The sequence below is a fragment of the Microcoleus sp. T3_D1 genome, from assembly GCF_036700405.1.
In the GTDB taxonomy this organism is placed as follows: domain Bacteria; phylum Cyanobacteriota; class Cyanobacteriia; order Cyanobacteriales; family Microcoleaceae; genus Microcoleus.
This window is the reverse complement of sequence record NZ_JAUBOV010000027.1, coordinates 1-43,772: the sequence shown is the minus strand read 5'-3', so window position 1 is coordinate 43,772 and position 43,772 is coordinate 1. Positions and strand designations below refer to the sequence as shown.

Here is a 43,772-nt window from a genome sequence, read left to right as displayed (position 1 = left end):
GGAAAAACCGTAACATTTGATTATCAAAAGGGTCAAGCTTTAAAAGTCACTTATAAGGGAGACCTGTCTATCGCTGATTTGTTGAAAACTGTTGGAGTGACCGACACCGAAACCCAAGGGATTGCGATATTAACCACCTCTATAACCGCTCCCAGCTTCACAGTGGACACCAGCAAGCCAAATTCCGCTTATAGCTTCTCAGGAAAAGTCAGCGGAAAAGACATAACATTCAAGTATCAAAAAGGTCAAGAGTTAAAAATTACCTATGAGGGAGAGACCTCGCTAGTTGATATCTTCAAAGGAGTTCCTGGTGTAGAAACAATTGCGACAGCATTATCCGTACCTATAACCAATCCCAGCTTCGGAATAGGGCAACTTGATACCCCCAATAAAACTTATGAAATCTCTGGACTTGCCAACTTTGAAAAGAGCACAGAGGGTATCGGAAAATTCATTAACGATAAACTGGGAATTCAACAATTAGACCTAACCACAAAGGTAGATTCAAACGGAGCCAGCCTCAAAGGAAAGTTTACAACTGATATTTCGCTTTTTGGAGATAAAAACTCGCAGACAGACTTCAGTGCCACCCTCACCGGCGCCGCCTTGGGATTAGGGGTTGACAAAAAGGCGAAACCCAGTTTTGGTATTGAGGGAAATATCCTCCTCAAAAACTACGATCCTTTCCAAAAAGATGAACCAGACTTAACGCTTAAAGGCGGACTTAATTTAGATCCAAAGTCACTCACAGCAAGCTTTCAACTAGGTTCAGGTACGGCTTGGAAAGACCCCTTTGGTTTGCGTAACTCAGAAGTCAGAAATTTATCGTTTCAGCTTGGCGGCACTTATGTAGTGCCCTACATAGATAATATTGGACTCCTTGCAGATATCAAAGTTGGCGGCTTGGATGTCAAGTCTGTTTTATTCATAGCTCCCAAAGAACCAGATAAATTTGGGATGGAATTAACCGTCTATCAACCAATTGGCTTAGTGGACATTTTGTCCGTGCCCCTTAGTGTTGCAGGAGTTGATAACTCAGGTTTTGTCGAAAAAACCAAGAAATTTTTGAAAGAGACCTTAGATGTCACCATTGTATCTATCGATGGCCCAGATGAAGGTACCGAGCTCGATCCCCTCCTCAAGTTTGTGCCGGTGACAACCACGTTTGGGAAGACTACCTTAACGCAAGGAATTGCAGTCAATGGCCAAATAAATCTTTGGGGTAAAGAAGCCAGTATAAATTTGGCAGCAAATCCATTCTCTACCGATCCCAGCTTAAGCGCAACTTTGAAGATTCCTGAAATTGACTTAGGATTTTTGAAAATCACCAGCGGCAAAAATTCTACAGGCAAAGATTCTACATTAGGTGTAGACCTGAAATTAAACTCGAAAGAGCAATCATTAAAAGCCGATGCCGGGTTAGAACTTTTTGGCAAAAAAGTAGCTAACTTCGATCTGAGTCTTAGCCCAAAAGAAATCAGCCTCAAAAACTTTCAGTTGGGTTTTTCAGACGTTCTAGCAATTAATTTAGATAAATTTACCTTGAATCCCTCAGACCTGAGCGGGTCAGCATCCGGTGGAATTAAGCTGTTTGGCATGGATCTAGCCAGTGCAAGCTTCTCTCTTAACAACGGCAATCTTTCTATATCCGGTAAGCTAGGGGTTAGTGTAGCAGGCTACAACCTTGGTATTGATGTTGGGCTCACTTTAGGAAAAGAAAATCGCATTCGTATGGATGTAGATTTCTTGAAAGATCGGTACAATATCGTTGATTTATCGGTAGATCCCTTTGTTAATGAGTTTAAAAGTCTCGGTAGTTTAACGACTAAAGTTAAAGACAAACTCTTGGGGGCTGTCGGCGACGTTGTTGACTATGCAAAAGACCTTTTAAAAGAAGGTTTAGGTGGAGTTAGCAAAGTAGGAAGTTATGTTGTTGATGTGGCTTCAGATTTGTATAAAAGGGCTGAGAATTTTGTCTCTGGTTTGTTGCCCAGCACAGACACAGCGATTGTCTCTGGTAGGGTTTTCATCCCACCTGGGAAGTTTGTTGGTGGTGAGGGCAATGAATATAAAGATGGAAAGGATAACAACGAGGTTTTCTTTGGTAATGGAGGTAATGATACCCTAGTTGGTGGTCTTCCTTCAGACGTAATTGATGGGGGTACTGGCAACGATCAACTTTATGGTGGAAACGGCCGAGATAGTATCTCTGGTGGCGATGGTGATGACCGGATATACGGACAAGGACACAGCGATAAGCTCTACGGCGGGGCCGGTAACGACTACATTGATGGAGAAGGAGATCCAAACCAGCAGGATTGGGGAGATGATGAAATTTACGGCGGATTGGGTAACGATACCGCCTTTGGAGGACACGCCAAAGACCGTATTTTTGGCAATGGTGGCGACGATGTGCTCGTTGGTAACGGTGGGGAAGACTACGTTGCAGGCAACGATGGAAACGATCAACTTTTTGGTGAAGACGGAAACGACACACTGGTAGGAGCTGATGGAAACGACGTGCTAGTGGGCGGGACTGAAGACGATAAGCTTTTTGGTGACGACGGAAATGATTCCCTCTATGGTGGCCAACACAACGACGAGCTTCACGGCTGGAAGGGCAATGATTTGCTTTTTGGTGATGAGGGGAATGATACCCTCTATGGTCAGGAAGACAACGACACTCTTTCTGGTGGAAGTGGCTCTAATGAGCTTGAGGGAGGACAGGGAAGCGATTGGGCCGACTATAGCTCTTTGAATAGCGGGGGTGTTACAGTTGTTCCACTAGGACGGGGATTCGCATCAGTCTTACTAGCAACTTTTTCTGGTGGTGTTGATCGGTTTACTTCCATCGAAAATGTCATCGGTTCAAGTGGAAATGACCAAATCACCGGCGATAATCAAAATAACATTCTTTCTGGTGGTAAAGGTGGCAACGATTACCTTCAAGGTGGTGAGGGTGATGATTCACTCTACGGTGGCGTTGATGGTAATGATTCGCTCTATGGTGGCAACGGCAATGATACCCTCAGCGGAGGGCCAGGAAGTGGGTTAGATTTTCTCGATGGAGGAGATGGGAGCGATTTTGCCGACTATAGCTATACCACTGGTGGTATTCAAGCTAATTTATCCCAGCAAAAAATCACTTTTTTTCGAGTCAGTGGTGAAGAGCGGTTAGTTTCAATTGAAAACGTCATTGGTGGAAGTGGTAACGACAGGTTGGATGGCGCTGATGAAAAGAACATCTTTTTTGGGAATGCCGGCAACGATACCCTCTATGGTGAGCAGGGCGATGATTCGCTCTATGGTGGCGATGGCAACGATTTCCTCAACGGCGGTAAAGGCTACGATCTGCTGGATGGAGGAGCCGGTAACGATACGGTTGACTATAGCTTTTGGAATGGTGGAATTGTTGCTAATTTAGCTCAAGAAAAAGTCACTTTTCCCGGTGACAGCGGCGAAGAAAAGTTAGTTTCGGTTGAAAGAATTATTGGTTCCACCGGCAACGACTCAATCATAGGCGATGCTCAAAGTAACTCATTAGAAGGTGGAGTGGGTAATGATTCGCTCTTTGGTGAGGATGGCGATGATTTCATTTTGGGACAAGCCGGCAATGATTTTATCCAAGGCGGAAATGGAAAAGATTTATTGGGAGGTATGGAGGGAAATGACGACATCGCAGGTAATGCGGGTAATGATTACATTGTAGGTGACGAAGGCGATGATAAGCTTTCTGGTGATGGCGGCAACGATGAAATTCGTGGGTTTAGTGGTAATGACACTCTCTCTGGTGGCGAAGGCAATGATTTCTTAGATGGCGGGATTGGGGACGATATCTTAAGAAGCGGCAGCTTAGAGTTTGGCGATTTAGATAACGATACCATCGATGGAGATTCTGGTAACGATACCTTGATTTTGAGGGGTAATAAGGATGACTATACCTTTACCCAGACAGAGAGAGGGTGGAGAATTATTCGTCAAAATAGTGTCAAAATCGTCACCGATGTTGAGAATTTTGAGTTTGATAATTCGGTGCAAGTTCTGAACCCAAGTAGTTTTCCCGGCACTTCAGGTACTAACTCAGGCAGCAATTCAGGCAGCAATTCAGGCAGCAATTCAGGCAGCAATTCAGGCAGCACTTCAGGCAGCACTTCAGGTAGCAACTCAGGTACTAACTCAGGCAGCAACTCAGGTAGCAACTCAGGTAGCAACTCAGGTAGTAACTCAGGTAGCAACTCAGGTAGTAACTCAGGTAGCAACTATTTCCGGGGGGTTGGCAGTCTCTCCAACGGCCCTTTAGCAGACGCGAAAGTATTCATAGATACCAACGGCAACTTCAAACCGGATGAAGGCGAACTGCAAACTACCACCGACAACAACGGAGAATACAACTTTGACGAGTCCAAAATTGCTGCATTAGATATCAATAAAGACGGAAAAATTGATTCCAAAGAAGGACAAATTGTAGGAATTGGCGGCATCGACACAACCACTGGCCTGCCTGCAACATTACCTCTAATTTCTCAAGTCGGTTCGGCTACAGAAGCGACAACCACGACACCCTTAACCACCCTCAAAGCAGTTCTTTCAAGCCAAGGAATTGCGGCGGAACAAGTCGAAACTTTGCTGGAAAAAATCTCAGGGTTCCCCTTAGCTTCCCTCTCCCAACCCTTAGAAAACTTTGACCCCTACGCTGCTATTGGAAAAGATGACACCACCGGCATTAACATCGCCTCCGGTCACATCAAAGTAATGAATCTGTTGCTCAATGGCACAGCATTCCTCAAAGCGGCAAAATATCAAGGTTCAGATGCGGAAATTCAGGTGATTGTTGCCCTCGGTGAAGTATTGCAAAAGGTTGACACCTTTGACTTAAGCAAGGGCGATGACCTGCAAAAACTCTTTTCTCAATTAACCGAAAAACACAATCTCTCTATTGCCAGCGAACCTGTAAAAGCAGTCGCCGAATTAGTTGCCCAAAGCAACGACTTAGTTGACGACTTAGTAGGAAAGGCGCTGACTCGTTCTCTTTCAGATGTTCTACCCAGCATCAGCCCAATCAAAAAAGCGGTCTACAGCACCTTACCCGAAGTCACCCAACAGCTAATCGAAGGAAAAATTACCGCCCAAGAATCCCAAACTAAACTCCAGGAATTACTGAAGGCAGACACCTTCTTAGTGCAGTACGCACTGAACGAAAAGCGTACTGTGAAAGTAACCGCCAGCCCAACCATCACTGAAGGCGATAGCAACAGCAAAGGACAATTTACCATCACTCTGGGTGAAGCAGCCCCCGCTCAAGGGCTGAAAATCCTCTACACCCTCTCCGGTACTGCCTCTCTGGGACAAGATTACAGCAGCAATGGCGGTCAATTTGGGGAAATTAACATCGCACCTGGAGAAACTGAAGCTGTTATCGACCTCTCGGTGTTAGACGATACCCTCCCAGAAAAGCCGGAAGCCTTAACCCTCAACCTCAAATATGTCGGCACTGGCTACGCCCTCGACCCGGTGTATCAAACCGCCGTCCTGAAAATTGCCGATAACGACCAACAGAACAGCGCTAATAGCCAAAACGGGACGCCCCAAACCGGAACCTTCGGCAACGATACCCTCACCGGAACCGCAGGCGACGACAATCTCTCTGGCAATGAGGGTAACGATGTTCTGCAAGGACTCGCTGGTAACGACCAACTGAGCGGCGGTGCAAGCGATGATAGCCTCCTCGGAGGAGAAGGCAGCGACAAATTAGAAGGAAACTTCGGTGCAGACATCCTCCAAGGCAACGCCGGAGATGATGCGATGGCAGGCGGTGCAGAAAACGACACCCTGGAAGGAAACGAAGGAAACGACCAACTGCAAGGAAATGCCGGACATGACCAACTGAAAGGAAACACCGGAAACGACTTACTAGAAGGCGGTCTCGGCAACGATACCCTCGAAGGCAACGAAGAAAACGATTGGTTAGTGGGTGACGCGGGACAAGACATCCTCATCGGCGGTGCGGGTGTGGACTTACTCAATGGCGGAGACAGTGCCGATATCTTCTACTTCAACGCACCCTCCGACGGCGGCGACTTAATCCTCGACTTTGACCCCACCCAAGGAGATAAAATTCAAATCTCCGCCACTGGGTTTAATACTAAATCCCTAGCCGACTTTAGCGTCCTAGCTGGGACTCTGGAATTCAAAGGACAAGAAATCGCGCTGATTCAAAACAACGGGCAAACCTACAATAACTTTCCTAACTTAGGTGAAATCCTTGAAATTGTAGACGCACCCACAGCCCAGCCTGCCCCGACTGCTGGTGAAATTTCCGCTCAAACCAGTCCCAGTGTTGCCAATCCCGATGTAGTAAAAAAACCAGAAAAGACGATTCTTGATGACATTATCAAGCGGGGTCAGATTAAACTCGGCACCTCTTCTTCTGGGTCAGAATTTGACTTTGAATTTGTCCGTACTTTGGCGGCAGCGTTATTTGGGGATGCTAGCAAAGTAGAACGGGTAACAACCACGTTTGAAGAAGCCTTTGAACAGGTAGCGGATGGGACTGTAGACATCGCTGCCCAACGCTCTACCCACCAGCTAGAAGCGGATGCAGAGGATAACATCGATTTCAGTCCAATTTATTTCTACGATTACCAAGCGGTCGTCGTTCGCAAAGATAGCGGCATTGAGAATGCTTTAGACCTCCAGGACCGTACCATTGGCATTATTGAAGGCACTAACTCATTAGACGATTTACAAAATCAATTAAGCCCTGAAGGGGTTAAGTTTACACCCAAATTGTTTGACACCCTTGAAGAAGTTGTCGCCGCCTACGAGCGAGGTGAAATTGATGCCTACGCCACTGACCGCGCCCTGATTCTGGAGCGCCTCGCCGACCCAGAAAATCACCGTCTGTTAGACGTAGAATTCTCCAAAGAACCTATTGCCCTGGCCTTACCCCAAAATGACTCGCAATGGGTCGATGTGGTGCGGTGGGTCAATAATGTCCCGATTCAAGCGGAAGAATTTGGAATTAGCTCTGAAAACATTGACGAAATTATTGCGGCTAATACCGATAATAATCCGAATAATGACTCCAGCCCTGCGATTCGTCGTTTCCTGGGCTTAGAAGGCGATTTAGGAGCTTCTCTGGGGCTTGCCAATGATTTCGCAGTAAACGTTATCAAACAAGTTGGCAACTACGCAGAAATATACGATCGGCACTTCCCTGGGCTAGATCGCGATCGCAATCTCCTCTGGAATGAGGGAGGTTTGTTGTATTCTCAACCTTTCTCTGGTACTAAGGTTGATGCGACTTTAATTGATAATGACGATCGCAATGTTTTAAGCGACGTTTTAAAACGGGGTGTGGTTAAAGTCGGTGTGAACGGTGAAGCGCTTGGTTTTTCTTATCCACAAGCAGACGGGAAACTCGCAGGATTTGATGTGGACTTAGGGCACGCGATCGCCGCCGCTTTGTTTGGCAATCCCGATGCGGTTGAGTTGGTGACTCAAAATAATTTGGAACGCTTTACAAACGTGGCTAATGGCATTGTGGATATTTCCGCAAGTCAGGCGACTGTTAATTTAGTTCGCGATGCAAGTCTCGGCATTGATTACAGTCCCACTTATCTCTATACCGGCCAAGGAGTTTTAGTCAAAGACAATAGCGGAATTTCTTCCTTAGCAATGCTGAATGGTCGTAAAGTGGGACTGGTAGAAAATACGACTTCCCAACAAAATCTTCAAGATGCTTTATCTGAGTTGGGCGGTACATTTATTCCTGTCATGTTCCCCACTAAAGAGGAAATGTTTGCCGCTTACGATCGCGGTGAGGTTGATGCTATCTCCAATGACCTTCCCTTGCTGAGTGCAACGATTCCTACCTTATCCAATCCCGCACAGCATCGGATTCTCGATGAAGTTCTTTCTAAAGAACCTTTGGGCTTAATCACTGACGAAAATCAATCCAAGTGGGCAGATGTAGTACGTTGGGTTTATAATGCCTTAGTTCAAGCAGAAGAATATGGCATTACTTCAGGCAATATTGAGGAGTTAATCACCCAGAATACTGACGACAACCCCGCGAATAACTCTAACTCCGCCATTCGACAATTCTTAGGGTTGGAAGGGAATATAGGTGAAGCGCTAGGTTTGCCAAAGGACTTTGCTGCGAAGGCGATCGAAGCAGTAGGGAACTATGGAGAAATGTACGAACGTCATTTCAATTCCAACGTTCTCCGTCGCGACAGCAACGCACTTGCTGCTGACTTTGGCTTGCAGTATTCGCTACCTTTTTCTGGTACGACTTGGAACAATACAGTCATGGATACTGAAGGCAATGACTTACTCAATGGCAACGAAGAGGACAATTTCCTCCATGGTAATCAAGGGAACGATACTCTCTATGGCGGTCAAGGCAATGATACCCTGTGGGGTGGCAAAGGCAATGACTTCGTTTCTGCTGGCAAAGGCAAGGACATTCTCTTTGGCGGTAAAGGCAGTGATACTCTCAATGGAGATGCCGATGACGACTTGCTCAATGGTGGCAAAGGCAAGGACATTCTCTTTGGCGGTAAAGGCAATGATCTTCTCAATGGAGGTGCGGGTGACGACTTGCTCAATGGTGGCAAAGGACGCGATATTTTTGTTTTAACGCCGGGAAATGGAACTGATACGATCGCAGATTTTACTATTGGTCAAGACTTATTAGAATTAGCAGGCGGCCTCAAATTTGAGCAGTTAACTATTACCCAAGGTACAGGCACTCAAGCCGGGGATACCCTGATCCGTCTTGTTAGCACTGGGGCAGTTTTAGCATCTCTGGCTGGCTCATCAGCTAGTTCTATCACTCCGGCAATGTTCACCTTAAACTAATAACGAACTTTCCTAAAAAAGAAGGAACAATGTATTTTTCCATTGTTCCTTCTTTCGGAGTTTTCGATAAGTCAATCTACAGTTTGACTTCGATATCTACGCCGGCTGGCAAATCCAGTTTCATCAAAGCGTCAATTGTTTTCGCCGATGGCTGGTGAATGTCGATGATGCGGCGGTGCGTGCGGGTTTCAAAGTGTTCGCGAGAATCTTTGTCTACGTGGGGCGATCGCAGCAAGCAGTAAATCCGCCGTTTTGTCGGTAGGGGAATCGGGCCGATCGCTGTGGCTGCTGTCCGATTAGCTGTATCTACAATCTTTTCGCAGGATGCGTCTAGAATCCGGCGATCGAAAGCTTTGAGGCGAATGCGAATTTTTTGCTGTTGAATTGTTGCCATTTTTGTTTCTTTAATTTTCTAGGTTCAGTTTATTTTTAGTCATTAGTTATTAGTTATTCGTCATTAGTTATTAGTCATTAGTTATTTAATCGTTAACTACTAACCGCTGACTGCTGACTGATGACTACTGACTGATGACTGCTGACTACTCACTAAATAGCAGAAAAGCCTATTGACATTTGGCGGCTTTTCTGCTATTTAAGCTGTTATCGGAGTCCTACTTGAGGATTTTGGAAACAACGCCAGCGCCGACGGTGCGGCCGCCTTCGCGGATAGCGAAGCGCATTCCTTGTTCGATCGCGATCGGGTGAATCAACTCAACAGTCATTTTGATCCGGTCACCGGGCATCACCATTTCTGCTTCACTACCGTCATCAGCGGTGAACTGGTTGATCGTGCCGGTCACGTCAGTGGTACGGACGTAGAATTGAGGGCGATATCCAGAGAAAAAGGGCGTGTGCCGGCCACCTTCTTCCTTCTTCAGGATGTACACTTCAGATTCAAACTGAGTATGAGGACTGATGGATTTGGGCTTGGCAATTACCATGCCTCTTTCAATATCCGCCTTTAAAATCCCCCGCAGCAGTAGACCCACGTTGTCGCCAGCAATGCCTTCTTCCAACGACTTGGTGAACATTTCCACACCAGTCACCGTAGTGCTGCGAGTGTCCTTAATGCCAATCACTTCTACTGTTTCGCCGACTTTGATTGTGCCGCGCTCAATCCGACCAGTAGCAACAGTACCCCGACCAGTAATCGAGAATACGTCTTCAACTGCCATCAAGAAAGGCTTGTCAACTTCGCGTTCTGGTGTGGGGATGTAAGAATCTACTTCTTCCATCAGCTTGTAGATTTTGTCAACCCACTCATTTTCGCCCTTGACAGTCTTGGGATTAGCAAGCATCGCTTCGAGAGCTTTCAATCCCGAACCTGTGACGATGGGGATGTCATCGCCCGGAAAATCGTAAGAACTCAAAAGTTCGCGAACTTCTAGTTCTACCAATTCCAACAGTTCAGCATCATCCACCATGTCTTCTTTGTTCAAGAAGACAACCAGGCTGGGAACGCCAACTTGCTTAGCTAGCAGGATGTGTTCGCGAGTTTGAGGCATGGGGCCGTCTGCCGCTGACACTACTAGGATGCCGCCGTCCATTTGAGCTGCACCGGTGATCATGTTTTTCACATAGTCAGCGTGTCCGGGGCAATCTACGTGGGCATAGTGCCGACCTGTGGTTTCGTATTCCACGTGAGCAGTATTAATCGTAATACCCCGTGCTTTTTCTTCAGGCGCAGCGTCGATGTCGGCGTAGTTCTTAGCCTTTGCTTGACCTAGTGCAGAGAGAGTCATCGTAATCGCGGCGGTCAAAGTTGTTTTGCCGTGGTCAACGTGACCGATCGTGCCGATGTTTACGTGGGGTTTATTCCGTTCAAATTTTGCGCGTGCCATTCTTGATCTGTTCCTTGTTTCTTTTAGCGATTTTAGACTTGAGATTTTAGATTCTAGACTTTGGATTCAATCCAAAATCCAAAATCTAAAATCCATAATCATTAGTTCCCTTTGTTCTTAGCGATAATGGCTTCAGCCACGTTTCGCGGCACTTCTTCGTAATGGCTGAATTCCATTGTGAAGATGCCTCGACCTTGGGTTTTCGAGCGGATGTCGGTGGCGTAACCAAACATTTCTGCTAGTGGAACTTTTACAGAAACTTTGGCTATCCCCTGATCCGTCTCTTGACCTTCGATCTGACCCCGACGCGAGTTGAGGTCTCCGATGACGTTCCCGATGTAATCTTCGGGAACTTCAACCTCTACTTTCATCATAGGCTCTAGCAGCACTGGCGACGCCTTCATCACGGCTTCTTTGATCGCCATTGAACCGGCGATCTTAAATGCCATTTCTGAGGAGTCTACGTCGTGGAAAGACCCGTCTATCATAGTAGCTTTGAGGTCAATCACGGGATATCCTGCTACAATACCTGATTCGCACGCTTCTTTCATCCCTTGTTCTGCCGGGCCGATGTACTCTTTGGGTACAGTGCCACCAACAATTTTGGAGACAAATTCAAAGCCGCTTCCGACTTCGGTGGGTTCTAGTTCGATCACGACGTGACCGTACTGACCTTTACCGCCGCTTTGGCGGATAAATTTACCTTCGGCGCGGACGGATTTGCGAATGGTTTCGCGGTAGGCTACTTGTGGCTGACCCACGTTCGCTTCTACTTTGAATTCCCGCAGCATCCTGTCAACCAGGATTTCCAGGTGCAGTTCGCCCATACCGGCGATGACTGTCTGGTTGGTTTCTGGGTCAACGTTGACTCGGAAGGTGGGGTCTTCTTCCGAGAGCGACTGGAGGGCTTTGGAGAGCTTCTCCATGTCTTGTTTGGTTTTGGGTTCGACAGCCACCGAGATGACTGGCTCTGGAATAAACAGAGATTCCAGAATCACTGGCGCTCCTTCTTCGCAGAGGGTGTCGCCGGTGAAGGTGTCTTTCAAACCCAAGGCTGCTCCCAAGTCTCCGGCGCGCAGTTCCTCAACTTCTATCCGATCGTCCGCTTTGAGTACAATTAGGCGAGAAACCCGCTCTTTTTTGTCTTTGGTGGAGTTCAGGACGTAGGTTCCTTTTTTGAGGATACCGGAGTAGACGCGAACAAAGGTCAGGCGACCGTAGGGGTCAGCCATGATTTTGAATGCCAGGGCTGACAGGGGGGCGTTGTCGTCGGCAAACCGCTCTGCTGTGTCGCCGTTGGGCAGGAGTCCTTGAATTGGAGGAACTTCCAAGGGCGACGGCAGATAGTCTATGACTCCATCCAACAACAACTGAACGCCTTTGTTTTTGAATGCCGAACCGCACAACATGGGGACGATCGTACCTTCGACAGTGCCGTGACGCAGGGCCAAGCGGATTTCGTCTTCCGTTAACTCTTCGCCTTCAAGGTATTTCTCGGTGAGGGCGTCGTTGGTTTCTGCTACGGACTCGATCAGCTTGGTGCGGTATTCTACGGCTAGATCCTTTACTTCATCGGGGATTTCTACTTCCGCGATGTCGGTTCCCGTGTCGTTGTTGTAGATATAGGCTTTCATGTGCACTAAGTCTACAATTCCCCGGAAGTTTTCTTCACTGCCGATCGGGATTTGGATGGGTACGGCGTTCGCTCTCATTCGATCGCGAATTTGGCCGTAGACTTTGTAGAAGTTGGCCCCCATCCGATCCATTTTGTTGACGAACACGATCCTCGGTACTTTGTACCGATCTGCCTGTCGCCAAACTGTTTCGGATTGCGGCTGCACTCCCCCTACCGAGCAGAACACTGCGATCACTCCGTCGAGCACTCGCATCGAGCGTTCGACTTCGATCGTGAAGTCTACGTGTCCGGGAGTGTCGATGATGTTGATTTTGTAATCTTTCCAACTGGTGGTGATAGCAGCGGCAGTAATCGTAATTCCCCGCTCCCGCTCTTGCTCCATCCAGTCAGTGACTGCTGTTCCCTCGTGCACTTCACCCATTTTGTGAACCATGCCTGAATAGAACAGAATTCTTTCAGTTGTTGTTGTTTTGCCCGCGTCTATGTGGGCTGCGATGCCGATGTTGCGAGTTTTTTCTAGCGGGACGGTACGTGCCACAGCTACCTCCTTAATCTTGTGTTGCTGTTATAATACTATTATACTACACAGTAACCCTATTTTGCACTCCCCAGTGACTTACAAAAGTTTCGGGAGCTTATTGTTACATTTTAATATTTTTTGCAAGATTTGTTTACAAAAATATTAAGGATGCGACATGGAGGATTCAGAGAGTGCGTAAATTTTGAGTGCGTAAATTTTGATTTTGGGAGTTTTGAGTTTGCTTCACGAATCGCAACTGCGCCAAGAGAAGCAATCTCAACACTCAAAACTTACACTTGCCAATTTCTCACCCGATGCTTTTATACCGCACGATCGCGCTCTTCTCCATGCCAGTTGTTGCAGTTAGTAGCGGTAGTGAGCAAAAGCCTTGTTAGCTTCAGCCATGCGGTGAGTTTCTTCGCGCTTGCGAATAGCACTCCCTGTTTCGTTAGCTGCATCCATCAGTTCGTTGGCTAGCTTGGCTGCCATCGAGCGGCCGGTGCGGGCGCGGGCAAATCTGATCAGCCAGCGGAGGGCGAGGGTGGTACCGCGATCGGAACGCACTTCCATTGGCACTTGGTAGGTGGCGCCACCTACCCGGCGGGCTTTGACTTCTACCAAGGGTGTTGCGTTTTTGACTGCTTTTTCAAACAAGTCTAACGGTTCAGCCCCTGTGCGTTCTTGGATGGTTTTGAGGGCGTCGTAGACGATGCTGGAGGCAACGGATTTTTTGCCGTGCTGCATGATCCGTCTCACCATCATGCTTACCAACCGGCTGTTGTAGGTTGGATCTGGTGGAACTGGACGTTTTTGAATAACTGTGCGGCGAGACATAGTTCTATTTGGGATTTTTGATTTTGAATGATTGAGTTTGGGGTTTTGGGATCACATTTCGATTTATGACGATCGAGCGTGCAGTTGAGCGGCGCGATCGGATTTTTTTTTGCTTCCCAACCCCGGCGATCGGGCGAGTTCCGTGTTATTTTTTCTCTTTAGGACGCTTGGCCCCGTATTTGGAACGACCCTGCTTGCGGTCTTTCACCCCAGCGGTGTCTAATGTACCCCGAATGATGTGGTATCTAACTCCGGGCAAATCTTTTACCCGACCGCCCCGGATCATTACTACCGAGTGTTCTTGCAAGTTGTGACCGATCCCTGGGATGTAGGCGGTGACTTCAAAACCAGAGGTCAGCCGTACCCGAGCCACCTTCCGCAGCGCCGAGTTGGGTTTTTTCGGGGTGGTCGTGTACACTCTGGTGCAAACTCCGCGGCGCTGGGGGCAACTCTTGAGAGCTGGCGATTTGGTTTTTTTCTGCGTTTGTTCCCGTGCTGAACGGATGAGTTGCTGAATAGTGGGCATGAGTTACGGCATTTCTAGCTTTTTGCTGAATATAGTGATTTGGCTGTATCCGCACTGAAAGTCCCTTCCCCTCTGGGGGGACGGGATGAATGAAAATAATTATGGGTAAGTGAGGATACCAGACTCTGTATTGTACACGACGCGCGTTTCTTTGGCAAGAAATTTGCGCGATCGGCGATCGAACTTCCTTCCTTGCTGCAAGTTGGGAGGGGGCGAGCGCAACGGGAGAATGGTATGTGACATCCTATAATTTAGGCGCAACTATGATGATTGTCAGAGCCGTCAGCAAAATTTATGACGATCGCAATATCGCGCTTTTTCGATCGAATTACCATTGTTAGGAGAGGCGCATTAACTGCTACACAAAACTTGGCTAAACTTATTTAAGTCTGACCATTCAATCAGGATTGCTCCTGAAGGGTCAGCTTCGGAGTTTCACCCAAGGGAGTCGGCTCGCAACTTGTCCACAGGCGTTAATTCGGGTGGAGCAACGCCCTAATTGAGTTAATTTTAGTTGAAGCTTTTAGCCATGAGTGATCCACTATTTTCAACCAATTTAACGAAACGCGGACTCCCGTTCGACCTTTTTACAGGCTGGTCAGTTTTGACATGCACGCTCGGTTTACAAACCAGATGCTTAAGCCTTTTTTAGGCATTGGTGTAATCATACCGCCCACAATGTTAATCAGTCAAGTTAAGTATGACTAAGTTTAGTAAAGTTTTTGGCGAGTTAGTCCAACTCCAGCCTGCGATCGCATCACCGTCTATAGCCGATCTACATCACATAAAGTTATCTAAAATTGCCGGACAATAAGAAATATACATTGAGTTGACGGCAGATGACAACCAAAGCTTATATTCCTGAATATAAAATTTCCGAACTTTACTTGAACATTTGGAAATCCGGTAAGATCGATCGGACGGTGTTCCAGCAAATTCAATACGCAATTAATTCTCACAGTTTAAAAAGTTCAGACGATCGAAAAATTGTCAGCAGGCTGCTGTATGCAGTACGGCGGGGATGGGTGTCAGTGACGGACTGAGTTGCTTGGGAGTTTTGAGTCAGGGCGCGAGATTGCTTCGTGACTCCCCCGGCGTAGCAGCCTCAATGAGTTTTCAGATTGCCACCCACAGAGCACAACGCACAGGGGGTGCATGAGTTGTGAACTAAAATCTTATCCATAAAAGTAGAGGACTCCCCAATAGATGCACCGCTGTTAAAAGGAAATATTAAGGTAAAAGGACACGGTATGTTTAATTCTACAGAACTGCTGATCGAGGCTTTCATCGAACAACTTCAGAACGGGTACAGCCGCACTTACGGAGGCTACAAATCAGACTATGCTGACATTATTGCCTGGGTGGGGGCAATGGCGTTAGAAAACATCGCCAACAGCGACGCTCTTTATCACAATGTAGAACACGCCATTTGCATTAGCTTAGTCGGTCAAGAAATCTTGCGGGGAAAACACATTCGCAAGGGCGGAGTTTCCTGCGAAGATTGGCTGCACTTCATCATTTCTTTGCTGTGCCAAGACATCGGATATGTCAAAGGAGTTTGCCGGCAAGACCAAGAATCAGAAGGATTGTATGCTACGGGAAAAGATGGCATGAGAATTGCACTGGCTCCCGGTGCAACAGCGGCCAGCCTAGCTCCTTACCGAGTTGACAGAGCTAAATTGTTCATTGACGAGCGCTTCGGCAACCACAAGCTAATTAATGCTGAGATAATTAAGCAGAACATAGAACAGACTCGTTTCTCGGTGCTGGACGGCCACACTGACGAGGATGCAGTTAATTACTCTAGTTTAGTTCGCGGTGCTGACTTGATAGGTCAGCTCAGCAACCCGCAATATTTGCAGAAAATTGGCGCGCTGTTTTACGAGTTGGAAGAAAGCGGTGCTACTAAACTTTTGGGCTACCGACATCCGGGCGACTTGCTGCAAAGCTACTCTAAGTTTTACTGGAGCGGCATTTATCCTCACATCAGTGAATCTCTAGGTTACTTGCAGTTGACGCAGGAAGGCAAACAGATTGTTGCTAGTTTGTACGCTAACATATTTCGGATGGAACACCAACGTTGCGATTCTGAGGTTGCTTGACGGAAGGGGAAGGGAAAGGCGAAAATTTTTGAATGCGTGACATTGCTTTTCTAATAATTGCTTAGCTAACATTGCTTGAAATTCCTTCCAATGCTATTAATAAGCAGAATGGGTTTTGAATGCGTGAGATTGCTTTCCTAAGAATCACTTCGCTAGCATTCCTTGCAACGCTATTGCCGTACCTGAGTTCAAGAGTTACCAATTACCAATTACCAATTCCCCATTCCCTAAGTGTATTCCATCCAAATCAACTAATTTCCTCATCAATTTCTGAATGATATCTGGGACACAACCAATTGCTGGGTACTAAAGAAGGCCATCCCTCCCGTAGCGCTTCCAAACAAACAGCTCGCACAGTTAATTGACAGTCAAGCAGTTCTACCCCAGCTTTTTCAACTTGCTTTTTGCCAATTCTTAAAATAGATTCCTCGCTAAATTCAAAGGTTTTGTGACACTGAATGCAAACCAGATGGTGGTGGTGGTACAATTCGGGAAAATTCAGTTCGTAATGTTTGTGTCCTTCTGCTAATTCTAGTTCACGCAAAATTCCTATCCTTGCTAATAAATGCAGCGTTCGGTAGACAGTAGACAAGCCAATTCGTTCTCCTTTATTCTGCAAAGTCTTGTATAATTCTTCCGCACTTAAATGATTGCCTTGCGGTAGATTTTGAAAGACACTCAAAATAGTTTCTCGCTGGGGAGTCAGGCGGCAGCCTCTTTGGTTGAGTTCGACTTTGAGTGAGTTAGCACTGTATAAATTCATGTCGGGAAAAATAAAAAAGTTGAACCAGGATTGTCATGGATTATCTGTTATTTATTCGTGCTATTTTTTAGATGCTCCTAAAGTATGTTTTCCGTGAGAATCCATATAACTCTAGACTCCCCCTTTAGCCCAAAGTAATCTGCTAGCCACCTATCCCCCTTGCTACAAGTGGAAGTGAAAAAGTGGTTTTCGCTAATTCAGGGTGATTTTTGTGAAGTTTAGAGCAATGTTGCGGAGAAGCATTGGTAAAACAAGTCTTAGGTTCAAAGTGAGTGCAACCATCGCATCTTCAGTACAAGCAACGCACGGGCCCACTGTAAATGTGAGGCGGGAATCGTTAGCAAAAAAATCCCAATAACAAGGAATTGGATACAAGCGCTTGATTTGATGCGCTCCTTCTGGCAATGTTACGGACAGACTCCACAAAAATAATCAAAGTGGCAATACATAAATATTAGAAAAAGACAGTCATAAACCACGGAAATACATAGCTTTGGTCACCAACAAGAAGGTAGCGACACCCAGCAAAACTAGGCGGATGCCCAAGATGGTGGTCATTTTGTCTGCGTCTTCCCATGTGTAGCCAAAGAAAGAAGTTCTTGCTTCGAGGGTGGCTGGCCCTTTGAGCGAGTGAAAGATGCCACCGAAGCCGACAAAAGCTGAGCTGATTAGGTGAATCCCGCTAACGGCGAAGTACAAATCAGTATCGACAATTTTGCCTCCCGCACCACCGCCCAAGCCGAGTCTGGCTAGGTTTGGCAATAGGATTAAGCCTTGTTCGTACATGGGCAATTCTGGGTTAAAGCGGAAAAGCTCCAATAGGGTATAGGTTCCCGCCCAGAAGACGATGAGGCCGGCGTGGGCGACGTGGGTACCGAGCAAACGGCCCGAAAGGTTGATTAAGCGGGCTTTGCCGACCCACCAGGGAAATGATTTTCCTTCGGCTGGGAAGGATTTTGCCATGCTGGTCACGGCGATTTACCTCTTGAGAAAGATGTCAGTGGAGTTTTAAGCGATCGCAGGTTATTGATATAGATAATCAACAATTTTAGTAGTTTCGTCAAGGGGTATTTGAGAAAAATTTTCACTGATTGGAGTTCAGGTATGTAAATCTGTAGGAAAAAACATCGTTATATCACGATGATGACTGTTTTTGGCGCTTGATCGGAGTTTGGCCTCTCGTTAGCAAAAATAGCAGCTAAAGGAATACCTCTAAATTTATTGATAAATAGTATTATTAAGGGGTATGATGGCTAGACTATTGTTTAAGTAGCTATCCCATCCTCTCGGAAAATACAAGGTGGAAAAAGAAATCCGGTACTTTCCTATGGACAAGCTTCTCTAAAAGTACGGTTGGAGGAGGGTGCAGGATTGTTTTTTTCCGAATCAAGAGAGTCAATGCCTACTTGTTGACATATTCACTCAAACTCCAAACAACAAAGCCTGAGAGCTAATGCTCTCAGGCTTTTCTAGCTGAATTTTTCACTGCTTGTTGCATCTGGCGGGCTAGCTCAAGCAGAGGATTTGGTTTCTTCAGCTACTTGCTCGTTGTTGGGTAACTCCAGGCAATAACCAGCCCCGTATACGGTTTTGATGTACCGAGGATGGCGGGGATCGGGTTCCATCTTGGTTCTCAGGTGTCTGATGTGTACACGAATTGTTTCGATGTCGTCGTCGGGGTCGTAACCCCACACTTCTTTGAGAATTTCGCTGGGAGAGACTGTCTGACCGTGGCGCTGAAGCAAGCAGTGCAGCAACTCAAACTCTAGATGGGTCAGTTTGACTGTCTGAGCGTACCAAACAGCTTCAAACCTTTCGGGGACAAGGGTCAGCGGGCCGTAATTCAGAATTTCGGAGTGTTTGGCAGCTTGGGGGATGCGGTCTGTTCGCCTTAGTAGAGCTCGCACTCGCGCTAGCATCTCTTCTAGTTCAAAGGGTTTGGTCAGGTAGTCGTCGGCGCCGGAGTTGAAGCCTTCTACTTTGTCTTGAGTTTGACTTAAGGCTGTCAACATCAAGACGGGAATGTCTGAGGTGCGCTCGTCACGCCGCAAACGCTGACATACGGTGAATCCGTCTACTCTAGGCAGCATGAGGTCTAGCATGATCAGGTCGGGGAGCAGTTGTATTGCTAGTGCCTGACCTTTGATGCCGTCTTCTGCCTGGGTGACTTCGTAGCCAGCCATTTCTAGGTTGACGGCTACGAGTTCGGCGATCGCCGCGTCATCATCAATAACAAGTATCCGGGGCATCATTATTTATCTCACCGCTAACCAGATTGGGGAGGCTACAGCCTTCTGGGGGTTCCAGGTAACTTTAACAAGCAATTTTTTAATTTTAAGCTTCATTTAAGAATTATAAGGTTGATTAAGACCTTTTTGAGCTATGTAAAAATTGTTGTATTAATTATAAGCGCCTTCAGTGGTTATCAGAAAGACTGTTCGCCAGAAATCTGGCCTGGAGTAGATTTTTTGTTGGCGGGCGCGACTTCTGTGGCGACGAGTGAGGATGGGATTTGAGATTTTAGAGCCACCCTGCGTTTGTTTGCTCGTAGTGGGTCATCGCCCCTGTTCTCGATCGACACCTTTGCGGGGCTGACCTTGCCAATTCTGCTCTCTGCAAGTTACCAAGAAACTGGGTCTAAATCCCCGTCCTTATAGGACGGCTTTAATTATAAGTAATATGAAGAATTATTAAATATACAGACTTGTAAGTAAAAGTTTTAGCAAAAGTGAGAGACTATTCTAATGATAGTTTTAGAGTTTAAGTTGAAGGGCAAAGCGGAACAATATCGAATCATAGACGACATGATTCGGACGGCTCAATTTGTCCGAAATAAAACTCTTAGACATTGGGTAGACAATCAAGGGATTAAGCTAGTAGACCTGTACAAACAATGCGCGGTTATGGCAAAAGAGTTTGAATGGGCGGGCAAGCTTAATTCGACGGCACGTCAAGCTTCAGCGGAACGTGCCATTTTTGCTATCCAACGTTTCTTTGCTAATTGCAAAAGGAAAAAACCCGGAAAAAAGGGATATCCACAGTACAAGAAACATACTCGTTCCGTGGAGTACAAGCAATCCGGTTGGGCGCTTTCTACCGACAAAAGATGTCTAACATTTAAGGACGGTTTTGCTGCTGGGAGATTTAAGTTAATCGGCAGTCGGGATTTGCATTTCTATGCGCCCGATGAGATTAAACGAATCAGGGTTGTGCGTCGTGCCGACGGATACTACGCCCAATTCTGCATCAACGTTGAACGAAAAGAGGAACCCGTTTCTACTGGTAAATTTATTGGCATAGATGTCGGGTTAAACCACTTCTATACTGACAGCGACGGTGAAACAGTTCCTAATCCTCGGTATCTCAGAAAAAGTGAAAAAGCTTTGAAGAGATTGCAGCAGCGAGTTTCTCGGAAAAAGAAAGGTTCCAGAAACCGGAAAAAAGCGCTCAACAAGTTAGGAAGAAAGCACCTAAAGGTTAGTCGGCAGCGTAAAGACTTCGCCATAAAGACGGCATTGTGCGCGGTGAAATCTAACGATTTCGTAGCCTAGGTCGAACTTCAGGTGCGGAACATGGTTAAAAACCACAAGCTCGCTAAATCAATTAGCGATGTGGCGTGGTCATTGTTTGCTCAATGGTTGGAATATTTTGGAAAAGTGTACAGCAAAACAGTAATTGCTGTTCCACCTCAGTACACTTCCCAGGATTGTTCAAATTGTGGAAACCTAGTCAAGAAAACTCTGTCAACTCGAACCCATATTTGTAGTTGTGGTGCGGTGTTAGATCGCGATCGCAATGCCGGAAAAAACATTTTGGTAAAGGGTTTGAAGCAGGCAGGAATCAATTTAAATACGGTGGGGCACACCGGAATTCACGCTGGGGGACAGACCGATCTCTACTCGCTGGTGGTGATATCAACGAGCAAATCGACTGGATGATCCAAGAATCCCTGCGCCTTCAGGTCAGGGAGTGTCAAATATTTTCGACGATCGCCCACTCTACGACTTGTGATTTATAAACTTCGTGAGGTTGAGAAAAATTTTGTTTTTTTTGAGGGTTAGCCCTTGCTTTTTTTAGCTCTTGACTGTATTATTTAATAATATAAATCTAACTATTTATTTTCAAAAAAATCAGTATTCCCATTATTAAATAATATCATACAAATGTCAAAGAGTCTATCCCAAACCCCTAAAATTTTTGGCCGATTTTGGAAAATCAGGCAATTTTTTTGGTGCCTCAGAAGCAGTGAAAGCAGTGAAAGCAGTGAAATAAGCTGTAACCATAGCCGACAGAACTACTGAGAAAGAGTTGATTTTTGAGCGGGCTGAGTATTTTTGTTGGGAAGAGTCGCCTGAGAGCCTAATTTTTGGAAATAAAGACCGCCGATGGTGGCTAAGAATATTGTGTAAGCCGCTGCTTGGACGAGATAAAGTCGATCTCTGTATCCAAACAGTGCTTTGAGAATCACTCCGGGAAATTGTCGATCGGGCAAAATTGCCGCTGCATTCCACACCATCGGCCCTAAAATACAAGAGTGGACTGGTGCGAGGCGATCGTAATAAAAACAAATCGCTGCATACTTGCTATTCATCTGCGACAAAATTCCAGCGGCTTGGTCAAAATGTTTGAGTGCAGATACTGCCAAACCTGCCACGATTAACAGCAACAAAATCCCCATAAACTTGAAAAACAGGCGGATATCAATTTTTACGCCCCACTTGAACAGTAGCGCGCCAATGATTGCCGCCCCAGTCAAACCGCCCAAAGCACCTAAAGCGGGACTCAAACCTTGTTGAAATTGAGCGCTGACAAATATAACTGTTTCAAAACCTTCGCGCAGTACCGCAATAAAAATTAAGCCAAATACGCCCCAGCCGGCATTGCTATTTTCTGTCAAAGCTGCTGTAACTGCTCCTTCAACTTCAGCTTTGAGAAAGCGCGCTTGCTGAGTCATCCAAATTAGCATCCAGCTTAGCATTGCGATCGCCACAATTCCCAATACGCCCTCTAATAGCTGTTTAATGACTGGTGCGTAAGGCTGCTCCGATGTTGAGAGTGCTGCGAGCAATCCATTGAATAGAACACCCACAAAACCGCTAGCAGCAATGCCGGCTGCGACACCTGCATACACCCAAGAATTGAGGTGACTTTGCTCGGCTTTTTTGAGGCAAGCTAGTACAATTCCGACGACTAAGGCGGCTTCTACACCTTCGCGCAGGGTAATTACAAAAGTTGGTATGGCTTCACTAAAATTCATTTTTTATAATCCTGGGGCATGGGCATGGGGCGTTGGTCATTGGTGATTGGAAATAACCAATAACCAATAACCAACAACCAATAACAACTAACTAATGATTAAATCAACTATAATCGCGCAGCATTTTTTTCAGTTCTACTTGGTGCAATTCTTCTTGTCCAATTAGATTGCGGGCATATTCTTCCAAATAAACGCTGGAGTCAGTCACAACGTCAAGTAAAGATTTATACTTTTTGAGCGCTTTTTTCTCGTGATTTAAACTTTCTTCCAATAAGTCTTTCACGGAGTGTTTGTAGGTTTCTTCGATGGGAGCAATTCTCTGACTGGGATGCCCCTCTAAACCGGTGAGAATTTCTCCTGCTTGTTGGGCGTGGAGTAGGGATTCCGTTGCTTGTGCTTTAAAAAACTGCACGATGGGAATCCGGTTTGGCCCTGTCACCATTAGTGAATAGTGGGTATAGCGCACGACACCTGCAAGTTCCCATTCCATGATGGTGCATAGCAGTTCCTGAGTTTTTTTTTCGTCAAGTTCTTTCATTTGTTGTTTTAGATGTAGAATGCCTTAGAGGGCGCTGTTTATAATATCACATTGAAGTTAAAAATGAAAAGTAAGGTGCGGATGGCGCACCTTACCGGAGAGATGTTGTATCTGAGTTAGGGGTTAACTTCTAAGGTTCCAGTAGGAGCAAACACTACAGTAAACTTAGCGACTGGTGCTGCACTGTTGCTGCTAGTTTCGGGAGATTTGAGCAGATTTGGCAAAGGAGTTTCTTGGGTGTAATCCTTGGCTGGTTGATTGAGGGGCTCGAAATTGTCGATCGCCCCATCTTGACTTGTAGTGACTCGATAGACTAGATTTTGATGGAACGTAGGGCTAGTTTGCCAACTTCGATCGATGCGATCGTAGACTTTTAGAGCTAGCTCATCTAGTTTTACGCGATCCGTAATTTCTGCTGTCTGATTTGTTCCATCCACCGCCTGAACTTGCTGCTGGCCTGCTGATACAGGTACAGCTTGGACAGTCTTATCTGTAGGGCTACTCGCAATAGCCGTTTCAGTAGACGTATTAGTGGAAGGTACAACCTCTGGAGACTTGTCAGGCAGCTTTTTTTGGCTGTCAACCGCTAAATAGGAATTATTTGCAGCCGGAAGCGCACTGCTACTCGCAATAGCTGGTTGGGCCAGTCCCTTAGCAACAGCATTAGCAACAGCATTAGGGGGATTTTGCCCCTCGATTGTCAAAGACTTGACGTGGGAACCGAGAAACTTTTCTTTTTGGCTGACGCGCCACATTGAGATAGGAAAAGTGACAAAGAAAAGAGTCAAAACTCCCATACTAATCCAAACTATTTTGTGCATCTCCCTGGCTGGGATCGGCTTATTTTTTGTTTCCATCATCAAACCTCGCATTACTTAAGTTAAGGGCAAATATGGGAAGAGAGGATGCCAGGACATAGCTGTCGCAGCAACTAACAAAGCAAACATCCAGAAAAATATGGTGCGACTTTTAATCTGCTGATTTTTCCACAGCAGATGCAGAATTGGCCAACTGACAAGCCAACCGACAAGCAACATAGTTTCTTTGCCCGTATAGCTGCCGATGTTGCCCCACAATTCATCATTAGTCTTGCTTCCGGGAATCCAACTACCGAGGTTCCAAAGCATTTCGTTTATCTCTTTGGATGTGTCCCCTAAATGGTGACTCACCATCATTGTGAAACAACCAATAGCAGCGCTCACTATTGCTGCGGCTGCTGGGCCCGAAACGCTAGGCGCAGTTGCCGAACCCTCAGCTAAACCGTTAGGAAAGTGTTTTAATTTGCTCCAAAATTTTCCGTAAAAAGGTTCATCACCCGCATGACTTTGGCGGGATAATTGTCTGGTCATTTCACAAATCTCCTTTGATAGTTGATAGTTGGTAGGGGCAGTGCCACCCAGCCTTGAGAGTCAATCGATTGAGAGTTGAGAGTTGAGAGTCGCTCGATTGATAGTTGATAATTGGCAAATGCTGACTACAAAGCATGAATTTTAGCAACGCCAATTCCACTTACCATGCCACCCATTGAAAAAAACATTAGCGCCATCAAAGCTACACAGGTTGCGGTTAAAACCGGGCGATTCTGCTTTTCTAAAATTGCATCGCCGTAACTCCACAGAATCCAGGTGCAAGCTATTGCTAATGGCAGGGTAAATAGGACGCTAAACTCGTGATATTCCATCAAAACATACTGCCCTAAAGGCGAGTTTTCTTTCAGCCAAGCCCGTGCTCCGCCAAATTCCAGGCCGGCCCGATAACGCATATAAGCCCAATTGCCGGTAGCTATGGCTAAAAAGCTCAAAATAGATGACCAAAAGGCTAATGTACGCATTTGCGGCAAGATTTTACCGGCACCCCGCAGCAAGGGGAAAGCTAAATGTCCCGTGTAAACCATCACTACCATTGCAAACATTGCGCCTAAGCCGTGAATGGTTCCCATCAATCGTTGCCAATGGCTGGGATGCAGTAGGTTGACTAAAGGTAAAAACAGAAACATACTAGCCGATAAAAAACTCAGTCCGTAGATAGAAACTTGAGCGATATCTAACTGTCTGGGAAATTCAGATGGAACTAAATCGGTAGTTGAGTCTTGGGGTGAGTGCTGCACCACTGGCAAACCTCCTGTAGGTTGTGCGGGAAATTACTTGAGAATAAGCGCATTAGTATTTTGAGTTTCTTGATAATGCAGCTCGTGCGGGCCAAGCCGATCGATCGCACTTTGGCGCGATCGACAACTGCAAACCTACTGCTAACTATATTGAGTCGCAATAAATCGCTCTTTTTAGTTTCTATAACACGCAATACTTTGGCTTTGACTAGCTATCTGCTAATTTCACTGCTGCGGTAGTCAAAAACTTAATGCAATTTATTCTCAAGAGTTGAGAATAAAACCAATGATAGATTTTCAGTATATTCTTTATATTTTTTTAATATTCTTGTTTTAGCTGGACGGTGAATACAATTTTGGAGTTGAATCGCTAAACAAATATTGATAATTCTTATCAAAAAGCTTTAATGTGCAGGCTGTCTGTAAAATATCCGAATAATTCTTCAGGATTATTTAATGTAAAATTTCTCATCCTCAAAATTGTGCCCGTGAGGCGGTAATCTATATCCAATAAGCGATCGCCCGCCACCAATCCCCCGATCGCTCGATCCCAGAAATACCCCCACAGGGGATGGTAAATTTTTGTGAAAAATAGTTGACTAAAGGGCTGGAACTTCTCTCGTTTGGGATACATCAATGCACATACCTGATGGTTTTCTTTCACCGCCAGTAGCCGTTGCCACCGGCATAGCAAGTGCAGCAGTAATTGCAGTTGCCCTGAATCGAACCCGCGCGAGTCTGGGACTCCGACAAGCCCCAATCATGGGCTTAACCACAGCTTTCGTGTTTGCAGCCCAGATGATCAACTTTCCCGTAGCCGGCGGCACCAGCGGCCACTTGTTGGGAGGAGCGCTGGCATCCGTCGTTTTGGGGAACCCTTGGGCGGCAACTTTGGCAATGAGCACGGTTTTTATAATTCAGAGCGTCTTGTTTGCTGACGGGGGCATCACCGCCCTGGGAGCCAATATTTTTAACATGGGGCTAGTTGGCATTTGGGTGGGCTGGTGGCTGTTGCAGCCATTGCAGCAACTCTTGGGAGGTTCCAGAAATCGTTTGCCCCTAGCCGCGGGCATCGCCGCTGGCCTCAGCGTCGTGGCTGCTTCGATTAGTGTGGCGATCCAATTGGCAATTTCTGGTACAGTAGGGCTCAATATCGCATTGCCAGCAATGGTAGGCGTACATATTTTAATTGGCATTGGCGAAGGGGTAATTACAGGCGGCGTGTTAACTTATCTCGTCAAAGTACGGCCGGATTTACTGCCGGGACAACAGCCACAATTGCAGAAATGGGTAGTGCCAGTAATCGGAGTGTTATTAATTTCGGGCGTGCTTTCACTGTTCGCTTCAAGTTGGCCCGACGGGTTAGATTCGGTAGCGGAAAAATACGGCTTTAAAGATAAAGAAGCTGTGGCGATCGAAAATCCTACTCCTTTAGCAGATTACACAGTTAAAGGATTAGAAGAACAGCCTATTGGTACTAGCATTGCTGGACTTTTAGGGTCTGCCTTCAGCTTCGGCGCGGCTTTTGGGATTGCTCAGTTGGTGGTAAAACCTAAAGATGTCTAAACTCTCCATACCTTTTCGATTGCGGCTGTCTTTGACAATGGTCATCGGCATTGGTTTTATGAAGACAGGCGCTTGGCTGTGGCTGGGGATTTATGGGGCGATCGCACTTTTTTGGTCGTTTTGGCTCAGGGCTCCGGTGCGAACCCTAGCGCAACTGTTGGGAGCAGAATTGATTTTTCTCTCCTTATTAGTGCTGCCCCAAGGTTGGGAACGTGCCAGTTTTTTGTTGCTGCGTTCCCTAATTTGCCTGCTAATTATGAACAGTTTTCTGCTAACTTTGCCACCCCACAGTTTCGGAATCGCCCTCAAAGGATTACCCCTACCAGCAGGTTTGCAAGAGATTGTACTTTTAACAGGACAATACTTAGAAATCCTGCTGTCCGAAGTCAACCGCATGAAAATATCAGCCCAACTCCGGGGCTTGTCCGGTACCGGAGGATGGCTGCGCTACGCCAGTGCTTCCATGATCGGAGCGCTTTATTTGCGAAGTCTCGATCGGGCAGAAAGAGTACACGCAGCCATGCTAATTCGCGGGTATCAAGGAGCTTTACCTGCCGACTCAAAATCAACACCAAAAGAGCGACTCTGGCTGACACTAGCAATTTTAATCGCAGCCGGATTAACAACAGCTTCTTACGGTTATTCGTAATTGGGCATTGGGCATTTAACTGGTTCCCAGGCTCTGCCTGGGAATCCATATCCAGAGGCTCTGCCTCGCTTCTTGCGGAGGAAAATTGGAGGCAGAGCCTCCCGATCTGCGTTCCCAGGCAGAGCCTGTGAACGAGTAGAATTGGTAATTGATTAATTCATTCCTCTACCTTTTGCCTTCTCCCTTCCCCTCTCTGCGCCCTCTGCGCTCTCGGCGGTTAAATACTCTTAATCCTAAAATCGAGGAAAATAAAAATTGACTATACTCAAATCCGTGCCAACAATCGAAGTAGAAAATTTAGTATTCGGATATCCCGCTCAAAAGCCAGTATTGCGGGGAATTTCTTTTAGTTTGCAACCGGGAGAAAGAGTTGCTCTACTCGGCCTGACAGGTGCTGGTAAAAGCACTTTGCTCGAAAACTTGATCGGATTAAAAATGCCTCAAGCGGGCGAGATTAGAGTGCAGGGAAAAAAGTTGGAAGAGGCCACTTTATCGCAGGCGCGCAGGCAGATTGGATTTTGCTTTCAAGACGCTAACGATCAGCTATTTATGCCGACTATTTTAGAGGATGTCATGTTCGGGCCGCGCAATTACGGAGTGCCGCCGGGAGTTGCGCGCGATCGAGCTTTATCGCTATTAGACGAATTTGGTTTAGTAGAATTTGCCAACCGTTCGGCCCACGAACTTTCAGGAGGCCAAAGAAGGTTAGCAGCCTTGGCAGCAATTTTAGCATTAGAGCCGGCAATTTTGATCTTAGACGAGCCGACCAACGGACTCGATCCCTCGTGGCGGCGTCACTTGGCTAAGGTTTTGTCCCAATTGCCGATCGAGGTAATTTTGATCGCTTCTCATAATTTGAATTGGATCGGAAAAACGACTCAAAGGGCGTTAGTTTTGGCGGATGGTGAGATTAAAATTGACAGAAAAACCCAAGATTTGCTGGCAGATAAATCAACTCTCGAATATTACAATTTGCCGCCAGATTGGTAATTAGCCATTGGTCATTAGTCATTACATAAAGCAGTGATAACTAACCACAAGCGATGGTAACGCTTGGGTGGCAATTACAGGCAATATATATCTGTAATTACAGCTCGAATTTGCGGACTGCTTCATTGTACAGGTGAATAGCTAAATCGCAAATAATTTGTTCATTTTGAAACTCACTTCCTAACTTCTGTTTTGCCGTTTGAACACACATTTTCATCAACTCTGATGAACTTTCGATGTGAAGTGCGATCGCCCTTTGCTTTTGGTCAAAGCCGACCTCGATTTCCGCCAGCCTTTTGACCGATTGACAATTCGCAGATTGCTCTAAATTTGCCGCCATTCTTTCCTGCTTTCTCCTTTGGACTTCCTCGGAAAAACCTGCAGCAATGAGCCCCGCAGGTAACGCAAAAATTCCAATTCCCAAAAATGCTAATATTGCTCCTAACAATTTCCCTAAAGGAGTGATTGGATAAATATCACCGTAACCGACAGTAGTTAAGGTCACAACTCCCCACCACATTGCATCGGGAATGCTCGCAAAAGTTTCGGGATGCGCCTCGTATTCAACAAAATACATGACGCTAGAGGCAAATATTAACAGAATAAAAACTGCAAAGGCGGTGGCAATTAACTCCTCTTTTTTATCGTACAATACTGCTCCCAGAGTTCTGATTGACTCAGAATAACGGCTCAGTTTTAGCAACCGCAACAAGCGCAGAACACGAATTAAATTAACGAAGTTGAAACTAGGAAATAACAGCAAGAAGTAAAAAGGTAAGATGGAAATTAAATCTATCAAACTTAGCGGTGTCAGAGCATATCTCAATCTTCCCCAAAGCGGGTGGCTGTATCTGCGATCGACTGTAGACACCCACAGTCTCCAAATATATTCTATTGTAAATACTAAGGAGGAAACAATTTCGATTTTTGCCAAAAGCGATGTGTGTTCTGGCGACAATGTGGGCGAAGTAGAAGCAATAAAAGCTGCGACGTTTATCAGAATTAAACAAGTTATAAAAACATCATCTGCTAAACTGTATAAATTGCTTGAGTCTGACGTTTCTAAAATTTCCTAAATTATAGTTTTGAGTTGTTTACGCATCTGAGTTTCTCCTAAAAAATTAGCAGTTAATGCTCGCGCTTTACTACAGTCTAAGCAATTGGATTCAAAAAATTAAGCAGGAGTTGCCCTCAAGCTCAAAAAATGGTTTCTTGAGAGAGGCTCTTGTTACGAAATTCAATATTTCTCATGGAAAGTGGGTTGTTTGGGGCAGAGGCAACGGCGTTCTAGTAAAATTTAGAGTTGATCGGGAAAGAATTTCCCACTATTACTGGGTTTGCAGGCAAAAATCATGAAGGTAGCCGTATTCAGCACTAAATCCTACGATCGCACATTTCTGGAAGCAGCGAATGTCGGCGGCAAACACGATTTAGTTTTTTTTGAACCGCGTCTGAACCTGGAAACCAGCGTTTTGGCTGCTGGATTTCCGGCAGTCTGCGCGTTCGTGAACGACTCCTTGGACGCGAAAACGCTGCTTAGCATTGCCGAAAAAGGCGTCCGCTTGCTGGCCCTGAGATCGGCCGGATTCAATCACGTCGATTTAGCAGCAGCGAAGGATTTAGGCTTAACTCTCCTGCGAGTTCCTGCTTATTCTCCCTACGCAGTGGCCGAACACGCAGTCGCTCTGATTTTGTCCCTCAACCGCAAAATCCACCGGGCCTACAACCGCGTCCGCGAAGGCAATTTCGCCCTAGACGGCTTGTTGGGTTTTGACCTCCACGGCAAAACGGTGGGAATCGTCGGAACAGGCAGAATTGGCGCAATTACTGCTCAAATTCTGCAGGGATTCGGGTGTCGCCTGCTGGGATACGATGTTTACCAAAACCCGGATTGCCTCGCCCTAGGCATGGAATACGTCGCACTCCCGGAACTCTTCGCCGCCTCTGATATTGTCAGCCTCCACTGTCCGCTGATACCGGAAACTTACCATTTAATCGGTGCAGAGGCGATCGAGCAAATGAAACCGGGAATGATGCTGATCAATACCAGCCGCGGTCAGTTGATTGACACTAAAGCTGTTACCAAAGGGCTGAAGTCGGGTAAAATTGGCTACCTCGGCTTAGATGTGTACGAACAAGAGACGGATCTGTTTTTTGAGGATTTGTCAAATCAGGTCATTCAAGACGACGTTTTTCAGCGTTTGCTGACTTTCCCCAACGTCCTGATTACCGGACATCAAGCTTTCTTCACCGAGGAAGCTTTGAAAAATATCGCCGAAACCACGATCGGCAATATCACCGACTTTGAACAAGGACGCCCTTGCCCGAATCAAATCGACCTCGATCGAGTGAAAAAATGAGTCAAAAGAGCGATTTGGCAACGAGGGAAATTGTTTAAAATCAAGTCATATCGTTATTTTTGCTTGCAATTTGTGAAACTCTGCCTTAGTCTCATCAATTAGTCCCTGCAGCGGGGATGCTGTGCTAATTGCCGGAGAATTATACTGGCAGCAATTCACAGCCTGCAATTTTACCTGACAACGGAGGAAGTATTCAATGACACAAGCTAACTTTTCTGACGACGCACAAACAGTCACTGAAATCGTCACAGTAGACCTGGTGGCTGACCAACCGGGGGTCATGACTACAGTGACAACCACAGAAACACCGGCCAGCCAGTTCCAAGATATTAAAGACCAAGTTCTTACAATTTTGTCGGAACTCCCAGCCTATCTATCCAATTTTTTTGCTGACTACCAAAAGCCCCTCATAACTGTTGGTTTAATTCTGGCAGGCGGTATTAGTATTAAGGTAATGCTGGGAGTTTTAGGTGCTCTTAATGATGTCCCTTTGGTAGCTCCAGTTTTTGAGTTGATTGGCATGGGATATACGGGTTGGTTTGTTTACCGCTATCTGCTCAAGGCTTCCGATCGCCAAGAGTTGTTAACGGAAATTGATTCTTTAAAAGAACAAGTTGTAGGTAAAGATTCTTAGAGGAAGTCATTAGTCATTAGTCATTGGTCCTTGGTTATTTGTTATTTGTGAGTGTCTACCAATCACCGATAACACATAACCAGCAACCAATGCCCAATGCCCTGTTTTGCCAATGCTCAATGCCCTATACCCGCTCTCAATTTGGATGGCAAACTTGTTGCAAAGTGGCGGTAAAGTCGGGGTAGGAAATGGCAGCGGCTTCTGCCCGGTGAATGTTAGTAATACCTGTGGCGTTGAGCGCTGCGATCGCCAAACTCATCGCTATTCGGTGGTCGGTGTAGCTGTCAACATCCGCGCCGGTCAAAGGAGTTCCCCCGGTAATTTCTAAACCGTCGGGTAACTCGGAAATTTGGGCTCCCATGCGGTTGAGTTCTGCAGCAGTCACGGCCAGCCGATCGCTCTCTTTGACCCGCAACTCGGCCGCATCTCGAATTATTGTAGTACCGGACGCAAAGATCGCCGCTACCGCCAAAATCGGGATTTCGTCAATCAGTCGGGGAATTAAGTCGCCAGCAATGGTGCATCCCCGCAATTGGCCGGAACTGCGAACCAAAATATCCGCTACCGGTTCCCCAGCCGCCTCTCGCTGATTTTGCAGTTCAATGTCGGCGCCCATCATCTCCAAAGCTTCCAAAATGCCTGTACGAGTGGGGTTGACGCCGACATTTTCGACTACGAGCTCGGAACCCGGGACGATCGCCCCAGCAACTAGCCAAAATGCGGCCGAACTAATATCCCCCGGTACAATCACATTCTGCCCTTGCAGTTGTGTCGGCCCAGTGACTGTCACGCTGCAAGTTTCTGGATCGACGCTCAATTGGGCTCCAAACGCTCGCAGCATCCGCTCGCTGTGATCCCGCGACAGAGCGGGTTCTGTGACTGTAGTTTCTCCGCTTGCCATCAAACCGGCGAGCAATATGCAAGATTTAACTTGAGCCGAGGCGATCGGAGAATGGTAGTGAATCGGTTTTAACTGCTGTCCCAGTATCCCTAAAGGAGCTAAAGAATTACTTTTTCGTCCCCAAATTTGCGCTCCCATTTGTTGCAGCGGTTTAATGACGCGCGACATGGGGCGCGATCGCAGAGAACTGTCACCCGTTACCGCATAAAAACGGCCCGGATGAGAGGCTAAAATTCCCAACATCAGCCGCATCGTCGTGCCGGAATTGCCAGCGTCCAAGACTTCTACAGGCTCCTCTAACTCGCCAATTCCGACGCCCCGGACCCTCACCCGTTCCGCGTTGAGTTCAGAAACTTTGGCTCCCAAGAGCGAGAAACATTTAGCAGTGCTGCGGGGGTCTTCTCCTAGAAGTAGTCCCTCAATAGTAGTTTCACCTTGGGCGATCGCACCCAACATCAAAGCTCGGTGAGAAATCGACTTATCGCCGGGAACTCGAATCCTCCCCACCAGCGACAAGCCCGAGGCCGGTTTTTGAATGCTTAAAGTTTGAGTTTTGTCAAGAAGCGTAGTAGTTATAATGTCAGCTTGCATTGAGATAAACTAGGATTAGATGGCGTTAGCTATCCTACCTTTTTCTCAGTCCTAAGTTAGTCGTCTTTTGTACGGCGTGCGGGTTTTTTCCCAATGTGTCCGGTTAACTTAAAGGCTGATTAAACTCGCCCGCAGACTCCGCTGTCAGTTCTCGATGACACGGGAGTGCGGACGCAACGGCACGGATTTCACATTAATTTCACAAATATTATCCGTGTATCTGCTTAGATTTCATGTCCGGCTCTGAGTTATCGACCAGATGATTGAAGTTTGACTGAACAATTTTAGATTTTCGAGAGCGAGTTGTAGATTTTTCATTTTGTTAAGCAAAAGCTCCGGAATTTGGAACCCAGCCCATCTAAAATCTAAAGTCTAAAATCTCAAATCTCAAACCGCCCGATCCACCACAACTCCTAAACTTTTATTTATGCTGACCCATCACCGCAAGCCTGTAAGTTTATCGCTGGTATCCACAGATTTACCTTTGTGGTCAGTCGTTGAAACCGCTGCTACGGTTTATCAAAAAGACCAGGAGCGCTTTCACTTGTTGTTGCACGAACCAGCAATAATCGATCGCGAATTTTCCGACGGTTCCAACGAATCTGCCGAGCAAGTTACAATCTTACCCCCAACTACAAAACCCCGGTTGCTCTGGCTAGAAGTTTCGCCCTATCGAGTCATTATGACGATGCAAGGAAACGGCAAATACAGTTACCGCCACTGCTGGGAACGAGGAATGTACGGCCTGAGCCGTTATTGGCTTCAGGGTGAATCCTTGGCGACTCCCGAACAGTTGCGACTCCGCAACTTCACTCGCAACTTGACGCTGACAGGGAAGCCGGAACCGGATCACTTGCAGTTAGAATACGAGTTGTGGTCGGAGAAAGTGCAACTCGGTCGCTATATTTTGAATCTAGAAATTCATCACTAAATTGGGTAATTGCAAAGGGAGCATCTCAGTTTTGTAAAAAGCATTTTTTTTATTGTAGTGCGAGCGTCCCCGCTCGCGTATTGTACAATACGCGAGCGGGGACGCTCGCACTGTAAATGCAAAACTGAGATGCTCGCATTGCAAAGGGGTAGATAGTAGGTGAAGGCGACGCATTCCTCAAATTCATTCACCCGCTGTGCGTTGTTGGGGTTTGCGCGGCCATCTCAAAATTCAAAACTCTTACCCTTTAGCGATCGCCCTTACAATAATTAATCAGTTTGCTAGTCAAAGCGTCTTGATTGGCGGCTGCTTGATTCGCCTGTTGGCCGGCTCTAATAATATCTGCTTGAGCTGTTTGGATTTGCTCTCGACCTTCTATACTTGTAGAAGCGAGATTTGCAGCCTGAAGACTTTTGCTTATGTCGCCGAGTGCTTGACTAATTTCCTGGAAGGATTTAACCGATGGCTGCCGAATTTCTTTGAGGGTTGAATCTGTTATTTGCAGCTCCTCAAGTTCATTCGCTATCAGGTTCAAATTTTTAGCTAAGTTGTCGGTCGTTGCAGCATCGTTGCTGTCTTTATCAACATCAATGAGAGCGTTGCCTTTGTTGACAATTTCAGTAAATTTAGTACACTGGACAGTTCGACTCTCGCTGCAACTAACCGTCAGCGTACAGCAAGCAACAACTATCAGGAGGATGGCAATCTGTTTGCGAAAAAAGTACATGAACCCTCGGTTGCAAAAAAAGTAGATTCTGGGATTTTATAGTAGAGTGCGTCACTCGATTTTCGATTTTCGATTTTCGATTTTCGATTTACTTGCGACATTGAATCAAAGGAGCTGGAACTTTGGTCTAAAATTAGGGATTGTCCACAAGGCGAGTGTACGCGGCACAGTATCCGTTTTTGGGTGTGTCAGCGATTAGCCGATATATCGACTGTCGAAAAACTTTCGCGGCCTTCAGACACGCTCTACTAAGCTAAACTACGTACCTGTTTAGGAACTATGGTCAAAAACAGCAATAACCTAAAGAAGGGAAGCATTTGGGGATATCTTACCCTGCTTTTGCCTATTTCCTTGACGGCGGTTGCCAGTTTCGAGTCGGGAAGGATGTTTTGGGCGATCGCCACCACAGCGGGCATTGCTTGGGCTTACAAGCTCTATCAGCAGCAGCAAAAACACAAACTCGCTCATTTAGACTCGGTTTTCTACAAGTTGATCAAGGAAAATCAAGGGCGAGTTACGGCTTTGGATTTGGCGATGAATGCAAAACTGCCCGGAGAAAAGGTTCAAGAGTATCTCGACGAACGAGCCTCTGAGTTTGCCGCAGATTTTGAAGTGACGGAACAAGGCGGAATTTTGTATTATTTTCAAATAGCTCCAACTGTCAATCAAAGCGAAACAGCTAATGCGGCAATAGCTGTTCAAGAGCCTCCCACAAATCGGGAAAAAACACAAGAGAAAAAACCAAATTTATTCCCCATTGCTCAAACCAAGACTCCTCAAAAGCCCAAAATCTCTTTTACCCAGACGGAACTATCTCGCAGGTTCAAAGTTCACGCAAGTACGATCGGCAAGTGGAAACTTAAGCCAGAGTTTGCTCAGTGGAGCCGCGAAAAAGACCCGGAGGATCTCGCCTGGGAATATTCTACAGAAAACAAGCGATTTTATCCCAAAGATTGAGTGCCTCCGGTATTTACCAAAATATCTCAAGAAACCCGGTTTCTACGACGCTCTGCGGTTGCTAACGGAGAATTTGGCAAGAAACCGGGTTTCTGAGACTTGAGTGCGTCCAGGACTGATTTTACTGCGGTTGACCAAAAGCATCCAGGATACCCGCCACGTGATTCATTCCGAAAGCAGACTCAGAACCCAGAAATAAAAAACCTGTATCCGATGAAACTTGCCCCCGGAATTTATCTCGCGCAAGTCAATGCTGCAATTCTTTAATCTAAAATCTAAAATCTAAAATCTAAAATCGATTGACCGCGCGATCTCTTTAGGTTATTTTAAGTAAGATCGTCTTTTGCTGAGTTTGCCAAGTAAAAATCGGTAAGTTCGATCGTCATATCTGTTTCTTTTTCTCCTATGTCCAAAACAACCTTGCGAGTAGTCGCCCGCCTCGCCGCCTTTCCCGACAAAGTAGCAGAACTTAAATCTCTGCTGCTGAGCATTATAGAACCAACTCGCAAAGAAAAAGGCTGCATCAAATACGAACTCCTGCAAAATCAAGCCGATCCCACAGATTTTACCTATGTTGAAGAGTGGGAAAGTGCTGATTTGCTGGAACTACATCTCGGTTCAACTCACATTCAAGCCGCAGTGCAGAAATTAGACGGTTTGGCCGTTGGGCCTCCCGATATCCGCCGCTATGAATTGCTAGCTTAATCGGGTTTTTATAGCAATTTGATTAATGTTTGTGAATTAGCTTCTATTTCTCCAAAGTTTGCGGGGAACCCTACATATATAGGTTCTGCGTAAGTCCAATTCTACTCACATCTTGCACTATTCTCGCTGAACAGGCAAGATGCCTGTTCCACAAAGAGTAGATTTTCTTGTGGAACAGGCATCTTGCCTGTTCAAAAAAAAATTATTGACAAGGGTGCAAGATCTCAGATTCTACTAACTTCGGAACAGGCAAGATGCCTGTTCCACAAAGAGTAGATTTTCTTGTGGAACAGGCATCTTGCCTGTTCAAAAAAGGATTATTGACAAGGGTGCAAGATATTAAATTTTACTAACTTCGGAAAAATTTATGACATTAGCAACAATAAAACAGTTATTTATTTATCCAATTAAAGGGCTGACACCGCAAGAAATGTCGGAGTTTGCTTTAACAGAAGGACACGGAATTAAGGGCGATCGAGCTTTTGCCTTAATGTTTGCAGATAATCTGGAAGCTGCAAAGATGCCAGCCCAAAATATGCCTTGGATGAGCAAAAAAAATTTTGCTGTCCAAAACGATTGGCCTTTGTTAGCAGCTTTAGAATGTGATTATCAACCGGAAACGGCCGTTTTAACAGTCAAGCGTGAAGGAGTTGCAGTGTTATCGGCCGAAACGAACACAGCAGCGGGGCGCGATCGCATCGGCAGTTTTTTCACAGAATATTTGGCAGCAATTGAACCCACAAAAGAAGCGAGACACCCGCAGTTTGCACCTTTGCAATTAGTCGGCGACACCAGCGGCGAAACTCGTTATCCCGATCGAGAACCCGTACACATTTCTTTACTCAGTCAAGCCACATTAGACCAATTAACAGAAATCGCTCTTCAAAACATTGACGTGGGCCGATTTCGCCCGAACATTGTGCTAGAAGGCATGGAAGCTTGGTCAGAATTTGAGTTGATCGGAAAACAGTTTCAATTAGGCACGGCGCTCATAGAAGTTACAGCACGAATCGGTCGCTGTGTCAATATAGAAGTGAATCCAGAAACAGGCGATCGGGATATTTCCTTACTCAGTTTACTGCAAAAGGAATTCGGTCACGCACAAACTGGAGTTTTAGCCAAAATTATCAACAGCGGCACAGTTAAAATCGGCGATGTTTTGACTTCTTGAGGACTCTCGTACTCCGACAAAAGAAACCGGGTTTTTGACCGAATCTCCCGGTTTCTCGGCCCCTGTAAATAAATCCTAAAAAAGCGACATCAAGATGGTGAATACTGGGTAACTTCCTCTACCGATAAACTCAGCGCCCCAGCCACTTGCTCTGTATTCAATCCCATTGCCAACAATCTAGGGATGGCATCCCGCCGTGCTTGCGCTTCTGTATTAGCTCGTTGCTGTTCGACATCAGCCCGTTGCTGTTCGACATCAGCCCGTTGCTGTTCGACAACAGCTCGTTGCTGTTCGACAACAGCTCGTTCTGTACCTGTCAGCAGCAAATTGCCCTCGCTGTCCCACCACCGCAGCCACAGCAGTGTCTGGTTTTGATAACTACCTTGCCACAGTCCTAATTCTACGCCCATTGGCGCGATCGGATAATGACCGCGATCGTTCGGAAGCAACAGTTGATAAGACCCATTGTTCAGACTGTAAACTTCCAGCCTGCCACTATTAATCTCATAGATGCCATAAAACGGAATCCGCATGATCCGCTCATATACCCAAAACTTCCCAGGCCTTTGCGTCGCTCCAACTTCCGAGTACGATAGTGGCGTTGTGTCCCGCTCATCTAAACCATCTCCTGATGCGAACTCCAAAGCAATCATCGGAGCCATGAATTCCCGCCACAGCACGTAAGAGCGGCGGATCTGATTTCCTAGTGTTGGTGGCACATTCGGCACGTAGAACCAGTCTGGAGCTTCTGCTCCCTTTTCAAGCGGGTCAGTTTCTCGCCAATAGATGCCACAGTCTTGCCCTATAGCATATTGTCCATCGGGATGAAGCCCTTGCAACACCGACCCGATCGAATCAGTCAAAATAATACTCTGGGGATGCTCCTGAAAATTCTTCACAAAAGTGCCGTCTTCCTCTGGCAGTTGAGTGTGGTCGGGAAAAGGAGAGGGAAGGACAATTTTTTCGGTTGCCTGAGTCATGCGACCTCTCAAATATTGCAGCTTACCTGAATATCTTAACTCATTCTGCTTCCGGCACCCTCACCTTATTACCAATCAAGTTCAGAAAACTCGTTCCAAAATGTTGAATCTCCAAAAAATTAGCATAAGCAGGAGTTGACTTGTAAACTCTAAAAGTCCGCATAATTCCTAAAGTCGCCGCGCTTTCCAGCGGGCCGATAAAGCTAGTATCCCTATCCAAAAAATGAGACTGCTTAGCCCAGTGTGCCATCTGTTCCGCATTCAAAAAATAGCAGCCGGAATGAGGATTCAACGCCCGCTCAAAAGCGATTTTTTGTTCCATGATTTTTCCCGTTAACTGCCGCTGCTCCTCTACATTTTGAAACGGAGAAGTCGCTGAGTCTGCTAAATCACCATCAACATATGCTTTAAAAACCGCGCCTTTAGGCGCTATTTCATAGCGATTCGGTTGCAGCAAATTCCCATTTCCTCCGTGATGCGTAAACCACTTTAATTTACTAAAAAACCACGGATCATGTAGAACTAAATCATCTTCCAAATAACAGAAATAATCGTATTTGTTAAGACACGCTCGCAAAACTGCTTGACACTCAAACCCCAAAAGCAGCGGTTCGCATTTGGTAGCGTGGTGCATAAAACATCTGGGCTGCACTGGCAGTTGAGGCAACAGATGATAACCTTGAGTAGTGCAAACAACAATGTCAATTTCGTGCTGTTGAGATTGATTTGCTGGGATAGTTGCACATTCGCTAATGTCAATCATGGACTGAGATTTGCCGTACAAAGCTTGCAGCGCTGTCACGCAAGCGGTTAAAGCATTTAGTCGTGGTTGCGGATCATTTCGCTGGGAAGCGTGTTTCCCGTCGCCACTGGGATTGTAAAAGTGAGCAATAGTGAATAGAATTCGCATTGGTGTGGAGTAACAATTAGAAATTAAACAATAAAACAGAACGATCGCACAATAACCCTATAAATCTTACCGCACTTAGTCACCAAATAACTCCGGCAGGCGATCGCGCAACTCAGCATTTAAACGTGGCAACTCGTCCCGCATCTGTAAGTACCAATCTCGGCGCTGCCGGTAGTGCCCGCACAGCAAGCGGTTGTCCCGCACCCATTGGTAAGCATTCGCGGCTATTTTCCGGCGCCGAGAAGTGTCAGAAATCAGCGAATTTAGTTTGGTTTCAAACTCTTTTTCATATCTATAAATCAATCCGGTTTCACCTTCGACTATGGAATGTTCGTACACAGTGGGACTTGCCAGCACCGCTACTCCCCGCGCTGCACATTCAATAAATTTTAAGTCGGATTTCATTTCGTTAACCGGGTTGGAAACAAGCGGTAGCAAAGCTATATCGCAACTGTACATGATTTCTTGATACCGTTCGTAACTGCAAAACGGTTCAAATTCTTTTTGCTGTATTTTCAAGGATTCAAAAAATTTTCGGTCGTGGATTACTTTAACTCGAATCCGGTGCTTGTGTGCGACTAAAACTCGATTGAGTGCTGCCATAATCGGCTGCCAATCTTTTTCGCGGTTGAGTGCACCAAAAAAAATTGTGACTGTATCTTCTGTCGGATAAATTCGCGCCGGAGGTAGATAAGCTAAGTGATTGGGAAATACAGCCACATTTGGATTGTATTGGCGCAAAATTTTGGCGAGGGGTTCTGTAGAAGTTTGAACGCAGTGACAGCCGCGATAGCTGAGGTAATTATTATCTGCATATTCGCGGCGACGAATGGGATTATCGTCAATTTCAGCTACTATTAAATAGCCTTGTTTAAGCAGTTCTTTGAGTTGGGGAATATAGCCGGGATATTGCATGATTGTCCGCTGCCAGATGAAGACTTTTTCTTCTCCCAGCAGCGGCGGAATTAATTCTGCTGTTTTCACGGCGGATACGGTGCGGACACCGGGAATTGTAGCGCTAAATTTGTCCGGTTCCAAAACTCGCACACGATCGCACCCTGTAGGAGCCATAATGATAGTCTGAATCAGCAGTCTGCGCGCAGGTACGGTCGATTTGGTCGATCGCACGATATAATGTTCAGCACCGGTTTCCGTAGCAAAACTGCTCGATGTTAGCTCTAAAGCCTGTACCATTGGATGCAGCAATTGCTGAAACTGGACAAAATTTTCGGTTTTGTGTCCCTTCCCTTGAAATTCATAAACCTGCAATCCGGCTTGAGCAAATAGTGATTTAATACTTTCTAGGGTAAACCAGTGCTGCATCTTGTTGTCGGGATTCTCCCACTGTCCCCGCAACAGATTGACAATTCGCCGCCAGTATTGAACATTAGGGATTCTAGCGAGAATTTGCCCCTCTGGATTCAGCAAAGCACTGTACTGCTTGAGCACTTCCCAAGGGTTTTTGAGATAGGGTAGCAAGTCACCAAAAACCAAACAATCGACGGTTCCTGGGGCGATGTCGAGACTTTCGAGAGCAATTTCTTCAATATCGGCTACCGTCACCCAGTTTAGCCGATCGACTGCAATTTTAGCTTTTTCTCGATCGCATTCAATGCCAATATACTGACAATGGGGATTGATCAGCTTGTACTGTTCGCCCGTCGAACCCGTACCGCAGCCAATTTCAACAATGACTTTAGCATCCGGCGGTAGCAGCTTCAAGAGGTCGTGGTTGACGCGATCGATCACTTTCTCTAAAATTCCTGATTAGTTTATCGTAAAATAAAACAGAGCAACCCATGCCGACAGACAACCAGCCGAAGGTTAGCATTGCGATGCCAGTATACAATGGCGATCGGCACATTTGTCAAGCACCCAATTTTCAGTTGCCAACCCTTTCTATTCCCTCTCTTCTCTTCCTCTGCGTTCTCTGCGCCCTCTGCGGTTCACTTAATCTTTTTCACCCATTCTACAAGGATTGCTATATCTTAGCAAATATTGAGCAAAATTATAATTTATTCTCAACCCATACCCTCATTTAGCGCGATTGAGGATCTCAATTAATTCGGCTTTTTTCCCAAAAATAAACCCAACAATTTGCTAAATACATTATAAACTATGAACTCAAGTCTAGGAATTAACATCGCCGGCTACATCAGCGGCGAATTTGGCATAGGAGAAGGTGTCAGAGCAAACATCAGAGCCGCCGAAGCCGCCGGGATTCCCTTCGTCATCAACAATTTTACCCGCAGTCCCCACCGCAAGAAAGACACCACCTATCAAAATTTTAGCCAAGATAATCCCTATCCCGTAAACTTAATTCAAGTCAACGCCGATGAAGTTGCAACCTTTATCAAACATACAGGTTCCAGCTATTTTGAAAACAAATACAATATCGGCTTTTGGGCCTGGGAACTTCCCGCATTTCCCCCAGAATGGCAGCCAGCCTTTAATCACTTTCACGAAATATGGACTTATAGTAACTATTGCGCCGAGGCAATTTCTGCACTTGCGCCCATTCCCGTTATCAAAATCATGCCTAGTATTGCTCTTCCCGCACCTTCCCTGAAAAGAGAAGCACTGAATTTACCTAAAGATAAATTTATTTTCTTGTTTGTATTCGACTTTTCCAGCCGCATCGAGCGCAAAAATACTTTAGCGACAATTCAAGCATTTAAACAAGCTTTTGGGGAAGATAAAAGCGTATTATTGGTCATCAAATCTTCTAATTCCAACCAATTTTCAGCGGCGCAAGCATCCTTAAACTCAACCATAGCAAATAATTCAAATATCAAACATCTAGACGGCTATTTGTCCAAAAATAAACTTAACGGTTTGCTATACAATTGCGACTGTTATGTATCCCTGCACCGCTGCGAAGGATTTGGCTTAACAATGGCTGAAGCCATGTTTTACGGCAAACCCGTAATTGCCACCGGCTATTCATCAAATACAGAATTTATGAATTTCGGCAACAGCTATTTAGTCAAGTATAAGTTAATCCCAATTGAGAAAGATTGCGGGCCTTACAAAAAAGGCAATGTTTGGGCCGAAGCGGATGTGGAACACGCTGCTGATTTAATGCGGCACGTCTTTAACAATTACCGGGAAGCTCAACAAATTGGAGCGATAGCTGCTGATGAAATTAAGACTTTACTGAATCCGCAAGCTGTCGGGAGAAAAATTCAAAACCGTCTCGAATATATTGCCGAAAATACAGATAATTTCAAAAGCTTGGAGCGCGGAATACGGAAAAAGTTCTCTCAGGGGGCGACAGTAAAAAATGCACCACCTTTAGTTAGTATTTGTATTCCGACATACAACGGAGAAGCATTTATTGGGGAAGCAATTCAAAGTGCTTTGGCCCAAACCTACCCTAACATAGAACTGATTATATCCGACGACGGCTCCACAGACCGCACAATTGCGATCGCCCAATCATTCCAATCACAAACCTCAGTCGATTTCCGCATCATACTGCACCGCAACTACGGCTTATCACAAAACTGGAATTTTTGCCTATCCCAAGCAACAGGTCAATACATTAAATTTCTCTTTCAAGACGACTTGCTCGCACCAGAATGTATTGAAAAAATGGTCGCAATCGCCCAACCCAACCCCAAAATAGGTATGGTTTTCTCCCCGCGCGGCATCACCATAGCTGAAGATGAATCTAACCCGATTTTGCGGATAGCTTCCCAATCAATTAAAGATTTGCATAAAAGTTGGTCTAATTTAAAATCTGTTCAGCCCGGAAAAGAATTACTGGCAGATACTAAGTGCTTGAGCAACCCCATCAACAAAATTGGCGAACCGAGTACCGTCTTAATTGCCGCGCGAGTCTTTGAAGAAATAGGATTATTTGATTCGGGATTATCTCAGTATGTAGACTTAGATATGTGGTGGCGAATCATGGGGAACTATCACATCGGATTTGTAGACGAAAAACTGTCCTCCCTGCGGATTCATCCCGAACAACAAACTTGGAAAAACTTCGCGGCTGGGGAAAATCATAAGGATGTAGTCAGATTTTACAAAAAACTCCTAAATAGTCCTGATTACAGTTTCCTGAATCAACAAATCAAACAGACAATCCGCCAAAAGCTGGCATTGAGAACCCAGCCGAGTTTATCGGAATTGTCAGCAATGCTCGATCAATACAAGAAATTCCCCTCAAAACAGCCTCTTCTCGCGCTGCGCCCCTACCGCCAACAGCTAGCTGAATATTGGCTGAATTTGCCAGCGGAAAAATTAGAAACTGCTTACTCGAAAGACATGGGGAAAGCTCATAAATTGCTACTAGATAGCGGCCTAAAGAATGAAACTTTAACTGACGAAGAACAAAGTTTGGTCCAGGAGTTATCATCGAGACTTGCTGAAGGAGGGGAAATTGCCGAGAAGATGCAATATCTCCTCGCAGTGATGCTGTACAGCGACGCTTATCAGTTGCCACTTGATTATAACAATGCAGCGATTCCCCAGTGGTTTTTTGACGACTTTTTGAAATTTATATTTCAGTCTCCCGGTTATTTTAAACTGAGATGTTGGACCCTTGTCAAGAACGGGCAAGATGCCCGTTCCACAAGAGATGAATTTTCTGGTGGAACAGGCATCTTGCCTGTTGCTTCCACAAGAGATGAATTTTCTGGTGGAACAGGCATCTTGCCTGTTGCTTCCACAAGAGATGAATTTTCTAGTGGAACAGGCATCT

The 43,772-nt window shown here is 45.9% G+C and carries 34 protein-coding genes and 2 pseudogenes; 15 read left to right on the top strand and 21 right to left on the bottom strand.

Annotated elements, in window-relative coordinates; all coding sequences use genetic code 11:
- Positions 1-96 precede the first annotated feature (96 nt).
- Positions 97-8,865: a transporter substrate-binding domain-containing protein gene (locus QT992_RS14455; protein ID WP_333338844.1), complete on the top strand. Its 8,769-nt coding sequence runs from the start codon at positions 97-99 to the stop codon at positions 8,863-8,865.
- Positions 8,866-8,941: 76 nt separating this feature from the next.
- Here QT992_RS14455 and rpsJ read toward each other — a convergent pair whose 3' ends face one another.
- The 6 genes from rpsJ to QT992_RS14425 all read right to left on the bottom strand — a co-directional run bounded on the left by rpsJ (position 8,942) and on the right by QT992_RS14425 (position 14,465).
- The gene (gene rpsJ / locus QT992_RS14450; RefSeq protein ID WP_006632193.1) at positions 8,942-9,259 is read right to left on the bottom strand and encodes a 30S ribosomal protein S10; all 318 of its coding nucleotides are present in this window, start codon (positions 9,257-9,259) and stop codon (positions 8,942-8,944) included.
- A 217-nt stretch (positions 9,260-9,476) separates the two neighbouring features.
- The gene (tuf, locus tag QT992_RS14445; protein ID WP_333313493.1) at positions 9,477-10,706 is read right to left on the bottom strand and encodes an elongation factor Tu; all 1,230 of its coding nucleotides are present in this window, start codon (positions 10,704-10,706) and stop codon (positions 9,477-9,479) included.
- Between the two features lie 101 nt (positions 10,707-10,807).
- The gene (fusA, locus tag QT992_RS14440) at positions 10,808-12,880 is read right to left on the bottom strand and encodes an elongation factor G (protein ID WP_333313495.1); all 2,073 of its coding nucleotides are present in this window, start codon (positions 12,878-12,880) and stop codon (positions 10,808-10,810) included.
- 345 nt (positions 12,881-13,225) lie between these two features.
- Positions 13,226-13,696, bottom strand: coding sequence for a 30S ribosomal protein S7 (gene rpsG, locus QT992_RS14435; RefSeq protein WP_006632196.1), 471 nt, complete (start codon positions 13,694-13,696; stop codon positions 13,226-13,228).
- A 145-nt stretch (positions 13,697-13,841) separates the two neighbouring features.
- Positions 13,842-14,222 (bottom strand): 30S ribosomal protein S12, encoded by a 381-nt coding sequence (gene rpsL, locus QT992_RS14430; RefSeq protein ID WP_006632197.1) that lies wholly within the window; start codon positions 14,220-14,222, stop codon positions 13,842-13,844.
- 99 nt (positions 14,223-14,321) lie between these two features.
- Positions 14,322-14,465 carry a hypothetical protein gene (locus tag QT992_RS14425; protein WP_333108961.1) on the bottom strand — a complete coding sequence of 48 codons (144 nt, stop codon included), beginning with the start codon at positions 14,463-14,465 and terminating at the stop codon, positions 14,322-14,324.
- Between the two features lie 596 nt (positions 14,466-15,061).
- Here QT992_RS14425 and QT992_RS14420 point away from each other — a divergent pair.
- Positions 15,062-15,265 carry a hypothetical protein gene (locus tag QT992_RS14420; protein ID WP_333109740.1) on the top strand — a complete coding sequence of 68 codons (204 nt, stop codon included), beginning with the start codon at positions 15,062-15,064 and terminating at the stop codon, positions 15,263-15,265.
- Positions 15,266-15,472: 207 nt separating this feature from the next.
- Complete coding sequence (locus QT992_RS14415; protein ID WP_333313497.1) at positions 15,473-16,324, top strand: Npun_R2479 family HD domain-containing metalloprotein; 852 nt, start codon at positions 15,473-15,475, stop codon at positions 16,322-16,324.
- Between the two features lie 247 nt (positions 16,325-16,571).
- Here QT992_RS14415 and QT992_RS14410 read toward each other — a convergent pair whose 3' ends face one another.
- The 3 genes and pseudogenes from QT992_RS14410 to QT992_RS14400 form a co-directional block, all read right to left on the bottom strand.
- Positions 16,572-17,087: a transcriptional repressor gene (locus QT992_RS14410; RefSeq protein ID WP_333313499.1), complete on the bottom strand. Its 516-nt coding sequence runs from the start codon at positions 17,085-17,087 to the stop codon at positions 16,572-16,574.
- Between the two features lie 471 nt (positions 17,088-17,558).
- Positions 17,559-18,050 (bottom strand): annotated as a pseudogene (locus QT992_RS14405) (chlorophyll a/b binding light-harvesting protein); the annotation flags it as partial.
- Between the two features lie 548 nt (positions 18,051-18,598).
- The gene (locus QT992_RS14400) at positions 18,599-19,336 is read right to left on the bottom strand and encodes a response regulator transcription factor (RefSeq protein WP_039886887.1); all 738 of its coding nucleotides are present in this window, start codon (positions 19,334-19,336) and stop codon (positions 18,599-18,601) included.
- A 495-nt stretch (positions 19,337-19,831) separates the two neighbouring features.
- Here QT992_RS14400 and QT992_RS14395 point away from each other — a divergent pair.
- Positions 19,832-21,025, top strand: a pseudogene (locus tag QT992_RS14395) (RNA-guided endonuclease InsQ/TnpB family protein).
- Positions 21,026-21,381: 356 nt separating this feature from the next.
- On the opposite strand, the gene QT992_RS14385 reads toward QT992_RS14395, so the two are convergent.
- The 5 genes from QT992_RS14385 to QT992_RS14365 form a co-directional block, all read right to left on the bottom strand.
- Complete coding sequence (locus QT992_RS14385; RefSeq protein WP_333313502.1) at positions 21,382-22,344, bottom strand: FTR1 family protein; 963 nt, start codon at positions 22,342-22,344, stop codon at positions 21,382-21,384.
- Between the two features lie 103 nt (positions 22,345-22,447).
- Entirely contained in the window at positions 22,448-22,882 is a 435-nt protein-coding gene (locus tag QT992_RS14380) for a ferritin-like domain-containing protein (protein ID WP_333313504.1), read from the bottom strand.
- Positions 22,883-22,998: 116 nt separating this feature from the next.
- Entirely contained in the window at positions 22,999-23,742 is a 744-nt protein-coding gene (locus QT992_RS14375; protein WP_333313507.1) for a hypothetical protein, read from the bottom strand.
- Between the two features lie 15 nt (positions 23,743-23,757).
- Complete coding sequence (locus QT992_RS14370) at positions 23,758-24,231, bottom strand: hypothetical protein (RefSeq protein ID WP_333256361.1); 474 nt, start codon at positions 24,229-24,231, stop codon at positions 23,758-23,760.
- Between the two features lie 125 nt (positions 24,232-24,356).
- On the bottom strand, positions 24,357-24,992 hold the full coding sequence (locus QT992_RS14365; RefSeq protein WP_333313509.1) for a hypothetical protein: 636 nt from the start codon (positions 24,990-24,992) through the stop codon (positions 24,357-24,359).
- A 72-nt stretch (positions 24,993-25,064) separates the two neighbouring features.
- Between QT992_RS14365 and QT992_RS14360 the strand changes: the two genes are divergently transcribed.
- Positions 25,065-25,229 carry a hypothetical protein gene (locus tag QT992_RS14360; protein ID WP_333313510.1) on the top strand — a complete coding sequence of 55 codons (165 nt, stop codon included), beginning with the start codon at positions 25,065-25,067 and terminating at the stop codon, positions 25,227-25,229.
- A gap of 154 nt (positions 25,230-25,383) precedes the next feature.
- Here the strand turns inward: QT992_RS14360 and QT992_RS14355 are convergent, their stop codons facing one another.
- Positions 25,384-25,626: a hypothetical protein gene (locus QT992_RS14355; protein WP_333377143.1), complete on the bottom strand. Its 243-nt coding sequence runs from the start codon at positions 25,624-25,626 to the stop codon at positions 25,384-25,386.
- Between QT992_RS14355 and QT992_RS14350 the strand changes: the two genes are divergently transcribed.
- The 3 genes from QT992_RS14350 (at position 25,626) to QT992_RS14340 (ending at position 28,194) form a co-directional block, all read left to right on the top strand.
- Positions 25,626-26,555: an energy-coupling factor ABC transporter permease gene (locus tag QT992_RS14350; RefSeq protein ID WP_333313514.1), complete on the top strand. Its 930-nt coding sequence runs from the start codon at positions 25,626-25,628 to the stop codon at positions 26,553-26,555. The genes QT992_RS14355 and QT992_RS14350 overlap by 1 nt on opposite strands.
- Entirely contained in the window at positions 26,548-27,204 is a 657-nt protein-coding gene (locus QT992_RS14345) for an energy-coupling factor transporter transmembrane protein EcfT (protein ID WP_333313515.1), read from the top strand. Before QT992_RS14350 ends, QT992_RS14345 begins: the two co-directional genes overlap by 8 nt.
- A gap of 255 nt (positions 27,205-27,459) precedes the next feature.
- Complete coding sequence (locus tag QT992_RS14340; protein WP_333313516.1) at positions 27,460-28,194, top strand: ABC transporter ATP-binding protein; 735 nt, start codon at positions 27,460-27,462, stop codon at positions 28,192-28,194.
- A 97-nt stretch (positions 28,195-28,291) separates the two neighbouring features.
- Here the strand turns inward: QT992_RS14340 and QT992_RS14335 are convergent, their stop codons facing one another.
- Positions 28,292-29,173, bottom strand: a complete 882-nt coding sequence (locus tag QT992_RS14335; protein WP_333377162.1) for a potassium channel family protein — start codon at positions 29,171-29,173, stop codon at positions 28,292-28,294.
- 373 nt (positions 29,174-29,546) lie between these two features.
- On the opposite strand from QT992_RS14335, the gene QT992_RS14330 reads away from it, so the two are divergent.
- Both QT992_RS14330 and QT992_RS14325 read left to right on the top strand, forming a co-directional pair.
- Positions 29,547-30,554 carry a 2-hydroxyacid dehydrogenase gene (locus QT992_RS14330; RefSeq protein WP_333313518.1) on the top strand — a complete coding sequence of 336 codons (1,008 nt, stop codon included), beginning with the start codon at positions 29,547-29,549 and terminating at the stop codon, positions 30,552-30,554.
- Between the two features lie 196 nt (positions 30,555-30,750).
- Entirely contained in the window at positions 30,751-31,188 is a 438-nt protein-coding gene (locus QT992_RS14325) for a CAAD domain-containing protein (protein WP_333313520.1), read from the top strand.
- Positions 31,189-31,324: 136 nt separating this feature from the next.
- On the opposite strand, the gene aroA is transcribed toward QT992_RS14325, so the two are convergent.
- Positions 31,325-32,680 carry a 3-phosphoshikimate 1-carboxyvinyltransferase gene (gene aroA, locus QT992_RS14320; RefSeq protein WP_333338855.1) on the bottom strand — a complete coding sequence of 452 codons (1,356 nt, stop codon included), beginning with the start codon at positions 32,678-32,680 and terminating at the stop codon, positions 31,325-31,327.
- A 427-nt stretch (positions 32,681-33,107) separates the two neighbouring features.
- Here aroA and QT992_RS14315 point away from each other — a divergent pair, with 427 nt between their 5' ends.
- Complete coding sequence (locus QT992_RS14315; RefSeq protein WP_333338857.1) at positions 33,108-33,611, top strand: hypothetical protein; 504 nt, start codon at positions 33,108-33,110, stop codon at positions 33,609-33,611.
- Between the two features lie 247 nt (positions 33,612-33,858).
- Here QT992_RS14315 and QT992_RS14310 read toward each other — a convergent pair whose 3' ends face one another.
- Positions 33,859-34,338, bottom strand: a complete 480-nt coding sequence (locus QT992_RS14310; RefSeq protein WP_333342816.1) for a hypothetical protein — start codon at positions 34,336-34,338, stop codon at positions 33,859-33,861.
- Positions 34,339-34,617: 279 nt separating this feature from the next.
- On the opposite strand from QT992_RS14310, the gene QT992_RS14305 reads away from it, so the two are divergent.
- The 3 genes from QT992_RS14305 (at position 34,618) to QT992_RS14295 (ending at position 37,171) form a co-directional block, all read left to right on the top strand.
- The gene (locus QT992_RS14305; protein WP_333289218.1) at positions 34,618-35,295 is read left to right on the top strand and encodes a hypothetical protein; all 678 of its coding nucleotides are present in this window, start codon (positions 34,618-34,620) and stop codon (positions 35,293-35,295) included.
- 405 nt (positions 35,296-35,700) lie between these two features.
- Positions 35,701-36,000, top strand: coding sequence for a putative quinol monooxygenase (locus QT992_RS14300; protein WP_333313528.1), 300 nt, complete (start codon positions 35,701-35,703; stop codon positions 35,998-36,000).
- A gap of 367 nt (positions 36,001-36,367) precedes the next feature.
- The gene (locus QT992_RS14295; protein WP_333313530.1) at positions 36,368-37,171 is read left to right on the top strand and encodes an MOSC domain-containing protein; all 804 of its coding nucleotides are present in this window, start codon (positions 36,368-36,370) and stop codon (positions 37,169-37,171) included.
- An 89-nt stretch (positions 37,172-37,260) separates the two neighbouring features.
- Here QT992_RS14295 and QT992_RS14290 read toward each other — a convergent pair whose 3' ends face one another.
- The 3 genes from QT992_RS14290 to QT992_RS14280 form a co-directional block, all read right to left on the bottom strand.
- The gene (locus QT992_RS14290) at positions 37,261-38,151 is read right to left on the bottom strand and encodes a Uma2 family endonuclease (protein ID WP_333313532.1); all 891 of its coding nucleotides are present in this window, start codon (positions 38,149-38,151) and stop codon (positions 37,261-37,263) included.
- 40 nt (positions 38,152-38,191) lie between these two features.
- A complete protein-coding gene (locus QT992_RS14285) occupies positions 38,192-39,061 on the bottom strand; it encodes a calcium-binding protein (protein WP_333342815.1) in 870 nt (289 codons plus the stop codon).
- A gap of 75 nt (positions 39,062-39,136) precedes the next feature.
- Positions 39,137-40,810: a methyltransferase domain-containing protein gene (locus tag QT992_RS14280; protein ID WP_333342814.1), complete on the bottom strand. Its 1,674-nt coding sequence runs from the start codon at positions 40,808-40,810 to the stop codon at positions 39,137-39,139.
- Positions 40,811-41,179: 369 nt separating this feature from the next.
- On the opposite strand from QT992_RS14280, the gene QT992_RS14275 reads away from it, so the two are divergent.
- A partial coding sequence (locus tag QT992_RS14275) for a glycosyltransferase (protein WP_333377141.1) occupies positions 41,180-43,772 on the top strand: 2,593 nt, incomplete at its 3' end.

Bases quoted from the DNA above. Each gene is read 5' to 3' on its own strand.
- QT992_RS14415 (WP_333313497.1), top strand. From the start codon at position 15,473: ATGTTTAATTCTACAGAACTGCTGATCGAGGCTTTCATCGAACAACTT.
- QT992_RS14305 (WP_333289218.1), top strand. From the start codon at position 34,618: ATGGTCAAAAACAGCAATAACCTAAAGAAGGGAAGCATTTGGGGATAT.
- QT992_RS14410 (WP_333313499.1), bottom strand. From the start codon at position 17,087: ATGAATTTATACAGTGCTAACTCACTCAAAGTCGAACTCAACCAAAGA.
- QT992_RS14315 (WP_333338857.1), top strand. From the start codon at position 33,108: ATGCTGACCCATCACCGCAAGCCTGTAAGTTTATCGCTGGTATCCACA.
- QT992_RS14425 (WP_333108961.1), bottom strand. From the start codon at position 14,465: ATGTCACATACCATTCTCCCGTTGCGCTCGCCCCCTCCCAACTTGCAG.
- tuf (WP_333313493.1), bottom strand. From the start codon at position 10,706: ATGGCACGCGCAAAATTTGAACGGAATAAACCCCACGTAAACATCGGC.
- QT992_RS14360 (WP_333313510.1), top strand. From the start codon at position 25,065: ATGCAGCTCGTGCGGGCCAAGCCGATCGATCGCACTTTGGCGCGATCG.
- QT992_RS14310 (WP_333342816.1), bottom strand. From the start codon at position 34,338: ATGTACTTTTTTCGCAAACAGATTGCCATCCTCCTGATAGTTGTTGCT.
- aroA (WP_333338855.1), bottom strand. From the start codon at position 32,680: ATGCAAGCTGACATTATAACTACTACGCTTCTTGACAAAACTCAAACT.
- rpsG (WP_006632196.1), bottom strand. From the start codon at position 13,696: ATGTCTCGCCGCACAGTTATTCAAAAACGTCCAGTTCCACCAGATCCA.
- QT992_RS14295 (WP_333313530.1), top strand. From the start codon at position 36,368: ATGACATTAGCAACAATAAAACAGTTATTTATTTATCCAATTAAAGGG.
- QT992_RS14350 (WP_333313514.1), top strand. From the start codon at position 25,626: ATGCACATACCTGATGGTTTTCTTTCACCGCCAGTAGCCGTTGCCACC.
- QT992_RS14380 (WP_333313504.1), bottom strand. From the start codon at position 22,882: ATGAAAGAACTTGACGAAAAAAAAACTCAGGAACTGCTATGCACCATC.
- QT992_RS14345 (WP_333313515.1), top strand. From the start codon at position 26,548: ATGTCTAAACTCTCCATACCTTTTCGATTGCGGCTGTCTTTGACAATG.
- QT992_RS14285 (WP_333342815.1), bottom strand. From the start codon at position 39,061: ATGCGAATTCTATTCACTATTGCTCACTTTTACAATCCCAGTGGCGAC.
- QT992_RS14325 (WP_333313520.1), top strand. From the start codon at position 30,751: ATGACACAAGCTAACTTTTCTGACGACGCACAAACAGTCACTGAAATC.
- QT992_RS14300 (WP_333313528.1), top strand. From the start codon at position 35,701: ATGTCCAAAACAACCTTGCGAGTAGTCGCCCGCCTCGCCGCCTTTCCC.
- rpsL (WP_006632197.1), bottom strand. From the start codon at position 14,222: ATGCCCACTATTCAGCAACTCATCCGTTCAGCACGGGAACAAACGCAG.
- QT992_RS14420 (WP_333109740.1), top strand. From the start codon at position 15,062: ATGACAACCAAAGCTTATATTCCTGAATATAAAATTTCCGAACTTTAC.
- QT992_RS14400 (WP_039886887.1), bottom strand. From the start codon at position 19,336: ATGCCCCGGATACTTGTTATTGATGATGACGCGGCGATCGCCGAACTC.
- QT992_RS14290 (WP_333313532.1), bottom strand. From the start codon at position 38,151: ATGACTCAGGCAACCGAAAAAATTGTCCTTCCCTCTCCTTTTCCCGAC.
- QT992_RS14370 (WP_333256361.1), bottom strand. From the start codon at position 24,231: ATGACCAGACAATTATCCCGCCAAAGTCATGCGGGTGATGAACCTTTT.
- rpsJ (WP_006632193.1), bottom strand. From the start codon at position 9,259: ATGGCAACAATTCAACAGCAAAAAATTCGCATTCGCCTCAAAGCTTTC.
- QT992_RS14375 (WP_333313507.1), bottom strand. From the start codon at position 23,742: ATGATGGAAACAAAAAATAAGCCGATCCCAGCCAGGGAGATGCACAAA.
- QT992_RS14385 (WP_333313502.1), bottom strand. From the start codon at position 22,344: ATGAATTTTAGTGAAGCCATACCAACTTTTGTAATTACCCTGCGCGAA.
- QT992_RS14330 (WP_333313518.1), top strand. From the start codon at position 29,547: ATGAAGGTAGCCGTATTCAGCACTAAATCCTACGATCGCACATTTCTG.